Genomic DNA, 54216 nt, shown 5'->3' with positions numbered 1-54216 from the left:
CCGCAGGCGAGCGCGAAGATCAGCTCGGTGTTGGGGCCAAGAAACTCGGCATGGCTATGGTCGTGGCCATCGCCAAGACCGTGCTTCTCCTCGCCCGCGCCGTGGCCACCCGGCCCGTGGTCATGGCCGGCATGGTCGTCAGCCGCGACCCGCTTGCCCACACCGACCTTGAGCTTGCGAAGTGCGGCGCGGACCTCCTCTTCGGTGGTCTCCCGGCGATCATACTCGACCCGAACCGAGCCGCTGGTGCTGGCGTTTGCCTGGACGACGCCGGGTAAGGCACACAGTGCATCGCTGACAGTGCGCGCCCGGCGCTCGTGATTGATACCTGTCACCTGCCAGATCGCATGGCCGTAACGTTCGGTGATCTCGGCGCCTGCGGCGCGCACCATCTCGCGCACGCGCGGCAGCGGCAGCTTGGCAGCGTCGAAATGGATGCACAACGCCGCCGGCGTGTCGCCGTCGAGGCAGATCACATGCGCCCGCTCGACGCCTTCGCGCTTCGACAGGGTCGATACGAGACGATCCAGGCAGGCATCGGCCGCGTCAGGAAGGTCCGGCAGCAGCACTGGAATATCGAGTTCGAGCTTGTCGTTCATGACGACCTCCTTTCGCTTTTCTTGGTTTCGGCGCGTGCGTCGCGCAGGATTTCGACACCGCCCTTGATGGCGATGATGGCGGTAGCGAAGCCGACCAGCAGGTCCGGCCAGTTGGTGCCCAGCCACAACACCAGGACGCCGGCGATCAGGATGCCGCCGTTGGAAATGAAGTCGTTGAAGCTGAAGGTGGTGGCGGCCCGGAGATTGACGTCCGGATCCTTGAGACGCTGGAGCAGCCGCAGGCAGAGGTAGTTCACGACGCCGGCGATCGCCGACATGACCATCATGGTCGGCCCGATCGGGTCGCTGCCTTGAAGGTAGCGTCGGCCAACGTCGATCAGGATGCCGCCCGCGAAGATCAGCAACATGACGCCCGACGCCATCGCGGCGCGTGTCTTCCATGTCTGGCCCCGGGTGAGCGCTACGAGGCTCAGTGCATACACGGCGGTGTCCGACAGATTGTCGACGCCGTTGGCGATCAGCGCGCTCGAGTCCGCGAAGAAGCCCGAGATGAAGAAGCCCACCGCGATCGCCGCGTTCAGCAGCAGGACGATCCAGAGGGTGCGGCGCTCCTCTCCGCCCTTGTTGTCGTTGCTCGGGATCATCCCATGATCTCCTCAAGCGTCAGCAGGGCCAAGAACCCCACAAAGAACATCGAGCTGATGAGCGGGGTGTCGGGCTTCTCGTGCGCCTCGACCAGCAGCTCCTCCGTGACGAGATAGAGCAGCGCCATCAGCCCGAAGCTGAGGAAGCCGGCGACCATCACCGGCGACAGCGTGGCGACGGGTACAGCCGCCAGCGCGCCGATCGGCAGCAGCAGCGCCAACGCCGAGACGATCACGATGATGCGCAGGCGCGAGCGATAGGTTTCCGCCAACTCGTCGGTCAGCGTCAGTCCCAGGAACAATACTTCCAGCGTGAGCGCGATCGTCAGCAGGAAACCTGCCTTCTCGCCCGCCACGAAGGCGAGACCGAGCACCAGGCCATCGACCAGGATGTCGATGCCGATCGCCGCGAGCAGCGCCATCGGCCCTTTGAAGCGGGCCTCGAATGCCTTGAGCCCCAGCATCGTCGCGACGCCCGCCGCCCCGCCGATCAACGTCGCGCTGGGCGATGCCTCATGCTTGACCTGGGGAAGTATCTCGGTCGCGGCAGCCGCGAACACGACGCCTGCCGCGAGATGCTGGAGGCCCGCCACTAGGTTGGGTTTCAACTTGGTGCGGCTCGCGATGATCGCGCCGAGCACGACCGCCAGCACAGGCGCAAGCGTGTAGAGCAGTGCCTGCATATCCTATGATCCCTCCGGGGTTCGGTGACAGACGTGGATCTTTCCGCGCCGCATGAAGGCGATCGCCCCGCCCGCCACGATGGCCCGCGACTGGTCGCCACGAAACTCGTCGCCAGTTCGCTGCGCGCGCAGGATTTCGGTCCTGCCCTTCGGCAGCCAGGTGACGGCCATCTTCAAGCCGTCGTCGATGAAGTCGACATCGGCGCGGGTGCCGTCGTCGCAATACATGATGCGCTGCGCGATCAGCCTTGGCGTTACACGCTTGTCGTGAGCCGGTTCGACAGGTTCGCTCGGAGCCGGGTTGCACGCCCCTACAATCACGCCGGTGACGAGAACGACGCAAACGCGCGCGATCGTCAGCCCGGGCAGATGCAGCAAGGCGCGCATGCCCATCACCACAGTACGCCGTGATCGGGAGTCAGCGGCTCAGGGGCTGGCAGCCCCGCCGTCTGGAGAAGGTCGATCTCAATCGTGCGGCACATGGCCGTGAGTGGGACATCGTGGACGCTGTTAGCGAACGGATCGGTCAGATCTTCGCCGATGCTCAGCACCGCGAGGAAGACGAGTCCGATCAGCGTCGATCCGATCGGCGTGGCGAGGCCCAAGGATTCGACCAGCGCGATCGGGAGCAGGATGCAGAACACGCGCGTAAAGAGGTTCGGGAAGAACCGAAAGCCATTGGGCAGCGGCGTGTTCTTGATCCGCTCCATGCCGCCCTGCGCATTGGCGATGTCGATCAGGACGCGCTCGACAGTCGCTTGCTGGATGGCGTTGATCCGCCCTTCCGCGAGCGCGTCGGAGTAGATGCACGATATGTCCTCCAAGAGCGCGTTGGCAGGGTTTGTGCGAGCGAGCGCCCTGTCGGCGACGTCAGAGCCGGCGACCCGGGCAATCTCTTCATAGGGCGACTGTCGACGGAGCTGGCAGCGCATCGAGTGCGCAAAGGCGATCTGGTGCAGGATGATATCGTCCCGCATCTCACTGCCTTGGGGTTCGCCCCTGGTCAGGCTGCGCGTGATCCGGGCAAGGCTGCGCGACGCATTAATCAGCGCGCCCCAAAGGGTTCGCGCCTCCCACCAGCGCGCATAAGCAGCGTTGGTCCGGAACCCCATGAACAGCGCGATCGCGGTGCCGAACAGCGCCGTCGGCAAAGGCGGTTCCTTGATCGGGGTCATCATGTGGAATGCCGTCACGGCCACGTCCCACACGAACAGGATCGTGAGGGGCTTCCAAACCTCGATAATGATCTGTCTAAATCGTGGCCTCGTGCCGACAATCATACCAATACCGCCTTAGTTATCTTCGCGATCGTCATCCGATCGGCATGTTCATGATGTCTCGATATGCAGACAGCAGCTTGTTCCGGACTTGCAGCGTCGCCTCGAAAGTAATGGACGCACGGCTCTGGATGAGCGCGACGGTTGCAATGTCGGTGGTTTCGCCCCGTTCATATGCTTCGGTGACGACATCCTCCTGCTCCTGGGCCTCGTTGACCTTCGCCACCACGGCGTTGAGCGTGTCGGCAAAGGTTGAGGCTGGAGCGGTCGGCGTCACGCCGGGCGGTGCCGTCGGCTGCGCCTCGCGCAAGGCGCGGCTTCGCGCGATTACTTCGGCGCGAATGGCCATCACATTCGAGATCGACGTGTCAGACATCGTTTCTCTCCCGTTGCGGTGCGACGTGTCGGAAGACATGACGGTTCATCGGGTGCCCTCCCGTTCGCAGATCCGCGTGCGGCCTTCGCCTTCCACGATGGTGAGCTGCGACCCCTTGAAGGTCGCGGTGGCTGTCTCGCCGACATATTGGAGGCCCTGCGCTGGCGCGGTCAGCGTCATGGGCACGGCGCTGCTGGAGCGCCGCAAATCGATCTGCAGGCCGTTGTCCTTGTAGTCGACGAACAGCGGTTCCCCGTCGGAACAGCGATAGGGATGGCGCCCCATTTCCCCGGTCGCCACGGCGCTGTCGGACGAATGGATTTGCTGCTCCGTTGGCGGGGCTGGCGGCTTGCTTTCCGTGCAAGCCGCCAGCCCGACAACGAGGATGAGGGCGGGCAGTACCCGCTTCAACGGCATCATCGCGCCTTCCTCCTGTAGCGGGAGGGGACGCGCTGACGATTGATCCCACGGGCAGGCTGACCCACCCGCCAGCGCAGATAGGTTGCAAGGCGATCGTCAGCCTCGATCATCAGGGACCGCAGACGACGCAACATCATCGCCGCGAACGGCAGAGACAGCGCCCCGCGCAGCGTGCAGCTATGTGTTAGCCTGGTGCCACCATCGTCCCCTGCCAGCTCGTACCGCTCTTCGAGCGTGAACAGATAAGGGATGCCGCACGACCAAGCGAAGGCGCGCGGCTTGTCGAACTGATCGACCCGGGCCGGCGTCCGAATTGGCCGGGTGATGCCCTGGATCGCGAAGGTACATTCCGTCTCGCCAAGCTGGCACGGGTTGTCGAGGAATACGAGCGGACTCCAAGCCCGACGATGATCCGGATCGGTGATCGCCGACCAGATGCGCAGTGGCCAGCCGTGAAGCATCGAGCTGGTTATGGTGCGAGGCATATCCCCATCTCCCAGAGATGAGCGGGGCGATCGCGGATCGCCCCGCTCACCCATCAGGCCAAGTTGTTCACGAAGGTCTGACCGTGGTCGTCCCCTTCATGCTCCTCATTGTAGTGCTCGGGCTTCTCGATCACTTTCTGCCCGAACCGGGCGTAGAGCGTCGGCAGCACGAACAGCGTCAGCAGCGTCGCCGAGATCAGGCCGCCGATGACGACGGTCGCCAATGGCTTCTGCACCTCCGCGCCCGCCCCCTCGCCAAGCGCCATCGGCACGAAGCCGAGGCTTGCGACGAGCGCGGTCATGACGACGGGCCGCAGGCGCTGCATTGCGCCGACATGGGCCGCCTCTTCGCGCGATAGCCCCGACCGGATCAGATCCTGGATCGAGCTGACCATCACGAGGCCGTTGAGGACCGCGATGCCCGACAGGGCGATGAAGCCCACCGCCGCCGAGATCGAAAAGTCCATGCCTCGCAAGAAGAGCAGCAGGACGCCGCCCACCAGCGCGAATGGCACGCCGGTGAAGACGATCGCAGCATCGCGGACCGATCCCAACGCCCCGTAGAGGAGCAGCAGGATCAAGATGAAGCAAGCCGGAATGACCAGCTTCAGCCGCTCGCTCGCCGATTGCAGGTTTTCGAACTGGCCGCCCCATTCGAGATAGGTGCCGGCAGGCAGCCGGAGTTGGCTGCCGATCGCCGCCTGCGCATCCGCCACGACGGATCCGACGTCGCGGCCACGCACGTTGGCTTGCACCACCACGCGCCGCTTGCCGTTCTCGCGGCTGATCTGGTTCGGACCATCGACCACCTTGATCTCGGCGACGCTGGACAGCGGTACATAGCCGCCGCCTGCCACCGGCACCTGCACCTGTTGGAGCAGGCCGATGTCGGCACGCTGCGCCTCCGACAGGCGGATCACCACGGGGAAGCGACGGTCGCCCTCGAAGATCTGGCCCGATGTTCGCCCGCCGATCGTCGCAGTCACGGTGTCCTGCACATCCTGAGCCGTAACGCCCAACCGCGCCATCGCGTCGCGGTTGACGCGAATGTCGAGCATGGGAAGACCGGTCGTCTGCTCCACCTTCACGTCCGCTGCGCCTTGCGTTCTGCGCAGCACCGCCGCGATTTGCTCGGCCGTCCGGTTCATCTGGTTGAAGTCGTCCCCGAACACCTTCACCGCGATGTCGCCGCGCACGCCGGCGATCAGCTCGTTGAAGCGCATCTGGATGGGCTGGGTGATCTCGTAGGCATTTCCCGGAATCTTCGCGAGATTACCCTCGATCCGGCTGACCAGCTCCTCCTTGGGAAGCTCAGGATCCGGCCAATCCTTGCGCGGCTTCAGGATGACGAACATGTCGGTCGCGTTCGGCGGCATCGGGTCGGCCGCCAGCTCGGCGGTGCCCGTCTTGGAATAGACGAATTGCACCTCCGGCTGCTTCGACATCATCCGCTCGATCGGCACCTGCATCGCCTGGCTCTGCTGGACCGACGTTGCCGGAATGCGGAGCGACTGGATCAGCAAATCGCCTTCGTCGAGCTGCGGCAGGAACACCGAGCCGAGCGTAGTGAAAGCAAGCGCCGCCACCACAAGGCTTCCCACACCCGCACCGATCGTCAGCGTCGGGCGCTTCATGGCCCGGTCGAGACCGGGTTCGTAGCGCTTCTTCAGCCACGTGATGATGCGGCCGTCCTTCTCCTCGACCTTCTTCGACAGCCAGATCGCAATCATCGCCGGCACGAAGGTGAGAGAGAGGATGAAGGCGAAGGCGAGCGCGATGATGACGGTCAGCGCCATCGGTCCGAACGTTTTACCCTCCACGCCGGTCAGCGTGAGCAGCGGTACGTAGACGAGGATGATGATTGCCTGCCCGTAAACCGAGGGGCGGATCATCTCGCGAGCGGCGGCTGCCACGGTCGCAAGCCGTTCCTTGACGGTCAGCAAGCGACCTTCATGATGCTGTTGTTCGGCAAGCCGCCTCAGCGCGTTTTCAACGATGATGACGGCGCCGTCGACGATCAGACCGAAGTCCAAAGCCCCAAGGCTCATCAGATTGGCCGAGACCCCAGCGCGCAGCATCCCGAAGCCTGTCAGCATCATGGTGATCGGGATGACCAACGCCGCGATCAGGGCCGCACGGAAGTTGCCGAGCAGCAGGAAGAGCACGACGATGACCAGCACCGCGCCTTCGGACAGGTTTTTCGCGACCGTCTTGATCGTCGAATTGACCAGCTCGGTGCGGTTCAGCACCGGCTGAATTACGACGTCAGGAGGCAGCGAAGCGTTGATCGTCTTCAGTTTCTCAGCGACCGCGGTCGACACGATGCGGCTGTTCTCGCCGATCCGCATGATCGCCGTGCCGACGACGACTTCGGTACCGTTCTCCGATGCCGAACCCATGCGGATCGCCTGACCCGTCTTCACAGTCGCGACTTGTTCGACCGTGATCGGCACGCCGTTACGTGTCGCGATCACGGTCCTGGCCAACTCGCTGGCATTGCGAACGAGCGCATCCGAGCGAACAGCCAGACCTTCGCCATTGCGATTGACGAAGCCACCGCCGACGCTGGTGTTGTTGCGCTCCAGCGCGTTGCCCAGGTCGGTCAAGGTGATGCCGAGTGAAGCCAGCTTCTGCACATCGGGCACGACGAGGAACTGCTTGGCGTAACCGCCAATCGAGTCGACGCCGGCGAGGCCCGGAGTGTTCTTGAGAAGCGGCGTGACGATCCAGTCCTGCGCGGTGCGCAGGTAGGTCGCCTTGTCCTCTTCGGTCGTCAGTCGCTCGCCCTCTGGCGTGATGTAGCTGCCATCGGGCTGTTGGCCCGGTTCACCGGGCTTGTGCTTGTCGTCCTCGCGATGATCGAGACGAACGGTGTACATGTACACCTCGCCCAGGCCTGTCGCGATCGGACCCATTTCAGGGTTCACGCCGTCGGGCAGATTCTCTTGCACGCCCCGCAGACGCTCGCCCACCTGCTGGCGGGCGAAATAGATGTCCGTCGCGTCCGAAAAGACCGCCGTGATCTGCGCGAAGCCGTTGCGGCTCAACGAGCGCGTATATTCTAGGCCGGGGGTGCCGGCGAGCGCGGTTTCGATTGGAAACGACACCTGCTTCTCGACCAGCTCGGGCGAGAGGGCAGGCGCGCGGACGTTGATCTGGACCTGATTGTTGGTGATGTCCGGCACCGCGTCGATCGGTAGCCGGTAGAGGGAAAAGGCGCCGATGGCGGCGACGATGACGGTGAGGAGCAGGACTAGCCAGCGCTTCTCGACCGCCCAGGTTACGATACGGGCGATCATGGCTTAATCCTCGTGGCTCGCTTCGCCCTTGCCGATCTCGGCCTTGAGCGTGAAACTTCCGGTGGTGGCGATCTGTTCGTTGCCGGTCAGGCCCGACCGGACGATCACCGTGTCGCCCGACGCATCGCCGAGCTGGACCGGGGTCGCCTTGAAGCCGGTGGGCGTGCGCACGAACACGACCGACTTGCCCTCGAAACTCTGGACCGCCGTCGTCGGCACGCGGACCGCCCCGCTGCCGCCGCTGCCCGTGAGCTGCACGGCTGCCGTCACAGGCTCGCCGACCCGCCATTCGCCACCGCGATTGTCGAGGGTGGCGAGCGCAGGCACGAGCCGCGTCTGCGGATCAAGCGCCGGCGACACGAAGGTCACGCGGGCGGTCGCCTGACGGCCTGCCGCCTTCACCAGCACCGTATTGCCGGGACGCACCCGGCCCGCATCCTCGGGCTTGAGATTAAGCGCGATCGACACCTGGCTCAGGTTGGCGATGCGATAGAGTTCGGCATCCGCCGCGACCGTTTGTCCCAGCGTCACGGGGCGCGCAATGATCTGGCCCGAGATCGGCGCGGCAATGCCGAGCCGGTTGAGCCCGCCGCCGCCGACACCCGCCGCCGAAACCATGCTCTGCGCCTGCGTCAGGGCGATCCGCGCCTCCGTCGCCGCTGTGCGGGCGGCGATCAGATCCTGTTCAGGGGAGACTCTCTGCGCGAACAGCCGCTGTTCGCGCGCGAGGTTCGAATTAGCGAGCTGAAGCCGCGCCCGCGCCGCCTCGACCTCGCCCTTGATCTGCGCCGCCTCGCGGCTTTCGATGACCGCAATGGTCTGGCCGCGTCCGACCGATTGGCCGAGGTTACGGGTGAGCGCGACCACGCGTCCCGCAATTGCGGCCGAGACGACCTGCGTTCCCTGTGGGTCGCCCTCGATGATCGCGGGCAGCTCGATCGTCCCGGCCCCGCCGATGATCGGCCGTCCGACCTGGACGCCCGCTGTGGCGATCTGGTCGGCACCCAATGTGACGACGCCTTCACCGGCATGACCGCCTTCAGCACCGCCCTTTTCCGTGCCCGCTGCCGTCTCATTGGCAGCTGCGCCTTCGGCAGTTGCCTCGTTTCCGCCATCCTTGCCGCCGCAGGCAGCCAAGAGCAGGGCGAGCGACGCCGCGCCCGCGAGATAAAAGCTCTTCATCACTGACTCCCCCCATTGGGCGCACGAGCGGTCAGTCGCTCCACTTGCGCGCGGGCATTCTGGTACTTGGCAAGCGCATCGATCGCGGCGACCCGCGTCTCGGCGAGTGTGCGTTCCGCATCGAGCAATTCGAGCTGGCCGAACTTGCCCTCGCGATAACCGATCCGCGCGATGCGGGCCGCCTCCTGTGCAGCCGCCAGCGCCGGCCCCGACGCCGCACGAGCCGTCGTTGCGGCATTGGCCGCCTGCGCCTGCGCGTCCGTGATCGCCTGTTCGATGTCGAGCGCGGTCACGCGACGTTGTGCATCCGCCTGCGTCCGCTGCGCGGTCGCCTGCGCGATCGCCGCGCGACCATTGTTGAACACCGGGATCGGGATCGACACGGTGAACACCGCCGCCATGTCATTGGTCGCTTCCAGTCGGCGGATCGCAGGCCCGACATTGAGGTCAGGGACGCGATTGGCGCGCGCAAGCCGCACGCCCGCTTCCGCGATCGAGAAATCCGCGTTCGCCGCCGCCAGCGCGAGCGTGCCGGTCGCCTCGACCGGTGCCACCGGCCCATAAATGTTCGCCCCCGGCAGGCGATCGAGCAGCGTGTCATCGAGCGCACCGTCAATCGGTCGACCGATCCGGCGCGCCAGATTGGCCCGCGCCGCCTCCGCCAAGCGAAGCTGCCGCTCCACATTGGCGTCGGCATTGATGCGCGCGACATCTGCGCGCTGTTGCTCGAGCGGGGAGGCCCGCCCCGCCTGCACGCGAACGCTCGCGGCCCGCAGCGCGTCGCTGGCGATCCGGGCCTGGTCGCGGGCTGTTGTAACCCGGCGATCGGCCGCGACCGCCTCGACATAAAGCTGCGTCACCTGAAGCCGGACATCTGCCGCGATGATCGCGGCCTGGATCTCGGCCCGGGACAATTGCGCATTGGCGACCGCGACGCGGGCGCCGCGCTTGCCGCCTAGCTCGATCGGGATCGCAAAGCCGACCGTGGATTCCGCGCTGCGGACCCCACGATACGGCCCCGAGCCGATGACATTCTCAACCTGGCCTTGGACAACCGGGTTGGGCCGCAGTCCGGCGACCGTGCGGCCCGCACGGGCCGCATCGACCGCGGCTGTCGCCGCTTCGGCAGCAGGGGCCGAACCGCCCGCTGCACTGACCGCTTGGTCAAGCGTGTAGACCGGCGCGTCCTGCGCAAAAGGCGCGGACGGTCCGACCTGCGCCTGCGCCATAGTGGCGCACGACGCTGCGGCCAGCATGGCCGAGAGGATACGATGCATGAAAATAGGACTCCTGACGATGATCGACAGGGGCGCGCCAACGCACGCCCAAATCGGACGTCAGGCTTGGGGGGGCCTCAAATGGACCATGCCGGTGCGGCCGTCGAGCGACGCAGAGGCGGAGATTGTCGGCTTGGGCACTGTGAGGACGGGGGTATATTCCATCGTCGTGCGCGCAGGCGCGCCGACGTCGTGTCCGTGACAATAATTGTGATGATGCGGGACATTCTTGTCCGAATCCGATGGCACTTGATCGATGTCGCCATCGGTATGGATTGTGAACTCGACGCCCGCGATGCTTCCCCCCGCCAGATCGGCGGCATGAGCCATGCCGGAGAAGCTGGTGAGGACCAGCATCAGGCATGTCAGGAGAGGCAAAAAGGCTCGCACGAACCCGCCCTTACCACGGAGAGGTTTCCATGTCATTGCAATAACTCGCGAGCCGGTGCCTTCGCGGCACGCCATGCCGGCCAGGCTTCCCCAAGCACGCGCCATGCCGAGCGCAGGAAGATCACGGCGATCAACCCGCCGACGATGATGTCCGGCCAAGCCGAGCCGGTCAGGCCGACCAATCCGGCAGCCGCGAGAACCCCGACGTTTGACGCGACATCATTGCGCGAGCACTCGAACGTGCTCGACATGTTCACATTCTCACGACGGAAGCGCCAGAGCAGCGCGAGGCAGATTAGGTTCGCAACCAGCGCGGCGCTGCCAACCCCGAGCATCAAGCCCGATGCCGGAGGAACGCCGTTCGCAATCTTGTCAGCGATCTCGAAAATGACCGCGACGCCGAAAGCCAGGATGATGCCACCCTTCGCCAGTGCTGCCCCCGCCTCCCAGCGCGCACCCCGATGCAATGCATAGAGACTGAGCGCATAGACCACCGCGTCGCCGAACATGTCGACCGAATCCGCCATCAAGGCAGAGGAACGCGCGACGACGCCGCCGCCAAACTCGACCACGAACATCGCGAGATTGATGAGCATCACGATGATGAGCACGCGGCGCTGCTCGGCCTTGCGACCAAGTTCCGCGATCGTGTCGCGTTTTGATGAGCAACATGCGTCTGCCATTATCGAAGCTCGATTCGTGGATCAGACGCCCTATATGAACCCTCATCCTACTAGAGGGTCAAGAGGTTCGGCGATGAAAATCGGTGAGATCGCAAAGCGCACTGGGTTGAAGATAGAGACGGTCCGTTTCTACGAGGCAGAAGGGCTGGTTCCCGCTCCCATCCGTAGCGGTGGCAACTATCGACTCTATGATCGCTCGCACCTTGATCGCCTGTCGTTCATCAAACGCTCGCGTGATCTGGGTTTCACCCTGGATCAGGTTCGTGCGCTCCTGCGGCTTTCAGATGATCCGCGCGGTTCCTGTGCCGAGGCCGACCAGATAGCTGCGGTCCACATCGCGGAAATCGATCGCAAGCTGGCCGACCTTACAGCGCTGAGGTCGGAAATCGCGCAGTGGGGTGACACCTGCAACGCCAGCATCGTTGCCGAATGCAAGGTTATCGACGCCCTGTCGCATTGAACCAAACCAAGTCGGGCGCGACCCTGCCGGGCACGGCTCTATCGGCGCCCTGGCGTACGCCGACCGAGCCACCGTGCCGGCGTCTCGGCCCAAAGGGTAACGATCCTCGCGTGAGGTGTGCCACATGGCACACCTGTCGCCGCTGCCCGATGGGCGCGACTTCACTCGCCTAGCGCCGCGGCCCTCCCCCGGAGGCCCGCCAGCGCGGGGAACAACAAGGGCTGCTGCCCTTTCGTTCCCGAAGGAAAATAGACGCCCCCGTGTTGTCCGCCAAGCGCGGCACCCGACGCCCAGATGGGCGTCGGCCGCGCTAGGGCGGCCTGCCCGCGCCAAGGCCATCGATTTTCCTCCTCCCTCCCCATCCCGCTCCTCGCCGGAGAGGCAGACCCGGTTGCTGCGGCAACCGGCTTTCAGCCGCAGGAAGAAGGAGAAAGGACAATGGCTTACACCCGATACAAGGGCGATCCCTACTGGAAACGGGCCAAGGTGGGCGGGACCAGTGCAGACGGCACCCCCTACGCCAAAGGCGACCGCGTGTTCTTCTATCCACGATCCGGCGCGACCTATGCAGGCGACGCCGCGTCCCGCGCATCAGCCGAGTTCGACGAGCTGGCAAGCCTCGAAGGCTGACCCTTTCCCCCCAATCGACACCACAGATCACAGGAGTTTCATCATGGGTATCACCACCATCAAGCTGTCGCAGCTTCGCCTTTCCCCGCTCAATCAGCGGCGCGTGAAGCCTTCCGCCGTGGAAGCGATGGCCGACGACATTGCCGCGCACGGCCTGTTGCAGAACCTTGTCGCCTACGAGGACGAGGGCCTGTTCTATGTGTTCGCCGGAGGGCGGCGCTATCGGGGCCTCAAGGAACTGGCGAAGCGCAAGCGGATCAAGAACAGCGACACCTTCCCCGTCGAGGTCCGCACCAAGGAAGAGGCCATCGAACTGTCGCTCGCGGAGAACTTCCAGCGCGAGGACATGCACCCCGCCGACAGCATCCGCGCCTTTGCGGCACTGCGCGACACTGGCATGGACGCCGAGGAAATCGCAGCCCGGTTCGGTCAGGCAGTCAGCTTCGTCTACAAGATGCTTCGCCTTTCCGCGCTCGCACCCACGCTGATCGACCTGATCGCCAAGGACCAGTTGTCGCTTGAGGCGGCGCGCGCGCTCACCCTCACCGAGGATCACGACCAGCAGATCAAGGTCTGCAAGGCGGCGAATGGTCACGCCCACACCATCCGGCGGATGCTCACCACGGAGAAGGTGGACACCACCAGCGGTGCGTTTCTTTTCGTCGGACGCGATGCCTATGAGGCGAAGGGCGGGACGATCACGGTGGACCTGTTCAGCCAAGGAGCGGAGGGCTTTGCCGACCAGCCCGAGCTTGTGCAGGAACTGGCCGAAGAAAAGCTGGACGGCATTGCGGATGAATATCGAGCGATCGGTTGGCACGAGGTCCGCGCCACGCTGGAACGGCCCTATGATCTCTACATGAAGGGCAGCATCTATCCGGCCACCCGCGAGCCGACCGAGGACGAGGTGGCGCGGCTTGCCGCCATCGATGCCGAAATCGAGGCGATTGCCGAGGCCGAGGGCGAAGATAGCGACGGCATCGAGCCGCTGTCCGACGAGCGCGACACCATCACCGAAGGAATGCGGGCGTTCAATGCGGAGCAGGTCGCAGTCGGGGGCGTGGCGCTATGGGTTTCGCATGACGGTTCGCTCGGCAAGAGCTTCTATCGCGCCAAGGCCGAGGCGAAGCCCAAAGCGAGCAGCGGTGAACCCCAACCCCTCTATAGCAACAGCCTGTTCGCGGACCTGACCCGCATCAAGACGCAGATCGTGCAGGAAGCCGTCGCGGCCGACCCGGCGCTGGCGCTCGACATCATGCTGGACAGCCTTGCAGGCCAGTTGCTCCACGGCGCGCACAGCTACCAAATGGCCCTTGAGGTTCAGGCCAAGACGGTCGCGACCGATGTGGCCGACGAGCTTATGGCAACGAGCGACGTTCGCCCCGTCGAGGAAGTGATGGCGACCCGCTTCGCATCGATCCCCACCGAAGGCCGGTTCGACGCAATCCGCGCCATGACCAGCGACGACAAGATGGCATTGCTGGCGGGCCTTGTCGCCATGACCGTTGACGGCACTGTGTTCGCGGGTGGCTCCCCCGGCAGTCGGCATCACCATTTCGAGCAGATCGCGCGCGCGACCGGCGTGGACATCGCAGCCCGTTGGACCGCCCCCATCGCACTGTTCGACAAGATGCGACGAGCCGCGATGATCGACCTGTTGCGCGAGGAATGCGGTGCTTCCAGCGCCGAGAATTGCGCGACCATCAAGAAGAAGGGTGATCTTGCCGTCAATGTGTCGGGACGGCTTCCGGGAGGGTGGCTACCTGCCCCCATGAAGATTGGCGCGTTCGATCAGCCCGAGGCCGACCCGGAGGATTTCGACACCGACATGGACGGTGACGGGATCGAGGACGACGACATGGAGCGCGGCGAATTTGCCGACGATGAAATGGCCTGATCTGATCGGGGGGCCGGTGATAATCGGCCCCCTTCCCTCTGTCTCAGCAGCGCCCTCGCCGCCAGCGCGACAGCCATGCCCCGCATGGCTGTCGCGCCCGCTGCCCTTGCAGGCCAGCGCGCGCCGCCCGCCCACAAGGGACGGGCGGCGCGATTGCGGCTAAGTTATAGCCTCAGTCGTAGTGTGGGCCATCCACGTGCGTGCCGCTGAAATCCACGCCGCGCCGCGTCGCCACGAGGTCGAAGCGCTTGAAGAAGGCGAGGGCTTCTCCTGGCGTAACGCGCACCTCGACGGCGCGCACCGCTGCCGGAGCAGGCTCAAATTCAGCAGATCGAAGGAGGTATGCCACCAGCGACACGTCAGTCACAGGGGTGCCCCGGTTCTCTCCGGAAGCGATCCTGAATCCTACGACACGCTCGTCACTTTCGGCCTTCCCCAAGGACACCAGATAATCGGCAAGCGCCACGTTGTCGGAAATGTCCGCCGCAACAGTCCCCTTGAAATCGTTATATTGGACGCCAGCGTTGAAGGTATCCATTCCATTTCCCCGTTCTGCTATTTCGCGCGAGCCGATCTCGCTGCGCTCCTACCTAATGCTGCGCGCCGTCATTCGTCGCTTGAAACAGCCACGAGCATATAAGTCCGCGTTTAGCGCTGCCGGGAGCCGCAAAAGCAAAGGGCGGAAGACCGCTCTCCCGCCCCCTACTGGTGACGCTGGCGCAACTGCGCCGATGGTGCGGGGCCGGCCACACCAGCAGACCAGCCAACGATCAGTGCCCAGACGGTTTCGAAAGAAACAGAACAGAGCTTCATCACGTTAGTCACTGGGTTCAGGTTGGTGTTCTTGACCTTGTGCGCCTTGCGAGCGCGAGATTTTGAACGTGTAATCATAGGCAATCCCTCCATGAAGATGACGCTCGCATAGCGAAGCGCCAGGGCCAAAAAGAGGACACCGATAATCAGCCAGCCTGCGGGAATTGAACCCCCCAGCACCCCGAAGCCACGAAGGCCAGCTCCTAAGTAGGTTCGTGGGTTCGCATGTTCAATGTTCGCATAGGTGTGCCACGTGGCACACCCTCGTTCGCCATGATCGAGCGCGCTTCGAACCACGCGAACAGGTCCGCCACAGCGCGCCGGCGATAGGCATTGAGCCATCGACGACGCCGATGCTCGTCAGCATCGTGGATCATGTGGCACCGCTGGCAGAGCGCAGCCAGGTTGCGCGGGGCGTTGTCGGTCGGATCATGGTTGAGGTGGGCGCAGGCGATATAGACCCGCGTGATACGGACGATCGCCACGAGGTCTATCGCCCCGACCCTGATCCGCCTTCCGCGCCCGTCTCGCCATTGCCGACGATCCATGTCCCACCACCGTCCGTCGCCCAAGTGGAATACGCGCTGACCATGCGGGCGATGGCAATGCTCGCACCGCCCATTGGCGCGGCCGAAGCGAATGGCTCTCGACAGCTCGGGCCAGTCGATCGGGTAAAGCCAGCGATGTTCGGCCATGATCGGCATGACAATTCTATGAGTCAGCGGGAACGAGAACGAAAGCAGAAAATCACCTGATCGACCGCCCTGGTGGGCGGGCGTTGTTTGGTAGGGCTGTCCGTCAGTCTCCTCCCATCGTGAGGGACGCGGCCCGCCGCCTCAAGGATCAGCGGTCCCCCCAATTCACTGCGTAAATCGGCTCCCCCGCTGTCCGGCAAGCCGGCCGCTTCGCGGTCCTGTGACCCGGCGTTCCGCGCACCTCCCGCTGTCGTCGCCAATCACGGCAACACGGAGGTTTTCCATGTCCCATCATCGCCTGTTTGCGCAGCTCGCCTTCGAGCGTGCGCTTGGGATGGCCGCGCTCAATGCGCTGGCTCAGGCCGTCGCCGAGTGCGACCAATTCCGCGCCGTAGGCCGCGAGCGCGACCCGATCCATTTCTGGGTTCTGGCCGGTGAACTGGAAGACGTGGTGCAAGATCGCATCCGCGACGTGTTGGATGGTCCTGGCCTTGCCGTCGTCGAGCGCGGCGAGCTTTTCCATCAGCCCCGCATCGTCGAGCTGGTGATCGCCGCTCGCGACGCACGCACCGCGCCGTCATGACGGCGCGCTTGCGCGCAAGAATGCCGTGCGGAGATCCGCACCGCGCCGTCCTCGCCGCCCGCGCATCGCGCGATCGGCGCGAGGGAACACCAAGGGCGCCGCCCTTTCGTTCCCGAACGACAATCGACCGCCCGTGTAATCCGCCAAGCACGGCACCCGGCGCAAAGCGCCGACCGCACTAGGGCGGCTCGCCCGCGCCAGCAGTAGATTCTCGCTCCCCCTCCCCATCCCGTCCTCGCCGGACAGGCAGGGCCGTGAGGCCGAGCGGCCTTGCGGCCCATGCAGCAGGAGGATCAGTTATGCGCAGCCCCGAACAACTCGACACCATCCGTCGCCTGAACGATGCGGCCCGGAGCAATCCCGGCACGGCTTCCATTGCCAACGTCACGCTAGGGTTTCAGTCCCTTCCCGATGCCGACCGCTTTGCGGCACTGGCGGCGATCGTGGGATTTTCCCGGTTCGACGGAGACAATGACCCCTATGGGGAACATGATTTCGGCGCGGTCTATCGCCTCGCGACGGGAGGGTGGACGCAGGAGCGGCCCAAAGACGAGAAGACGATTGCCGAGACAGTGTTCTGGAAAGTGGATTACTACGATAATACGCTCACCTATGGCAGCGAAGTGCCGTGGGATGAGCACCAGACCAAGCGTGTGCTGACCATCATGTTAGCCAACGAATACTGATAGTTGCGGCGATCATCCCGCGCCCGAACGGGCGCGGGACATGGTGAACCGAGTGACTGCCGCGTCGAGTGATTTGTTGAGGAATCGCGCCGGGGAGAGTAAGGTTAAGATAGAAAGGATGACGCGATGGCCCAGATCGATATTGAAGCGCTGCGCGAGCGCATCCGCCAGATGGATTTCGAACGCGGCACTCCCGAACAGATCGCGCTCTGGCGCGAGGATGTCGCGGAGTCCCGCGCCAATCTCGTGATTGAAGACATGACGCCGACCATCGATGAAGACGCGATGTTCGCGATGATGCTCGACGAGGGTGTGCCTCCCGCACTCATGCCCTCGATCATCCTTAGTCTCTATCCGCCCGGAACCCGCCAGATCGCTGCCTGACATTGGCAAGCGATCCTTACACGTATCCCGGCACCGAGACGCTTCGAAACCGGCTCGGGCTCACCGATGAAAAGACGCTCATCGAAGCTGAGCGGCGCCTAACGCAGGCGCGCGGCGCAGAGGCCGCGCGCCTGACTTTTCCAGCGACGACCGACGGCTATCGCGCGCTTCACAAGCATCTGTTTCAAGACCTCTATGATTGGGCGGGGCAGGACCGGACCGTCAACATCGCCAAGGGCGGCTCGAGCTTCGCAGCCGTGCCCTATGTCGCGCGTGAACTCGACAAGCGGTTTGCCGACATGGGCGCGCAAAGCGGCTTTCGCGGACTTCCTCGAGACGAGTTTTTCGACCGGCTCGGCGACCACATCAACGAGATCAACGCCATCCATCCTTTCCGCGAAGGTAATGGGCGCACCATGCGCCACCACGCGGCGCAGCTCGCGCGCGAGGCCGGACACCCGATCCGCATCGCCGCGATCGACAAAGACAAGTGGATGGAGGCATCCCGGCACGGCTTTCTAACGGGGGATCATCGCGGCATGGCCGCGGTTCTTTCCGCAGCGGCAGTCAAGCGCGACCTCGCGCCCGAGGCGCGCATCGGTCCCGCCGGGATTGCCATGCTTCCGAACCGCGCGCCACCCGAGGGGCAACGCTATCGCGTCACCCTCGCTAAGGCGCGCGAAGAACTGGAACGCTACCTGCCCGCCGCCCGACAGCAGGCGGCCGAACGATTGCGCGAATTGATCGGAGAAAGCGCGCCATCTACTGCCATCGCGAATGCACGAACCGAGCTTGCCTATGTCCGGCACGCCAAGGGTCCGATCTACCAGTCCCACCTTTTGACCTATCTCGGCGTGCGGCAGGTCGATGCCGTCGTTACCGCCCAACAAACGCCCCTTGAGCGTGTGCGTGAGATCGGGGCCGCCCTGGGCGTGCAGATCAACGGTCAGCAATCGGCGCAGCTTCAACGCGCCGTGCGGGCGCTGGAGCGGCCGATCCTCCCCCCCGGCCATTCACCCGGGCAAGAGCGGCTTGCCGAGCTTTTCATCAAGAACACGCCCGAAAAGAACCATGCCGATCCACGCCTTTCGCCCGCGCAAGCGATTGTCGATGCCGCCATGAAGACGGCGGCCAATCGGGGTGAAAGCGCCCGCATGGTCGCAACGATCAGGGAGTCGACGCGCCAGCTCGTCGCCGATCGGATCAAGGCTGGCGGTTCACTGGACGGCGAGATCGGCCGCGCGGCGCAGGTGCAGGCACCTGCACCGCGCGATAAGGACCGGAGCCGCTAACGGCTTCATCGCGCAACGGGTATCTCCCCGATCCGGGTCGTCCATGCCGGGCTCTTCTGTGATCGCTTCGTATCGAACGACCGCGCACCGCACCCCTGCGCCGCCAAGATGACCGTGTTTCTCCCAAACCGGCTATTGAGACCATCCATTGCCGCCAACAGCGCGGGTGCCTTGGGATCGGCTGTCGCAAAGAGGTCCGCCTGCCCCGCCCCTTCCGCTGTCAGATCCTCCAGCAAGACGCCGCATTTGGTATAGACGCCTCCCGGTTGAAACATCGCTTCCATCATCTTCCCCGCGATCCCCACGATGATGCGCGGATCGTTGGTCGGCGGGGACAGCCGCGCCGATCGGGATGCCGAAGGCGGGTTCGGGCGATAACGCGAGCCATGTGCGAAGGCGATCAACCGGCTCGCCGCCAGTCCTTGCGCGCGTATCTTCTCGGCCGCACGCGCTGCGCGGCGCGCCATCGCTTCGCGCAGCTCGGCGAGATCGGAGACGGGCGCGCCAAATTGCCGCGTCACTGCGGTCGCCTTGAGCGGTTCGGGCGCCACCTTGAAGTCGTCGCACTCGATCCCACCCAGCTCGCGCACGAGCCGTTCCAGCACCACCGTTCCCACATCGCGTGCGACCGCCGGAGGTAGCGCGGCCAAGTCCGCCGTCGTCTTCACACCGAGCGGGCGGAGCCGCGCTGCCAGCGCGTGCCCGATGCCCCACACTTCTCCTACCGGCCATTGGTCGAACAGACGCCGGCGCAGCTCGACGTCGTGGAGATCGACCACCCCTCCCCACACCTTCTCGGTCGCCTTCGCCAAGGCGTTTGCCACCTTGGATAACGTGCGGGTCGGACCCAAGCCGATCCGGGTCGGCAGGCCGACCGATCGCGCTATATCCTCGCGGACCGCGTGCGCGGCCACGACGTTGCCGAGGCCGTCCGGCAGCACCGGCAGCCGGAAAAAGCTTTCGTCGATCGAGTAGATCTCCACCATATCGGAGTGATCGGCGATGACCGCGTTGAAGCGTCGATTGAGGTCGGCATACAGTTCATAATTGCTCGATCGGAGCTGGATTCCGTGGCGTTTGATCCGATCGCGCATCTTGAAGACCGGGTCGCCCATACGGACGTGCAGCGCCTTCGCCTCTTCACTGCGCGCGATCGCGCAGCCATCGTTGTTGGACAAGACGATGACGGGCACATCGCGCAGGGCCGGATCGAACAATCGCTCCGCGCTGACGTAGAAATTGGCTATGTCGACGATTGCCCATGACACGGCGCTAGCGTCGATAGTCGCGGACGCCGGTCCGCACGACACCCCATATCTCCACCCCTTCCACGGGTGTCGGCTCGTAGATTTGCTGCGCGTTCCGCGCTTCCAGGAGGAGGTCGCCGCGTCTCCGGCAGAGCTGACGGCACACGAAGCCGCCATCCACGATCGCAATAACGATATGCCCCTCGACGGGGCGCGTGTCGCGATCGACCACCACGACGTCGTTGTCGTGGATGCCAGCGTCGATCATGCTCGATCCGCTGATGCGGAAGACGAAACTTGCCGCCCGATCGAGCCGCAGCAACTCGATCAGGCTTATGGCGTCGTCCTGCCAGTCTTGGGCAGGGCTTGGAAAGCCGGCTCCTGCTGCACCAACGATCCGGAGAATGGTCCCCTGCGGCACGTCGGCAAGCGGGACCGGCTGCATCAGAGGCAGCATCAGAGATTCCCTTCACCCTCCATTGTAACACTCGCGCGAACGAAAGGGGAACAGGAGAGTTGAACCATTCGCCGCAACGCGGGGGACGGTTCCTCTTGCGACCGTCGCGACAGATGGCACGATGCGCGTTCAAGGAGATCACGATGCCCGCCACCAACGTCAATACCGCCAGCGCCGCAGAACTCGACGCTGTTCCGGGTCTCAATGGGCATGGCCCGGAGATCGTGCGCTACCGCGAGGAGCGCGGCGGCTTCAGCGATTTGCGCCAACTGGAGGAAGTGCCCGGACTTGCCGGAAAGGTCGACGGCAGCAGCGCGGCCCTTACCGTGGGCGACGCGAATTGAGAGACGAGCATGAGTGACACGGACGCAGATGACGACGACGATGGCGCCTATTATGTCGTACCCGAAGAGGCGATCCAGTATCTGCCGCGAGAATGGCAAGAAGCGATCTACGCGCGTGCCGAGGACGGTCGCAAAGTCTTGGAAGCCGCCGACAAGGAGCTGAAACAGCTCTCGCGACTATCGCTGTCCTTCTACCACGTGACGGTCCTGAAGCACATCAGGGACAAGCTGGCCGTCTATCGTTTCAAGGCGGATATGGCCGCGTTCCTCGAATTGGACATGCTAACGACCGCCTTCGTCGCCACCTATGTCCGGCTTCACACCGGAGGGAGCGGCAGCGGCTTCGCTCGCGACGCGCTGCCCGAGGCGTTGCGCAGCGCCCATGACGAAATCATCGATATGCGGAACAAGCGATATGCCCATGTTGCAGAACACGATTCCGTCAACGATGAAATGGAGATCCAGGAGGATGAAGGGCGCTTCATCGTCAATCTAGGCTTCCGCTTCGGGTTCTATATCGGAGGGTCGAACGACTGGACGAAGCTCGTCGATGCGCTCGACGAGATATTCGCCGAGCGAGGTCAAAAGATCGTCGAGCGGCTTCAGGCCAGGACCGGTAGAGAATGGTCGATCGCGCAAGGCCCCCCTCCCGACGCGACGCCGACCTGACTGGAGGGGGCGCAGCCGGCACGGGGTCTAAGGATCGGTCCTTAGCGTGTCATTCCGCCCCGAGCCGGAACCGATTGAGGTGCATAGATTGCGTGACGGGTTAGGTGACACCGCTCGATGCCGATCGAGCCGGACAGGCGCTCCGTCACACATACGCACGTTTGCGGATCGTCCCGTTTCTCCATCTTCAACTGGCCATGTTGGGAAAACCCATTGGGGAACAGACTTGGGAAAACCGTGCAGTCGCGACGCGCGCGATCAGCGCAAACTCCCCGGCTGTCTCGCTACGGGTTCCCAATCGAGAAAGGCGTCAGGACTGTGGCGCGGTCGCGATGTTCGACAGGTCCGTGGCCGGATTGATCGGCATCCCGGCCTCCCTGCGCTCCGAGTAGCGATCGATAAGCTGGACGGTGTGGGGGCGCAGCAGGACGGTAAAGCGCACCAGTTCCTCCATCAAGTCCACGATCCGATCGTAATAGCTAGACGGCTTCATGCGACCGGCGTCGTCAAACTCGTTGAACGCCTTAGCGATGCTCGATTGGTTGGGGATCGTCACCATCCGCATCCATCGGCCCAACACGCGCAGCGTGTTGACGCTGTTGAACGACTGCGACCCGGCCGACACCTGCATCACGGCGAGCGTGCGGCCCTGCGTCGGACGCATCCCACCCATCGAGAGCGGCAAGTGGTCGATCTGCAACTTCATGATGCCGGTGATCTGTCCGTGCCGTTCGGGGCTGCACCATACCTGCCCTTCCGACCACATCGATAGCTCGCGCAACTCATGGACGGCCGGGTGATCGTCGCCAGCGTGCTGATCAGGTAGCGGGAGGGTGGACGGATCGAAGAGGCGCGTTTCGCAGCCGAAAAAGCGGAGCAGACGCGCCGCTTCCTCGACGCACAGCCGGGAATAGGATCGTTCGCGCAGCGAGCCATAGAGCAGGAGAATACGCGGCGCCGGATCGATCGCGCCCAGCCCCAGCGCCGGCCGCTGGATGGCATAGGCGGTATCGAGTGCCGGCAGATATTCGGGGTCGGCAAGGTCGCGAAGGGGCATCAGGTAAGTCCGATCCGCAGCGCGAGCGCGGCAAGGGTGATGAGCAGGACGGGCACGGTGAGCGTGACCCCGACCCGGAAATAATAGCCCCATCCGATCCGCACGCCCTTCTGCCCCAAGACGTGCAGCCACAGCAGCGTGGCGAGTGAGCCGATCGGCGTCAGCTTGGGGCCGAGATCGCAGCCGATCACGTTGGCGTAGATCATTGCTTCCCTGATCGCGCCCGTCGCGTGGGTCGCGTCGATCGAGAGCGCGCCTAACAGCACGGTCGGCATGTTGTTCATCATCGACGACAAGACGGCCGCGATCACGCCCGTTCCCAGCGCCGCGCCCCACACCCCGCCTTGGGCGGGGCGGTCGAGCAGCGCCGCCAGATGATCGGTCAGGCCCGCGTTCCGCAGGCCATAGACGACCAGGTACATGCCGAGCGAGAATATGACGACCTGCCACGGCGCGCCGCGCAGCACCTTGCCGGTCTGGATGACATGGCCTCGCCCCGCAGTCACCAGCAGCAAGATCGCGCCGGCAACGGCTACGGCGCTGACCGGGACGCCGAGCGGTTCCAGCAGAAAGAAGCCGGCGAGCAGCAGGGCAAGGACGATCCATCCGGCGCGGAAGGTCGTGGTGTCGCGGATTGCGGCACCGGGCGCACGCAGCGCGGCCACGTCGTAATTTCGCGGTATATCACGTCGAAAGAAGATCAGCAGCGCGCCCAGTGTGGCGGCAATCGACACCAGATCGACCGGCACCATCACGGCTGCATAGTCACCGAATCCGATCTTGAAGAAGTCAGCCGACACGATGTTAACGAGGTTCGACACGACCAGCGGCAGGCTTGCGGTGTCGGCGATGAACCCGGCCGCCATGACGAAAGCCAGCGTCGCCTTGTCCTTGAACCCCAGCGCCCGCAGCATGGCGATGACGATCGGTGTCAGGATCAGCGCCGCACCATCATTGGCGAATAGCGCGGACACCGCCGCGCCGAGCAGCACGGTCAGGACGAACAGCCGACGACCATGCCCCCCGCCCCAGCGGGCGACGTACAGCGCCGCCCATTCAAAGAACCCGGCTTCATCCAGCAACAGGCTGATGACGATGATCGCAACGAACGCGGCCGTCGCGTTCCAGACGATGCCCCATACTACCGGCACGTCGGACAAGGTGACGACGCCTGCGAGCAGCGCCACGACGGCCCCGCCTATCGCGCTCCACCCGATGCCGAGGCCTTTGGGTTGCCAGATGACGAGCGCGATCGTCGCGACGAAGATCAGGACGGCAAGAAGCATCAGGCGACGCGCTGGCCCGAAGCATCAACCACCTGTTCGCCGTCTTCCTTGGCAAACGCGGCAAGCTGGCCACTCGGCAACAGATCGAGGACGGCTTCGGAAGGGCGGCACAGCTTCACGCCGAGCGGCGAGACGACCAGCGGCCGGTTGATGAGGATCGGATGCGCCATCATCGCGTCCACCAGCGCGTCGTCGGACAGGAACGTGTTGCCTAGGCCCAGCTCCGCATAGGGGGTTCCCTTCTCGCGCAGCAGCTCGCGAGGCGTCATGCCGGCGCGGTCGATCAGCTCGACCAGCAGCGCGCGTGCGGGCGGGGTTTTCAGATACTCGACCACATGCGGTTCGATGCCGGCATTGCGGATCATGGCGAGGGCGTTGCGTGACGTGCCGCACGCAGGGTTGTGATAGATGACGATATCAATGGCCAAGGGGCGTCCTTTCAGCAGCAAGGGGCGAGTTCGGCGAGGAGCGGCACACATAGTTCGGGCGAGCCGGCGCAGCAGTCCTTGACGAGAAACAGGGTCAGCGCGCGCAGGCCGCCCAGATCGGCGCGGTAGATGATCGACCGGCTATGCCGTTCGGATCGGACCAAGCCGGCGCGGGCGAGGATACCGAGGTGCGCCGACATAGTGTTTTGCGGCACGTCAAGCTGACGGGCGATTTCACCGGCCGCCAGTCCGGTCGGTTCATGGCGAACCAGCAAGCGAAACACATCGAGCCGTGTTCCCTGTGCGAGCGCACCAAGAGCAGCGATTGCCGAATCGATTTCCATATATCCAGCATAGCAGATATATCGGTTAACGCTATTGTCTCGCGCCTGTTGGTAGATCACGTGTCTCGCCACTCACCCGCAACGGGTTTCGGGAGGACTAAGGGCGTCCCAAAACTCGATCCCAGTTGGGAAGGGCTGCATGACCTTGCCGGCCCTTCGGCTGAAAGGTTGCGCGGAAGAATGCGAGAAGATGGTCGCGTAAGTGGCGTCGGGCGACCTTGATCGGTCGCCCTACTCTTCACATCGCCGACATGGGTGGTTCGAGCGTTCCCAGCCATGCGACGAGCGCGAGGATCGTAATGGCACTGACCGCCTCGATCCCGAGGCTGCGCCGTAAAGCGCTGAGTGCGCCGCGTTGATCGCTACCCGGCAGCGCTTGCTCCAATGCGGGCGTCAGCCGGAAGCGATTGAGCGATGCCAGCACCAGCATCGCGCCGAACAAGACGAGCTTGGCGAGCAGGAGCTGGCCGTAAAGGGATGTGGCGAGCTTTGGAAGGTTGCCTACACCGACTAGCAGCCATGTATTGACGAGGCCGGTAACGATAATGGTGCCGACCACGATCGTACCGACCAGGCCGAACCCGTGCAGTACACGATGCGTAAGCGTCAGATGAGCCGCGTCGGCCCGGCGGGTAGGGCGAGCCACAAGCAGGACAAGGCCAAACAGCGCCCCGACCCAAGCACCGGCTGCGAGCAGGTGGAGAATATCGGCAAGGAGGTGAGCCCAGCCTTTTGCGCCCTCATCCATCGCACCGTGCCCGGTCCAGGCGAGTGTCGCCAGCGCCACAGCGCTGGCGATCACCACGACGCCGAGGAGAGGCGCACGTCCGGCCGCCGCCAAGGCGGCGACCGACGCCACGACCAGCGCGGTCATGCGTGCTTCCCATGCCGTGCCTATGGTCGACCCGGAAAGCAGCATTCCGATCGCCTCGCGATCGATTGGCCAGGGCGGTGTGCCCGCCATCGCCGCAGCGAGTAGCGCGAGTGCGATGGCGGAGAGCAGAAGGCCCAGCAAACCGAGACCGACGAGCCAGAGGCGCAACGCGAGCGCGCTGGCGCGCTCGCGTCCCTTGAGGCCGTAGAGGCCGAATGCCGACAGGCCGAACAGCCCGCCCAGCGCCAGAAAGAGCGCGAAGCGTACAGCGATCAGCGGCCAGTCGGTTTCCACGTCACTTGACCGCGAAGGTGTAGTTGCCGGCGACGCGGTGGGTGTCGCTCGACACGACATGCCATGCAACGGTGTAGCGGCCCGGAGCGAGCGGCGCCTTGGGCGTAAGGACAAGCGTGCTGCCGTCACCGGCGACGGCTGCCGTCGTCGTGATCTTCATCGGCGCGTGCGTTGCCCCGCCATGTCCGGTCATCATGAGATCGGCGCCGGAGAACTTCGGCATCAGCTTTTCGCTGAAACGCAGCTCGATACGGGCAGGCTTGTCGACGGTCGCATTCGCGGTCGGCGAGGCTGTCACGAGTTTCGGATGAGCCTGCGCTGCGCTGGCGATGCCGAGAAGGGCGAGGGCGGTAGGGAGGAAGATGCTACGCATGAGATTACTCCGTGGGTTCGTGCCCTATCTACGCGCCCCGGTCGCGCACCCCTTAGCCGCCCGATGAGGGATGTCGGGCAATCCTGCGTATGAAATGCTAGTGGGGTGGAGTGGAAAGCATGGACGAACTGGACAGAGCATTGGCGAGGCTGGCGGGCGCACCCGCCCCTGCCGCGCTGGACGGCATCGAGACGCGGGTACTTGCACGGATCGGCTCGCGGCCCGTCGTGCGGCAGGCCGGCATCGGTCTTGGCGTAGTGACGGCAGCGGCGCTTGCGATCGGCATCGTCGGAGCCGAGCTGCCCGTCGCTGCCCGCCCGACCGTTTCCCTGGCCCCGCTTGGCGGAGCGTCGCCGCTTGCGCCTTCCTCCTTGCTCCTGGGTGAGCAATGACCTCGACGACGCGCATCGTTCTCGGTGTCGTGCTCGCCTTTCTGGCCGCGATCGGAGGCGTGTTCGTCGGGCGGGCGCTGTTGCCGCAGCCCAAGCAGCCAGGTGCCGCGCTGCATGACGTATTGCACCACAAGCTGACGCTCGACGACGGCCAGCAGGCACGGTTGAAGGTGCTGGAAGATCGCTTCGCGATGCAGCGGCGTGCGCTCGAGCTCGAAATGCGCGCTGCCAACACCCGGCTCGCCGAGGCGATCCAAACCGAACATGGCAATGGCCTCAAGGTCGCAGCCGCGGTGGACCAGAGCCATGCGGCGATGGGCGAGCTGCAAAAGGCGACGCTCGCGCATATCTTCGCCATGCGGCAGTTGCTGCGACCCGATCAGACCTCCCAATTTGATGCCGCGGTGGTGAAGGCACTCACCGACGGTCAGGGGTGAGCATCGACTGGACCGCATTGTCTGACGGCGAACTGGCGACGCTCAGTATCGCCGGCCGTCAGGCGGCCTTTGCGGAAATCATGCGCCGTTACCGTCAGCCGGTTTTTCGGCTCGCGCGTGCCTCTGTAGGCGAAACCGATGAAGCGCTTGATCTGGTTCAGGAAACCTTTGTTGCCGCGCATCAGGCGTTGCCGCGCTACGACACGCAGCGCGCGATGAAGGCATGGCTGTCGACGATCGCGATCAACAAATGCCGGGATTGGGCGAGGAAGCGCGCCGTTCGCCGTTTTCTGTCCTTCGGCTTCGCGGCGGAGGATCAGGCTGACACCCTTCCCGACAACGCCGTGCCGATCGATGACAGTGCAGCCGATCGCCAGGAGCTTGATCGGGTGACGCGCGCTATCTCGACGTTGCCGGTCAATCTGAAGGAGCCGCTGGTGCTGCGGACGATCGAGGGCTTGAGCCAGGCGGAGACGGCCGAGGTGTTGGGTATCAGCCAGAAGGCGGTCGAAACCCGCCTTTATCGCGCGCGGGCGCAGCTCATGGAAAAGTTGAACGCGGCTAAGGGATGATCGGGCGAGACGCGTAGAAGGGGTGAGGGCCGATCGCGGCCCGACCCTTGAGGAGCTTCGATGTCGCGCGTTCTCGATCGCCGCCAAGTGCTGCGCGGTGCCACCATGGCGGGAGGCGGCCTTGCCCTGTCGGCCTATATGCCGGCGTGGGCGCAATCCGTTTCCGCTGGTATCGCCAAACCGTTGCCGACCGTCTCGGGCGAGGACATTACGCTGAGGGTCGCGCATCAGAAGATGATGATCGACGGGCGGGAAAGCCACGCGATTGGCATCAACGGCACCGTGCCGGCACCGCTGATCCGCCTGCGCGAAGGCCAGAATGTGCGCCTTCATGTCGTCAACGACCTGGACGAAGAAACCTCGATCCACTGGCACGGCCTGCTGGTGCCGTTTCAGATGGACGGTGTTCCTGGCATCAGCTTTCCCGGCATTCCAGCGCGCTCGACCTTCACCTACGAATTTCCGATCATCCAGAGCGGCACTTACTGGTATCACAGCCATTCGGGGCTTCAGGAACAGGACGGTCACTACGGGCCGATCCTGATCGATCCCAAGGACCCGGACCCGGTGCAGTTCGATCGCGAGCACGTCATCGTGCTATCCGATCACAGCTTCCAGCATTCGCATTACCTGTTCGACCGGCTCAAGAAGGAGTCGGGCTATTTCAACCGCCAGCGCCAGACCTTGGCCGGCTTGCTCGCGGGCAAGGATCAGCCGCTCAAAGAGCGGTTGATGTGGGGCAAGATGCGGATGGACCCAGCTGACGTCGCCGACGTGACCGGATCGACCTACACCTATCTGGTCAACGGTCATGGGCCGCGCGACAACTGGACCGCGCTGTTCAAGCCCGGCGAGCGGGTCCGGCTCCGCTTCATCAACGCATCGTCCATGACGACCTTCAACGTCCGCATTCCGGGCCTGCCGATGACGATCGTCGCAGCGGACGGCCTGAACGTGCGGCCGGTCCAGATCGATGAGTTCCAGTTCGGTCCCGCCGAAACCTATGATGCGATCGTTACGCCTCCCGACATGCGCGCGTACACGCTCGTCGGCGAAAGTGTTGACCGCTCTGGCCAAGCCCGGGCCACGCTCGCGCCGCGTGAGGGCATGGCTGCCGAGGTTCCTCCCCTCCGCAAGCGTCCGCTCGCGACCATGAAGGACATGGGCATGGGCGGCCACGACATGGGCACCATGGATCACGGCGCCATGCAAGGCATGGGGAACGGTGCGGCGGGCGCGCAGGCCGGTTCGATGGCGGGCATGGACCATAGCGCGATGAACCATGGTGCCGGTGCCGGCTCGATGCAGGGGATGAATCATTCCCAGATGAACCACGGCACGGCCGCTGCCGCTGCCGGAGGGATGGCCGGAATGGCGATGCCGCAGGGTCAAAGCGGCACGATGGCCGGGATGGATCATGGCTCGGGCGCAATGCCCGGCATGGCAGGCGATCAGTCGATGGCCGGCATGGACATGGGTGGCATGGACATGGGCAACATGAACATGCGCGACTTCTCGAAGGCACCGGAGGTGAAGAAGGGGCCGGGCGTTCAGACCATCTCGGCTATGCCGGTGGACCGCACCGGCGATCCGGGTCAGGGGCTGGAGAATGTCGGCCACCGCGTGCTGACCTATCGCGATCTGATGGCGCTCGACCGCAACCCCGATACGCGGGCACCAGAGCGCGAGATCAAGCTTCACCTCACCGGCAACATGGAACGCTACATGTGGGGCTTCGACGGCGAAAAGCTGTCAGAGAACCCCGATCCGATCACGCTGCTGCATGGCGAGCGGGTGCGCGTCACCCTCATCAACGACACGATGATGGGCCACCCGATCCACATTCACGGTCACTTCTTCGAGCTGGTGACGGGGAAAGGCGCCTATGCGCCCCGAAAGCATACTGTGCTGGTCCAACCGGGCGGAACTGTCAGTTGGGACGTGACGGGAGAGGAAGGCGACTGGGCGTTCCACTGCCACATGCTCTACCACATGCACGCGGGCATGATGCGTGTCGTCCAGGTCCGCAAGGCCGGGGAGGCCGCAGCATGAGCCGGTCGATCCTCCTTGCCGGTTTGGCATCAGCGATCATCGCTGTTCCTGCCTTCGCACAGAGCATGGACCATTCCATGCACGACATGCCGGGCATGACCATGCCGGCCAAGCCTGCCGCCAAGGCCGCCCCGAAACCCGCGCGGAAAGCCGCCGCGAAGCCGGCATCCAAGCGCAAGGCACCTGCCAGAAAGACGGCGTCCCGACGTGCGCAGGCCCAAGCTCCGGCGACTGACCCGCACGCCGGTCACGATATGAGCGGGATGCAGGGGATGGACATGGGCGGCCAGCAGTCGGCCCCCGCCTCGAACCCGCACGCGGGCCACGATATGTCGGCCATGCCCGGCATGGGTGCCCCGGCAGGAACGGCGCAGGACCAACACGCCGGCCACGACATGAACGCGATGCCGGGCATGGCGATGAACGGCGATCAGGGCGGCGCTAAAGTCGGGACCGACCTGCCCCCCGGCAATAAGCCCGCACCCGCTCCCTCCGGCGATCATCTTGCCGATCGTTTCTGGGGTGCGAAGGCGATGGCGACCTCCCGCGAGGACGATCTGCGTCGCGAGCATGGCGGGATGACCTACTATCAGGTGCTCTTCAATCTGGCCGAGTACCAGGCTCGCAAGGGTAGCGACGGGTATCGTTGGGATGGCGAGGCGTGGGTCGGAGGCGACATTGATCGCCTGTGGCTGAAGTCGGAGGGCGAAGGCAGTTTCGGCAAGTCGCTCGACAGCGCCGAGGTTCAGGCGCTCTACAGCCATGCACTCGACCCCTATTGGAACCTCCAGGCGGGCGTCCGCTACGACATCAAACCCAACCCTTCCCGGACCTATGCGACCGTGGGTATCGAGGGGCTGGCACCTTACTGGTTCGAGGTAGAAGGTGCGCTGTTCCTGTCGAACAAGGGCGAGGTGCTGGGTCGTGCTGAGGGCTATTACGATCAGCGCATCACCAATTATTTCACGCTTCAGCCAAGGGTCGAAGCCAACTTCTCTGCGCAGGACGTGCCGGAGACAGGCACCGGGTCGGGGCTTACCGATCTGGAGGCAGGCCTGAGGCTTCGGTATGAAGGCCGGCGCGAGCTGGCGCCGTATATCGGCGTGTCGTGGGAACGGCAGTTCGGCGACACCGCGCGCTTCACGCGGGCACGCGGCGGTGACACCGGCGGGTTCAGCTTCGTCGCTGGCGTGAGGACCTGGTTCTGAGCCCGCGGTTGCGCCTCCACATCGGGGCGAGCAAGGTCCATCGCTGGCTTGCTCTCCTGATCGGGGCGCAGGTGATCGTATGGTTCACCAGCGGACTCATTATGAGCCTGCTGCCGATCGACACGGTTCACGGCGATCACCGGATCGATCGCAATGCCGAGCCGGCGCTGTCGATCGACCAAACCTTTGCACCCGTTCCTGCCCTGCTCGCGAATGCCGGCGTGCCTGTCCGTCAGCTTCAACACCGGATGCTGCTCGGCCGACCCGTCGTTGAGGCGCAGCTTGCCGATGGCAAAATCCGGTTGCTCGACGCCCGGACGGCTGCGCCGCTCCCACCGATCGACATGAGGGCCGCGGCGGCCATCGCCGGCAGGGCCTATCGAGGCGGACCCGCAGTTCCGACGATGGAGCGGGTGGAGCGCCCGAGCACCGAATATCGCGGCAGCCTTCCCGCATGGCGCGCATCGTTCCCTGACAAAGATGCGACGCGCATCTACGTGTCGGCGGAAACCGGCCGGCTGACCTCGGTGCGTACCGGAACGTGGCGGCTCTACGACTTCTTCTGGGGCCTCCATATCATGGACTGGACCGAGCACGAACGCTTCAACACGCCGTGGCTGATGGCCTTTGCGGCGGGTGGCCTCGTGTTCGGCGTCGCGGGTGCGATCCTCCTGTTCATGCGCTGGCCGCGACGCAGGCGGAGAAAAGTGCAAGGGACAGCCCGAACCGCCGCGTAGTTTCTTTGGGGGGTGCCAAAGGAGAACGAGCGATGGACCACGACCAGCACCGATCCGGCCAGGGTGGCGGGATGGGCATGAGCTACGGGCGGTTCGCCGCCATGATAGCGACATCGACCGTCGTGATGTTCGGGTTGATGTACCTGAACACCTATGCCCTGAGCCACGTCGAGTACAGTCAGACCCGGACGTGGATGGCGATCGTCATGGGTGCCGTGATGGCGATCATCATGCTCGGTTTCATGTGGGGCATGTACCCGAACCGCCGCGCCAATCTCGGCATCGTGGCAGGCGCCGTCATCGTGTTCACCGGCGCGCTGTGGCTTGTCCGCAGCCAGGACACAGTCGGTGACGTTGCCTACATGAAGGCGATGATCCCGCACCACTCGATCGCGATCATGACGAGCGAACGGGCACACATCAAAGACCCGGAAGTGCGTAAGCTCGCTGACGGCATCATCGACGCCCAGGTTCGCGAAATTACGCAGATGAAGCGGATGATCGCCCGACTGGAAGCGAACCCCACGCCCCCGAACGCGCCGGACCTGCCTTCCTATCGCGACCGGCAGGTGCCGCCCCCGCCCCCCGAGACGGATCAGAGCACCGGCATCAACACCTTGCAGCCGGTCAGATAGATTTACCGTTGGTTGAGGGGTGGCGTGCTGGTGCACGTACCTTTTCGCATGGGCGGGGGTAACGTGGAGAAATCAGACATGAAGACAATCGCGATCATGACCGCCGCCCTGTTCGCCGCCGCCCCGGCATTGGCGCAGCAGACCGGGCATCAGGGGATGGATCATCAGGGAATGAACCATGCAGGCATGATGCAGCCGAGCGCGGCCAATCCCTACGGCCCCGACATGATGAAGATGCACGAGCGGATGATGGCGGCAAAGGGTGCCGACGCCGGCGAGACGTGGATTCGTCAGATGATCGAGCATCACCGCGGCGCGATCACGATGTCGCAGACGGCACTTCGCAGTACCCGGAATGCGGAAATCCGTCGTGAGGCGCAGAAGACGATCGACAGCCAGAACCGTGAGATCGCGACGTTGAACGCCATGCTTCGCAAAATGGGCAAGAACCCGCAGTAACCGACCCGCCCTCGCCTTTGGGCGACACAAGTCAGCTATTGGAGAGCCGATGATGAGCCGACCTTTTCGTGCTGCGATAGCCGCCTTGTTGATGGGGCTTCCCGCGACCGCGATGGCCGCAGCCGACATTGCCATGCACCGCGATCCGGGGTGTGGTTGCTGCGAGAAGTGGGCTGAGCAGGTCCGCCAGCAGTTCGGCCGCAAGGTGCGGATCATCGACGATGCCAATCGCGGCGCTTTGCAGCGTCGCGTCGGCGTCCCGGCGGATCAGCTATCCTGTCATACCGCCATCGTCGACGGCATGGCCTTCGAGGGCCATGTTCCGATCGCTGACATGAAGCGCGTTCTGGCGCAGCGTCCCAAAGGCGTCAGTGGGCTGGCAGTCGGCGGGATGCCGCTCGGGTCGCCCGGCATGGAGGTAGCGGGCATGAAGGCCCAGCCCTTCTCCGTCATCGCGTTCGGCCCGGGCGGTCGCCGCGTCTATGCCCGGCATGGTTAGGTAGCTGGCGGGAGCGATGAACCGCTCCCGCCCGCCGTCAGATCAGTGCTTCATGCCCGACATGTCGTGGCCAGCGTGATCGCCGCCCTTCTTCATGTCCGCGCAGCAATCCTTCTTGCAGCAGTCGCTGCCGTCCTTGCAGCAGGTCTTGTCCGCGCCGCAGCAGCCGGCATCGGCCGCGAATGCAACGCCGGGGATCGCCAGCGCCAGGGCAGCGCCGATCAACTTGAACTTGGTCATTGGTAACTCCGTCGATTGAATGTGTGGGTAGTTCGGATCGTCACACAGCTCGCGGAGGGGGTGTTGCAGGCGGAACGGGCATTCCCATCAATCCCGCAACAGGTAGTGGTTTGAGCGCGATGCGGATCGGAGCGTTAGGTCCGGTCTGCGCCAACGCTTCACTCTGAACTGCCATGCAGGGCGTCGAGCAGGCTGCTTGTTGCGGGGCCTTCGTGGGTTTGTGACTTCCCTCGCAATCGGCCATCTCGGATGCGACCGGCGCGGCGTTCGCCACGGCCTCGCAGATCGGGCCGAGGTGCAGGACAAGCATCACCGCCAGCATGGTCAGCACCGCCAGGCGAAGCGGGCGGGCAAGGCGGTTCAATCGACGCTCCACAGGCTTATCGATCCCGATCACCGTTCGATGTCAATGCGCCATCGAGAGCGCTGCTGGCGCGGCAATCATCCAGATCGCCATCGCGACCATCATCACGTTCTCGGTGAGCGACAGGAAGCCGAGCGGCACGTTGCTGTCTCCGCCGACACAGGCGCACTTCAGCTCGCGCTTGTCGATATAGACGGCCTTGATGACCGACACCGCACCGATCGTGCCGATGACGAGCGCGACCGGCACCGAGAGCCAGGTCAATGCACCCGCCGCCATCAGAACGCCCGCCAGACCCTCCGCGTAGGGGTAGATATAGGAATAGGGCACCCATCGCTTGGCAAGTAGGTCGTAGTTGAGGAACATGCTCGAAAAGCTCTCGACGTTCTGGAGCTTGAGCATCGCGAGCACGCACATCGAGAAGGCGATGAACCACTCTCCCGCGCGCACCGTGACGGGCGTACCGAACGCGGCGTAGCTAGCGGCCAGCGCCATCAGTGCCGTCATAGCGAACACCGCGATCACCGGGCGGTAGGTGACGGCCTTGGGATCGCGCACTGCCTTGCCGAAGAAACGGCGCAGGTCGTCATAGCCTCCTACCCGCTCGCCCCCGATGAAGGTTTGCGGCGTCGTCTTGACCCCGTGCTTCGCCTTGAAGGCGTCAGTTTCCTCCCGCGTGCGCAGCCAGTGGTCCTCGACCTCATAACCCTGTCGCCGAAGCAGATCCTTCGCCTTCAGACCATAGGGGCAGGTGTGCTCCGGCATCACCATCCGGTAGATTATCGCGCTTTTGGGGGCCGCGGTCGCCATCGTCTTCTCCGTGTTCTCGCGACCCCTATATGGGGTCTGTAGTATAGTACGGAGTCAAGCATGGTATCCCTCACGATTGCCGGTTTAGCGCGTGAGGGTGGCGTCGGCGTCGAGACGGTTCGCTATTATCAGCGACGCGGACTCCTCGACACGCCCCAACGTCCTCAGGGAGCCGGATCGAGCGGCGGGGTCAGGCGCTATGGGCCCGAAGATGTGCGCCGGCTTCGCTTCATCCGCTCGGCTCAGGCCGCGGGATTCAGACTTGAACAGATAGGTGACCTGCTCGTGCTGAACGCGACCGATGATCGTGCGCAGGCGCGCCAGCTTGCCCGCGAGCAGATTGCTGCCTTGGACATAAAAATCAAGGAACTCAATCGCGCGCGCGCGTCTCTTCAACATTTAGCCGACGAATGCGGTAATGGCTTCGACGGCCCGTGTCCGATCCTGACGGCCTTCGATCGATCCTAAGCGTCGGTTAACCTTCGTTGTCCCATAAATGGGGAGGTTGCGCTTTCTGAGACGCGTCAAACCTTCCCAAATCTTGATCGAAAGCGGGAAAGGGGCGCGATCAGGATTGCGGCGCGGCGGCGATGCTCGCCAAGTCCGTGGCCGCATCGATCGACGTGCCGGCTTCCCCATCGCTCATGACGATCTCCGCTTCCGGATGATCCTTCGTGATCGCGACAATGCTTCGACTAGCGAGGCCAGTCTCATCGTTCACTTCATAGGCTTGCTGGGCGACGCGCCTGCCGCGCCATCCCGTTCCATTTCTTCCGCGCTTATCGCCTCTTGTTCGGGGGCAGGCAGATGGCGGTACAACGTCGCCACCGACACACCGATCGTTGGTGCGATCTCACGGGCGGACATGCCCGATGCCAAGAGCTTTCGCGCGGCCTCGATCCGCTTGGGCGTCATGACCTTCTTGCGCCCGCCTACCCGGCCCTCGCTACGCGCGACGATGAGCGCGGCCGTCGTTCGCTCGCGCACGAGGTCGCGTTCCATCTCGGCCATCGCAGCCATGATGTGAAAGACGAGCTTCCCCGCCGTCCCTGCTGTGTCGATGCCATCGGTGATGGATCGGAGGCCGATGCCGCGATCTGCCAGCTCGACCGCAAGATCGACCAGTCCCTTCATCGTCCTGCCAAGGCGATCGAGCTTCCATACGACCAGCACGTCCCCCTCGCGAGCGTGCGACAATGCTTCGGCCAGGCCAGTGCGGTTCGCCTTGGCGCCAGATGCCTTGTCCGAGAAAGTGCGATCGCAGCCAGCTTCCTTCAGCGCCACCAGCTGGGGCGTCAGATCCTGCTCCGCTGTCGATACGCGCGCATACCCGATTAGCATTGATCAGTCTCAAAACTCATCCGCGACCCCTATCATGCCGCGAGCATTTTGCGAAAGCGTTTTGAGACAAGGCCGATTGCTGCTATCGGTGTCTCACATGAAGTCGCTTCAAAAACGATCGTTTGCGAGACACGCCGGCAGCTTCGGTCGCCAAAAGCACGAAGCCACGCGTCGCGCACCGCAAACGGTCACCGAAAGCACGAACTTTGCAGCCTGTGCCGAGGCGATTGGAGGGAGGCGGGAGATTTCGCGGCCCATCTTCGTGCTTTCAACGACCGATCGCTATCGCGCGGGGGCTGGCGCGCGATGAACGACCCCGCTTCGATCCAGGGCGACCTTTTCGCGCTCGACAGCCCGTTGCTGACTGAGGTCCGTGGCGAGCGCTCGTTGATGGCCTTTCCGTTCTTTGCTTTGAGCAAAGGGAAATGGACAAAGCCGCTCGCCTATAAGACCGACGCGGTTTCAATCGAAATCGTCGCCACGTCCAAGGGTATTGCGACGATCTATGACAAGGAAGTGCTGCTCTATATCGCCAGCCTGATGGTGGCGAAACTGGAAGCCGGTGTCGGCGTGTCGCAAGACTTCTACTTCACGGCTCATGATCTATTCCGCGTCACTGGCGTCAATGGATCGGCGCGATCCTACGCTCGCCTGTCGGACGCATTGGAGCGGCTGCAGGGCACGCAGATCAAGACCAACATCGAGGCTGGTGGCGAGGGCCAGGCCGGCTTTTTCTCGTGGCTGTCCGAGGCCCAGCTTCATTACACCAAGACCAAAACTGGCGATAAGCGGCTGAAAGCCGTCAAGGTACGGCTGTGCGATTGGCTATACCGTGCCATTCTGCGAGACCGGCGTGTGCTCGACTATGCTCCCAGCTATTTCCAGCTCGGTCCCATCGAGCGGCGGCTTTACGAGGTTGCGCGCTCTGCCTGTGTGCATGGTGCTGTCGATGTCGATCTTGACGATCTGCGCTTACAACTCGGCTATCAAAGCTCGCTCAAGCATTTCCGCTACGAGCTTAAACGAATAGCCGACGAAAACAGCATTCCCGGCTTCACCTTCGATTTGCTCGAACATGCCGCGACATCTGAAAAAGGGCGATCGCGACGCAACGCCGGAGCTGGACGGGTCAAGATTACTCCCCGCCCCCTCTTGGCAAGTGCCTGACCTCTTCATCAGTTCGACTTCGCGAATCAACTAAGCGGCGTTGCCGCCCTTCGGTCAGCGATAGCACGAAGTAGGGTCGGCCAAAGCACGAAGCGCGGTCGCCAATAGCACGAACGCGATCGGCAACGGTCAGCGAAAGCACGAACTTTTGTTGGAGTCGGTCGTCGAAAGCACGAACTTCAACTGTTTCGCCCCTCCGCGTAATTCGCCAAAAATATCGGAGTGCCGGGAGCATTCTGCGATCGGCCATCAGGGAGCGGCCGTGACCACATAAACGAATGCCCGGCACGAAGGCCGGGCACCCTGGAACGTGATGAGCGATGCCTGCAAGCATCGATCGGGACGTAAGACATCCCCCTCATACTCGTTCCCGAGCCTTGGTTCAAGGGAGCGCGCTTCGCGCCACGCTCTAGTTTTGCCTGGTCCCGGCCCCACGAAGGGGACGGAAGATGGGAGCTGTTTCACTCGCGAAGGCGAGCTTCATGGCGCTCGACCGCATCGAGCGGGCGCGCCCACGATCGCGATCGGGGTCTGCAAATCCGACACGGGCGCATGTCCACCCGAACAGCCGCAAGGCGGGCACGTTCGAGGACGACTTCTTCTATAGCTATGCCAAAGGCGAGACCGACCGGCTCTACAAGAAGGCCGTCGAGCTGCTGAAGCGCAAGAATGCCGTGCGCAGGCTGGCGCGCGCCGAGGGGCGACAACTCACCGAAGACGAGCGGCTTGTGACGCTGATAACGCCGGCAGCCGTGCGCGTGTTCGAGCAGCTTACCACCTTGGCTCGGACGTGCGCCGGCAAGGTGTTTCCGACCTGGGAGTGGATCGAGGCTGCAAGCGGCCTGTCTCGTGCGAGCGTCGGGCGGGGCCTTTCGATCCTCGCCACGATGGGCTTGATCGAAAAGCAGCGCCGCTGCGTGCCGATCGATCCGCCCGCTGATCGTCCCAAGGCCCGCAATGCGCAGACGTCGAACGTCTATCGCATGAGCTTTCCCAATCGGCTTGCTCGATTTCTTCCGCGCTTCCTGCGTCCCGTTCCGCTCCCCGACGATGTTGTGCAACGCGAGATCGACCGCATCGAAGAAATCGAGACGATGCGCCTTTGGCGGACGCCGCGACAGGTGGTGGCTGAGGAGATCGAGGACGACGGTCTGCGCCGGGTGTTGGACAGCCTTGCCATTGCGCTCGAGAAGCAAGAGTCTCAAAAAAATGGTCAACCGCTCCTAGATTCATATAATCTAAGGGCAGATGGAGTTGGCCTAATCGGCCAACGCTCTAACGCCTGACGGCGCAGAACGGCCTAGACGAACCCACAGGACAAAATCCCACCCCGAGGCACCTAGCCGCTCCGTCGGACGCGCCGCTACGCGTCGCGATGCTCCCGAGAGGAGCAAGCGGTTTCCGTCGCGCTCAAATGGCCACGTTCGTGCTTGCTGATAGCGATTTTCATCGACGAACGCGGCCGTAGCGTCCAGCCCAAAGGGCCGCAGAGGCGTGATCGGCACCGTCATCTCATCTCCAAAGCTGCCTGCCATCTCAATTCGGCTCGGTGGTTGCGGCTTGAACGACCTTCCTCTTGTCGCGTCGGCATTCCTGTTGGGCGCGAAATCGATGCCGCGCGATTGTGATTGCCGTCCTTCGATTGGCTATTCCTGTATTGATGGGAAAATGGGCGCTGGCCGCCTTGTACGATCAAGCAAAAAACCGGCTGCGCCTACGGTTTCCGCCACGCGGACCCTCCGTTTTTTAGCTGGATCGCGGCGTCTGCACTCCCCTTCAATTCCCATCAGGAATGAGCCTGATCGATCGAAAGGACAGGACCATGCAGAATATCGCGGAGTTTCGGATCATCGGCCGGGTGGGCAAGATCTCTGAGCACGACAAGGTGACGAAGGTGAACGTCGCCGCCAACTACAACCGCCAGGAGAATGGCGAGTGGGTGACGGACACCCATTGGAACGAGGTGACGCTGTTCGGCAAGCTGATCGAGCGCGGCGGCAAAGCCCAGAAGGGCGACCTGGTGCATATCACGGGCCGCGTGCGCCAAAACTCCTACGACACGGCTGAGGGCCGGCGCTACACGGTGGAGCTGATCGCCGACGGCTTTGCGGTACTCGCCAAGGGATCGGAGGATCGCGACTAAGAGCGGTCGGGGCCGCCTACTGGCGGCCCTTCTCGCCGGCGAAGTTCCAGCTCGACCGCTTCGCGCATGAAGTCGGACTGGTTCTCACCATCCCGCAGCACGGCCTTGATCCGGCCGAGCGTCCCTTCCGGAAATCGCGCCATCGTCTTTTCCGCGTTAATCCGCGGGCGACCTGCCGTTCCTGATTTGCTAGTGGTCATCCCGAAGTACGCATATTGTTGATACCACCTATTGACGTGATTTCAGATACCACTTATTACAGGATGCGCCTTTCATCAAGGCGACGGAGGCACTGCCATGTGGGATAATCTGCTGACGATCGGACTATTCGTCCTGATTGGTTGGGCCGTCCTTCGGGGCGGTGGTGGCCGTAATCCGCGCATTTGGAGCGGCGACACGCCCGATGAGGAGGCGCGTCGCAACACGCGAACCGATTCCAACTATCGCGGCTATGACCATTGGAACAACAATTCGGATCGGGGTTGGTAGGGCGTGAAGACCATTGCCATTAATGTGGAGAAGGGCGGCGCCGGCAAGACGATGATCGCTTGTCACTTGGCGTGGGTGCTGGCTGATGCCGGGCATCGTGTGCTGTTCCTCGACCTTGACCGGCAGTGCAATGCAACCGATGCCCTCGCCGACTTCGAGAGCCTTGGCACGTGTAAGCCGCTGTTCGAGCCGAACTATGTTCCGCCGACCAGCCTTCCCCGCCTCTCTATCTATTCGAACCGCATGGGCGGCGAATACGATGCCGACTATCCTCGCGCGCTGACTAACATTAATGCCAATTTTCCCGCGCTCGATTCTCATTTCGACTTTTGCGTCATCGATACGCCGCCCTCTTGGTCGTGGATCAACTATGCGGCGCTGCTGGTATGCAATCACTTGATTGTTCCCGTCGAGCTAGGACCGTTCGGGCCGGCAGCGACGAAGCAGGTTTCGGACTCGATTGCGACGGTGAACCAGCGCCGGAAGACGCCAATCCACGTCGTGGGGCTAGTTCCGAACCGAGTGCGTGCAAACGACACCCATCAAATGAAGATGCTTGCTGCGATCAAGGAGAAGATCGGGCGCAATCTGTTCACGAACTTTCTTCCCGAGCGTGCGCACTACAGCCAGGCGATGCAGGAGCATGTCCCGGTCTGGCGGTTCGACAAAGACGTTCGGACCTCTTTGCCGCCCATGCGCGCCTTCCTTGAGGAAGCCATGACCCGGATCGGGAGCCACAAATGACAGATTTCTCCGGCTTTGATGTTTTCAGCGAGAAAGCGGCTGTTGCTGACGCCGATCGCGTCCAGCTTCTCGATCCCGAGCTGCTCTACCCCGATCCCGAGAACGTGCGGAGTGCGATCGACGAAGCGACGATCGATGAGATGGCCGAGACGATCAAGGAGCGGGGCCAGCTTCAACCGATCACCGTCGCGCCCAAGGATGAAGATGGGCGCTATCGGATCATGTTCGGCGAGCGGCGCTGGCGTGCGTGCCGGAAGCTGGGAATGCAGGTCCGCGCGATCGTCAGCAAGGCCGACGACATCGAACAGGTGCGCATCGATCAATTCATCGAGAACGATCAGCGCGAGGACTTGTCGACCGCCGACATGATCCGTTTCGTCACCGGCCAGGTAGCGAAGGGACGTTCGCTCGCCGAGCTGGCACGCGCGACAGGCCGCAACCGCACGTTGCTGACCCGCTATCAGGGGCTGGCAAAGGCTCCCGATTATGTCGCGGCGCTATTTGCGGACATCTCGATGCGAAGTGCTGTCGCTTTGACCCAGGCTGCGAAGGCCGATGATGCGGCGACACGTGCGTTTGTTGCGAATACCGCCGCTGAGGACATGACCGTGCTGGCGTGTGAGCGGTTCGCGCGCGAGATTGGCGGGAAGAAGTCCACATCAAAGCCCGAGGCGGCTCCAGTGGAGGGTGTCGCGCCCCCTACCCCTGCCCCCACGCCGGAACCGTCGACTGATAGCGAGCCGGATGCAACTTCTTTGGCACCGACGACGGACGAGATCAGGGACGACGAAGCCGAACGCGCGCTGGATGAGACACCGGTTCCTGTTCTTTCCGCGCCGTCTCAAACCCCACCCCCCCGAGCAACGTCGAAACCGAAGGGTGGCAAGCCGCGCATCGAGCGCCCTACGATCGAGCTTGAAGGCAAGCGCGCAATGGTGGTCGAGGCGCTGCTACATTTCGACGGTGAAGCAGAGCCCCGGATCGTTAGCTGGCGCTAATCTCGCCGAGTGAACGGAGAGCGCCGGCAGTTGCCGCCCCTCGCTTCCAGGCTCAATCCTTCTTTCCGCGATTTCTCACTTGCAAGATGGATTGCTGTGCCACGTGGCACACGTTAAGGCAGATTTTAGTGGGGGATGTTTTATGGCAGGATAGGTGTTGCGGCGTCTTGTGTATTACATTAGCCTTCGGGCTATGTCGATTGCGCCGCAGCCTGCATCCCCCACAAAGGACACAGCGATGCTGACGGCGCGCGTCGATCGCGAGTTGCTGGCGGCGTTCGATGCAGTCGCCGAGGGGAGGGGAGGGCGGAGCGCTCTCCTCCGCACCGTCCTCCAGCAGTCATTGAAGCATGTCGCTGACGCGCCCCGGATCGCACCCAGGGCGGACAGCCCCAGCAATCGGGTCAACCTTCGTTTCACCGACGTCGAAACCGCAGTCCTCGATCATCGGGCGGCGCAACGCGGTGTCGATCGGGCAGGGTGGATCAAGGCGCTTGTCCGTCGCCATCTTGCGCTCAAGGCAGGTGTCGACGACGGGCTGCGCGACGCGGTGGCGCCGATCCGGATGCAGCTCACGCGGATCGGGCGAAATCTAAATCAGGCCATGAAGGCCGGGAACGCTGCGATGATGGCCGATAGCGGCCTGCAAATCGATCGTGAGCTGCGCAGGATCGCCGACATGCGCGAAGAGATCAACGAGCAGATCGAGGCGCTGGCGGCTGCGCTGCGCGGCGAAACCGCCTTTTGGGAGGTGGCTGACTAATGTCGTTCGGGGATCGCGAGGACGAGCTGTGGGAGGCAATGAAGCCCAGCTTCAAGCCACGCCTCGTCAGCGATCCGAACATCAAATACGCCAAGCATCTGGTCAATCGGACCGGGCCTTTCGCTACAAGAGGGGCGCTAACGTCACTTGGCCGCACTGATGTTCGGGCGACGCTTGCGCGCGTCGTGCGCCGAGCCCCGGAGGTGCTGGTCAAGGTTACGGGGCGGAAGAAGGGCGCGAAGCACCTTGCCGCGCATCTCGATTATATCGGCCGTCATGGCGACATTCCTCTTGAGACGCGCGACGGGGAACAGCTCGCGACGAAGGAGGATGCGCAGCGGATCGCGGATGAGTGGTCCGATTCCCTCTACTGGCGGCAAGGGACGTCCGTTTCAGCCGTCGCGATGGTGTTTTCGATGCCGGCAGGCACGGACCCTGAAACTGTGAAGCAGGCCGTGCGCGAAACCGCCGAGCGCATGATCGGCGATAATCACGATTATCTCATGGCGCTCCATACGGACACGCCGCGACCTCACGTGCATTTGACCGTCCAGGCCGAGGGATTGAACCGCAAGCGGTTCGACCCACGCCGCGAGGATCTGTTTCGATTTCGCGAGGCGTTTGCCGAGGCGCTGCGCAGCCGGGGCGTCGAGGCCGAGGCAACGCCTCGTTACAGCCGAGGCCAGGGGAGGGCGGGGACCAGCATGGCGCTGACACAGCTTCGCTCCCGCATACGCAGCGGCGCATCCCGTCAGCCGACCGAAACAGATCTTCGTCAGGCCCGTGAGGCGATGCAGATCGCACTTGGCAATGCCGAGCAGCCCGCATTCGTGTCGAAGACCCGCGCGCGCTGGCAGGACACGAGGCGCCGCTATGAGGCTGCGGCCGATCGGCTCGACCGCAGCGCCGATCACGAGGATCGCAAGCTCGCCGGCGATGTCCGAACATTCCTCCAAGAGCGGGCCAACATCGAGACGGTCCCCGATAGGATGCTACGGGATGCCGAAGCGCGGGTCATAGCGGCGCGACAGCCAGCGCGGACCGATCCTTCGCCTGAACCGGGTGTGCCACGTGGCACACCTCCACCTCCGGCAAGACGTCGCTGACAATGCGCCATCAACTCACAGGAAATGCCGGCCTCTACCATGTCGCGCGCGAGCTATCCCGGCGGGGTTGGCATGTGATGCCGACGGTCAGAAATGCGCGTGGAGCCGATCTCTACGCCGCAAGCGATGACGAGGCGCGCGTACTGCCGATCCAGTCAAAAGCGCTGTCGAAGCGGGCGCCGGTGCCCCTTGGCGGATCGCTCGACCGACTTTGCTCGCACTGGTGGGTCGTCACCATCAATGCAAACACTGCCTCGCCTACATGCTTCGTGCTGACGTTGGATGAAGTGAAGGCCGCAGCCCATCGTGGCGTCAACCAGGCCGGCACTGTCTCATACTGGCTCCAGCCCAAGTCCTACGCGCTTGAAGAATATCGCGAGGCGTGGGATCGGCTTGGATCACCAGACGCACTGAGCGAACCCGCTAGTTCTTATTGAGGCCCATTTCCCTGCTCTGAAGCTTTGCTTTCCAAAGGGCCTCCACGCGGATGATCTCGTCAACCGTTAAGCCCGACCCGCAGACCTCCAGAATGGATACTTGGTAGTCCGAGAGCTCGCGACTTTTCAGCCCGATGTTGCCACCGTGGCCATCGCGCGCGTAGCCTGTCCAGCGGCCGAGAAAGCCATCCTCACCATAGGCGGAGCCTACATATTGCTCTTTGGTGCGGGGGCAGGTCAGAAGGTAGATCCCGCGCGCGGCCCTGAGCGCGGCGAGCCAGTTCGACGGCAGCGCCTCGATCGCCGAGAGGTTCGCGATGAAGGCCGTGTAGCCCGGGAAAGCCTCTTCCTGAAAGATGCGGGTGACTTCCAAAATGGGCTTCGGCTTCTCTTGTGCCCTTTGAACCCAGGCCCGCGTTCCCGGCCCCCAATCGATATAGACGCGACCCGCGTCCTCCATAGAGACGCCCACTACGGCCTGTCGGTATAGATCGAGTTCGCGGGCGCCTCCCTGTGTCACCGGCACGCCCCGCAGGGGATCAATGATGGTGGGATCGCACGGTCCTATCTTCTCGATCTCGTAGAGTCCTACGAACAGCGTCGAGGCTGCTGGGGTGACGACGAAGCTGGCCCAATATCTCCCTGTCAGCTTCGGTCCATTCTGAACGCTTTGGATGGACTGATAGAGCAGGAACCCGTCATGGTCGTCTCGCCACAAAGTGTATGGCGTCCGACCTGCATATTTGATTGTTTGGTGACGCAGCAGGCGCACGTCACGCGGATCGATGCCGTAGTCGTCCAGCAGTGAATTGAAGGTCAGCCCCATACCGCGATGGTAGCTCCGCGCCGAGGGAATGCGATGCGAAAATGGTCAGGCTCGATGGTGCGCTTCATCGGCTCCGGGATTTCTGAAGGATCTGATCCTGCGCCATCTCACGCACCCGCTGTTCCTGGCGCGCTTTGACCTCAATGCCGGCAATCGTCTCGCCACGGCCGATCCGAGCTGCCACTTCCTCCTTGCGCTCCGCCACGAACTCGCGCCGTTTATCGTAATCGCTGGGGAAGCGTTCGGCCGCGACCGCCATTGCAAGTGCGACATGGCTTTGCGCCTTGCGCAACTCGGGGTCTTTCGCGTTCTGGACATCTGACTGCCGGCGGAATCGTTCGGCCAGATCGGCACGCGGTTCGGCCTGTTCTCTCGTGTCGCGGGCCTGGTTGGCGGTCCGCGTCGATCGCGCTTGATTGTCGGGCACGCCGCCTTGCCGCAACGCCTCACGCTCGGCCGCGGCCTTCGTCTTCTCGTCAGGTTTGTAGCCGTCAACCTTTATGCCCTGCGCCGAGGCGGCGAGATAGGCAGCCCGCTGGAACTCGGCATCGCCGCTGACCTTGATCGCAGTCCACCCGTTTTCCTTCGCGAGCCGGATCAGATCGGGAAGGGAGTTTGGGTCTTTCGCCTTGATGCGATCAGGCGTGATGGTCGCGACCGGCTGTTTGTCGTGCGCGCTTCGATAGAGCTTGTCGCCAACCCGGAGGAACCGAGAGTCCAGCTCGGCGGGCACTTCCATCGGACGCCTGCGGCGTGCCTCGCCTTCCTTGCCTGTGCCGGCAGCTTCGACATTCTCAACCATGTCAGCGCTCCTGTTCGATTACACCAATGACCTCATTGCCACTTTGCTCGGCCGACACGTCGATGAGCATGTCGGGATGATCCTGGGTGACGACGCAATCCATCGCGAAGGTGAATGGATCGGGGTCCGTGAGCTGATCGAATGTCGGCAGCACACAGTCGGGAAGATCCTCGTCATCACGCACTACGCGCGGGATCGGAGCCACTTGCGGCGCTGCCTCCACGCGCGCGCGAAAGAGGCCATCCGCGTAGTAGCGAATTTTGTCCCCGTGGATGGGTGGTATGCCGCCCCGCAAAAGGAGTAATTCGGTGTCGGGGAATTGCATCAACTCCTGCGGAAGCAGGAGGGCGCGGCGCTGATCCGACATGGATTTGGAGCGGTTCGCCAGAACGCCGTGGATCGTGAGCGACTTGGTGATCGATTCCTGCCCGATATAGCCGATCCGTTCGGAAAGCTCGTTCGCCACGCGCAGCTCTTTCGGCGTGAAGGCGACCTCGACGCCGCAGTTGGCGACGATCTCATTCGCCACGTGCTCACCATAGACAGCGCGAAGTTGAGAGCGGGACTGGATGACGGGCAAGAGCCGAATGCCGTAGCCCGCCACATAGGAAAAGGCGCTCGCAATCACCTGCGCCCGCCCTATCCGCGCAAATTCGTCCAGGATGACGAGGATCTTTAGCGGCGTCTTCTCGTCAGGGAGGTCACGCACGTTCAGGTCGACGAGTTGCTGAAACAGGAGGTTGTAGAGCGGCGCCACCCGATCCAGTTCGTCAGGGGAGACGCCCAGATAGATCGACATGCGCTTGGTGCGCAGCTCGCGCAAATCGAAGTCGCATTCTTCCGTCGCCGCATCAACGCGGGGATTGAGCCACAGACTGAGCTTGGACGTGACGGTCTGGACGATGCCGGCAAAGGTGTTGTCTGCCCCCGATGTGAAGTCAGCGAGCGCATTCCGGCACCCTTGCGATAGATCGAGCGAGCGATCTTCGAGAACGCGGCGGAAAAACCCGCGCGTGTCGCCCGTCGTCATCAACCGGTAGATGGCGCCGATGGTGAAAGGCTGATCGGCGACCGCAAGATAGGCCCCGACGCCGACAAAGGCGGTTCGCGCCGAATCCGTCCAGAATGGCTCTCCGCGCTCGGGGGGCACGAACAGCATCGTGGCGATCTTCTGCAGCTCGATCACCACTTGGTCAGGATCGGTGCGGTCGATGTAGCCGAGCGGATTATAACGGGCGGTTCGGCCTTCCGGATCGGTCGGATTGAACAGGTAAACGGCCTGGCCGTATTTCTGGCGAAAACCCGCCGTGGCTTCCCAATTCTCACGCTTCACATCGAGGACGACGACCGACTCCTGCCATGACAACAGGTTCGGGATGACGATGCCGACCCCTTTGCCCGAGCGGGTAGGGGCCTCAACGATACAGTGCTCATTGCCGCCGAAGGTCAGGAACTTCCCGCCCTTCTTTCCCAGGACGATCCCGTCATTTGCGCGGAAACCGGCGCGACGGATCTCGCTATCTTTGGCGAAGCGGGCAGCCCCGTGGAGAGGTGACTTCCGCTTTGCGACCCACCACAGCATGAGGCCGGCGATGATGAAGCCGACCAATGCACCTCCGGCGAGCGCTTTCAGCACCACCGGATCGTGCCGATAATACCAGAAGAACCCCGGCATCTTGAAAATGTCGAACTTGGCGCTGGGGAGGCCCAGGTAGATCCAGGCGACGACCGACGTGATGAGGAAGGCCACGACGATCCCGACCGGAATGCCGAGGGCGAGAATGGCGCCCCTTTTAGGCTGCATGACGCCCTGCCGGATCGTAGTAGATCTCGGTCATCCGGAACTTCCCATCGACCTTCTTCATCTGCACCACGACGTCGACGAGGATCTTGAGCAGCGAGCGTATGTCCTCACGCGCCAGGTCTGCGCCGCCTTCGCTTTCCTTCACCAACAGCGTCAGTTGCTCGAAGGCCAGTTCGGCCGAATCCGCGTGGATCGTCGTAATCGAGCCGGGATGACCGCTATTGACGTTGCGCAGGTAGAAAAATGCGGTCCCATCGCGCAGCTCTTGAAGAAGAATGCGGTCGGGTCGCATCCGTAGGGCGCTTTCCAGCAGCTCCTTGGCCGAGACCTTGGCGGTGCCGGTGCCGTCCTTGCTGTAGATCATGTGGACGACGTTCTGGTGAGGCACCACCAGCTCGCGCGTATCCTCGATCGTCAGCAGTCTTTCATTCTCCGGGATTAGCTTGATGAGCCCCTTGGAGAACGTCGTCTTGCCCGAGCCTGTGGCACCGGAGATCAGGATGTTGAGCCGGCTTTGCACCGCCAACTCGAAAAATTCGACGTGCCGTCCCGCATGAAGCAGGCCGAGCAATTTTTCCTCGACGGGGCTGACCCGCTTTGTGGCGACCTTCGTTTCCGAGAACAGGCCGCTGGCCTCGAAATCGGCCATCGTCATTGTCTTGGTCGACGGCTTGCGCACGGTGATCGACACGGTGCCATCGGGCACGACGGGTGGAAGGACGAGCTGGACCCGCTCGCCGGTTGGAAAGATCGTCGAGCAGATAGGATTTTCGCGCGTCACATCCTGTGAAGTGAAAGCCGCGGCTGCCCGGGCTAGTTCGTTGAGGGCGTCGAGGGTCAATCCCGCTTCCCGCTCCCAGGTCCAGCCACCATGCCGCTCGACACCGACGATAGTCGGCTCATTGATGACGACTTCGGTCACGCCATCGTCATCGAGATATTGCCGCAGCGGCCGAACAGCATGATCGAGGATCGCCGTGTTGCGGAACGGCGCGTTCATTTGAGCCCCAGTCCATAAACTTGCGAGAAATCGAAATCCTTGGCGACGGTGATTGCCAGCTCGGTCCCTTGGTTGACGCGCACGATCGGGCGGATGTTCTGCGTGTCCTGAAGGATTTGCGACGTTGAATCACCGGGAGTGCGGAAAACCGTCGAGCCCTGTGGGCTGACGGCCTGGCCTGCGATCTGGCCGCCCGCGTCGAGGACGCTGAACAGCATCGCGGCACCAAACCGCTGCCAGAAGAACCGATCAATCTTGCCAGTGACGCCGGCACGGCCCAGCGGGTCAGAGGCCGGCGAGCCTATGTCGATCGCTACGCCGCGTGGCGTGACGGCGCGCGTCCACATCGCGAACAGGCGATTTTGGCCGCGCTGAAGGCCGCCCTGATACTCGCCGAAAACGCGGGTGCCCTTCTCAAGCAGCACGACGCGGCCATTATCGGAGTAGACATCGCGAGGGATGATGCAGGTCGCATAGCCCGGTACGGTGCTGTCCATAGCCGTTTGCAGCGTGCAAGGGAGGATGGCTCCCGCAGTGACCAGATAGTTGCGGTCGCCGATCATGCGCGCTGTAGCGGTGCCGATCGCCGAGGTTTGCTTGAGATTGTCCAGGTTGGTCCGCGAAGGAGCGGTCCCAGCGTCACCTTGCGCGTTCCCGGCACCAGCGCTGGCGACGTCGCCGATCGCGCGTCTGACCCCCTGGTCCCCGTTGTACGCGATCAGCGTCGATCGCCGGGCATTGTCGCGCAGCTCACGCGCTTCGTTCGCACGCCGCTCCGCCTCGCTGACACCACGGCCCTGCTGCCCTCCCGCCGATCCGTAGGGTGTGATTGGCTGACCATCAGGCCCGATCGCCGGCACCTGCTCGCCTGTGAGCTGGACGGGCGCATTCGGATCGCGAGGCGCAGTGGCGAGTGTCGGCGCAATGACAGAATTTGGGTCGTAGGGCGCCTCCGCTGCCGGGGGAGGGGCCTTCCTCGCTTCAAGCGCCTTGTTGTCGCTGCCAGACCCGGAAACGAGCGACAGCACGCCAAACACGATCGCGCCGGCTAGGGCCGCGCCGACGACCATCTTCTTGTTGTCCCACTGGACGGTGTTGAGCGAAGGGATGCGGTTCGGGCGATCGGCGGCAGGGGTGCGGTCAATCTCGTTCACGTCAGGCGTCGCATCGACGTCGAATCTCTTATCGGACACGTCAGTTCTCCGTCGTGCGCTCGACAGCTTCCGACGCCGTATCCGTCTTGGGATCGCGACCGTAGAAGCTCGGGCTTTCGTTGTAGATGCACAGCACCACCTTCCCCCGGCGCAGGCGCAGCTCCTTGTAGACGCCATGAATGACGACGAACTCGTCGCGCACGTCGAAGGAGGCTGTGGCTTCACTGCCGTCGGGATTGACGGTGAAGATGGCAGGAATTTCGCGCTGGTTGGGGAAGCGCATCACGGTGAATTGCCCGTTGTCGCTGACTTCCGATGGTTGCAGCGCTGATGCGCCCTGCACCTTGTAATTGAGGTTCCGTGTCCCTTCGAGAACACCCATATCGAGCGCGATCCTCGTGGCCTTATTCTGCGCATCCAAGACCGTCGCGAGTTGCGCGCGCTGTTGTGCCAAACGGGCCTGCGCCGCCTCATATTCAGGGTAACGCAGCCGCACCTTGAAGAATGTGCCTGGAGAGCGCGCCGCAGCGACGGTCGACAGCTCAAAGGTGTAGTTGCGCTTGGTGCCTTGGAAGTCCGTCACAACGATGAGGTTGGTGGCACCAGCGCGCTCGCGAGGCTTCACGAACAGCGAATTGTCAGCCGGGGCGACCTCCCACGACACGGTGTCACCCATCGCCACGAACTTGATGACCTCGCCGGGTGCGAACTCAATCTGTGTCGCTGTGCGGAACGCGCTCCGGATCTGGATCACGTTTCCATCGGTGTAATTGACCTCGCGGATACGAGCATCAGGACCGCGCTGCGTAGGCGTCTGCGCCATCGCCGGCGCTGCCGACATGGCGCCGATCGCCGCGGCCAGAAGCAGGATGGTCTTCATCGTGTCGGAACCTCCACGTCGGCCCGGTATGTCTTGACCTGAAACCCGAGCGGATTGGCGTATCGACCGGATTCTGTTTCCGGCTTCGACAGCACGTCAAAAGTGATGGTTGCGATGGCAGGCGTCTCAATCACCTGCTGGTCGCGCTGGAGGCGCTTGATGAAGCGGACTTGCGCGACGTTGGGCGAGATGAACGCAACCGAGCGGATCGCCACGAAAACCGCGTCACTGGCGGTAAACTGGTTTTGCGGGGAGTCCGGATTGTCTTTCTTGTAGAAGGCGGTCCAGCGGGTTTGTTCCTCCCGTGTCGACAGCGCCAGCACCTTGCGGAAGAACTCTTCCCTGGCCTGCGGAATCCACCCTTCGCGAGCGCGAACATAATCGGCGAGGAAATACTTCCGGATCGCCTCGTCATAAGTGATCGTCTTGTCGCCGCGCAGCTCCTGCGTGACTTCGGTTGCACCCGTCGAGCGATCGACGGTGACAACATAGGGCACCACCGTTTTGAGCGGCGAGAGCGCCAGCACGGCAGCCGCGCAGATCGCGGCGAACACGATGGCGACGATGGCGACGATCCACGCGACACGGCGCGAGCGAACCGCTGCCACGAACCTGTCGCGGTCCCAGCTTTCCGCTTCCGCGAAATATGCCTTCAGATCCTCGTCTTTGTCTTTGACGCCAATAGCCATGTCAGCAGCTCGCATATGAGATTGAGAGCGCGGCGGTCGGACTACCATTTGGTGTGAGAGCGCCGATTGCCGGCACCTTGCCTGTTCGCGAAGCGTCCGCTCCCTCTGGAGCGGACGCCGCGCCGTCGGCCGGGAAGAGGTTGGTAGCCGGAGCCGATTGCGATGGGGGTGTGCCACGTGGCACACCATCAGCGGGAGCAGCCGAGGTAGCGTTTCGCGGCGGAATCGACGGGAGAACGGTCCCATAGAGGTTGGCAGGTCGCTTTTGCCGACCGCTGCACCGAGGCAGCTTCTCGTCTTTCGCAGCGCTCGCCGGAGCCGAGGGAGTGAGAGCCGCGAGGGCAAGGATGGCTAGTGCTGCACCGAGCTTCATGTCGGATCTCCGATTAGCTGTTGTTGTAGAGGGTGCCGCCTGCGGCTCGCGCCTCAGCGCGACGGGCACGATTGGCTTGCCAGCGGTTCACCGCTCGCTGCGGAGCGTTGGACCAGGCACGGCCAATCATCGGCGCTATTCCCCCGGTTGCGGCGTTGGCAAACTGTGAAGCGAGTGATGCGCCACCGCCGCCCAAACCTGCAGCCATTCCTGGTATTTGGAGGAAGAAGAAGAAGCCCAGCGCGTAGAACCCAAGGGCTTTAACCGCCGCGAGGATCAGCGAGTCATCCTGCGTGATAGCGTCGATAAACGCGTCTGCTGCGTTCGCTATGAATACCGTTACGAGCAGCGCGAACGCTACGAGAATGACATAATTCACAATGCTCCCGAGCCACTGGAAGAAGAATGGTCGGGTCGAATCGAAAAGAAGGGCAGCTACAAAAAGAGGCCCAACGGCAGCAAGCAAAGATAGCGCGAAGAGCGCAAAGGCGCAGATGGCAAACCCAAGTGCAGACGCCAACAAAGCCGCCAACATAATGACGACATTGATAATTTCGCTAACGATGATCTCATCCCAATTATTTGGGATGCCTACAAGGTTCTCGCCTTCCTCGGCTGTATGCGCTGCAACGATCTCTTTGATGTTGGCAATAGCGCGGACTGCGCCCTTCAAAATGCCATCAAAAAAGCCGCCTAGACCGTTTACGTCTTGGGCGCCGACAGCATTCGCGACTTCTCTTGGTAGCCCGTTCATTGCGAGCAAGCCAACCGAAGCGCCATAAAGCGTCGTTACGGCAAAAACGAGCGCAGCTAGTTTCATTCCGCGGTAGACGAACTCGCGGAAGGGGTATTCCACAGCGCCCCGTAGGATAGCGAAGCCCAAAAGGATGATGTAGATCGTAACTCCCACCCGTAACGGGCCGGAGATCCAACCTATAACGCCGGCATAGGTGGCAATGACGCCTGCCAGAGCAGCGCTGAGCTGATCGAACATCTCGGTATAGATATTGAAGCCCATTACACGACCCCGGAAACTGTTACGTCAATTAGATGCCAGCCTCTCGACGAAGCTTGTCAGTCTCATTCTTGTTAAGAAGTAGTGTCTTGGCAGTATCGACGTTGTTGCAGTTGTTAACGACAACGGCGGGCCATGACAGCGGTGGACGTTGTGAAGCCTTCCACGCAGTGCATATGGTATCTACTTCGGTTAGCTCGCCTTTGTTCTGCATGAAGTACTTGGCACTGCGCAGCGGCATGTCGGACCGAAGGTTGCTTTCATCCGACTTGGATTCCTTCGTTCCACATGCCGCCAGCGTCAGCAGCAGCCCGGCCAGGCAGAGGCCCTTGGTCACGGATTGACCCCAGCCTCAGTCCGAAGCTTGTCGATCTCCGCTCTGTTTGATGCGAGGCTGCGCTGGTAATTTGCCTCTGCTTTTGCCCGGCGCTGCAACTCGATCGCCTGAAGGCCCATCTGATCGTTCATCATCTGCGCCTGCTCCAATTGGAGCCGCGCCGACATGTCGGCGCGTTCGGCCGCCGAGGTTGAGCTGTTGAGCCGACCCCGCAGCTCTTCGAGGCCCTGACGCCGGCTTGTCACGGCATCGCCGACATTACCCGCAAGGCCAGTTGTCACCGCAGCTTCCCGCGAGCCTTGTTCATAGGCGGCGCGCTGCTCAGGCGTCATCGTCTGCGATCCGCGCCCGAGAAGATCCTGATAAACGTCGTTCGCCTTGCCCCGCAGGCCGCCGACGACGTTCAGATCGCCACTGGTGTAGCCATCAAGGCTGCTGGATGACACGTTACTGGTGCGCAGCACGTCGTTCTTGAGCTGGTTCGCGACGTTGCCGATGTCCGTCATTTTATTGAGGTCGCGGTACAGCGCCCGTGCTTCATCGAGCTGTTGCGCGCTTTGCTGGACGACTTTCCGGGCCTCGTTCAACTCCTGAAGCTGCCTGGCGAAGGCCGTTGGGTCATGAACAATGCCACCGAATTGCGCATGTGCCGCACCAGCAGACAGGAGCGCTGATCCCGACAGTGCGAGGGTGACGAACTTCAATCTACGCATGTCCCTTCTCCTTCAGCTTGGACGACGACGTTGGTGGAATACGGGGAGCCAATTGGCGGGATCGGGGCCAAATTCGGCTGCGGCCTGCACGGCGATCGGTGTTGTTTCGGCGCGTCCCGACAGCACCGACAGCTCGTCATCGAGGCCCGTCAGATCCAGCTCGACCACAACGCTGTCATGACCCTGCTTCACGAGGAATTTGCGCGATTCCGGCGACAACTCCTCGCGGATGAGCTGATATTCCGCGTCGGTGAGGGAGAACCCGTCAACATAGTCGCGACGCGCACCCTTTGGATTGGGAAGCATCACCTGGGTCGCGACCTGTTCGAGGATCGAGTGGGCAATATCGCTCTTGAGCGCGTCCGCCGGCGACTGCGTGGCAAACACCATCATCGCGTTGCGCTTCCGGTATGTCTTCAAGCCATCCTGCGCGAAGCTCCGGAACGCATCGTCGCCAAGTGCCTTCCAGAACTCGTCGACGGCGATGATCGTGCGCTCGCCGGTCAGCAGCTTGTCGATGCGGTGGAACAGGTAGAGCATCAGCGGCGTGCGGACGTCGGCGTTGTCGAGGAAGTCCGTCATGTCGAACCCGATGAATCGGGCATCGAGCGTCATTTCGTCCGCCGCGTTATCGAACACCCACCCCATCGACCCGCGCGAGGTCCACTTCTCGAGCCGAGCGCCAATACCGCCTGCGTCCGCCATGCCGAGCATCGTGCGCAGCGCATCGAGCGAACGATCCTCTCGCGGAAGCCGCATCACTGCGGCGATCCCTTCATCGATCATCCGCTCTTCCTGAACGGTGATCGGGCGACTTTCGGCGCGAACGAGCTGGCGCACCCACAGCGACAGCCAGGCGCGATCCTCCGGCTTGTTCTCGAGCGCCTTGAGCGGCGCGAAGCCGGTGGGCTTGCCGTTCTCGAGCGTCAGATAGGTGCCAC

Annotated in this window: 69 protein-coding genes (1 of these 69 only partly in view); 28 read left to right on the top strand and 41 right to left on the bottom strand. The window is 63.2% G+C overall.

Going from position 1 to position 54216, the window contains the following annotated elements:
- From V7E00_RS19605 to V7E00_RS19545, 13 genes are all read right to left on the bottom strand, one after another.
- A protein-coding gene (locus tag V7E00_RS19605) for a heavy metal translocating P-type ATPase (RefSeq protein WP_333574293.1) crosses the window boundary here: on the bottom strand, positions 1-599 show its 5' portion. 1903 nt of this gene lie to the left of the window's left edge; only the first 599 of its 2502 coding nucleotides appear in the window; its start codon is at positions 597-599; the stop codon falls past the left edge of the window.
- Entirely contained in the window at positions 596-1204 is a 609-nt protein-coding gene (locus tag V7E00_RS19600; protein WP_069319152.1) for a cation diffusion facilitator family transporter, read from the bottom strand. The genes V7E00_RS19605 and V7E00_RS19600 overlap by 4 nt, the downstream gene beginning before the upstream one ends.
- On the bottom strand, positions 1201-1887 hold the full coding sequence (locus V7E00_RS19595; protein WP_069319151.1) for a ZIP family metal transporter: 687 nt from the start codon (positions 1885-1887) through the stop codon (positions 1201-1203). The genes V7E00_RS19600 and V7E00_RS19595 overlap by 4 nt, the downstream gene beginning before the upstream one ends.
- A gap of 3 nt (positions 1888-1890) precedes the next feature.
- A complete protein-coding gene (locus tag V7E00_RS19590) occupies positions 1891-2274 on the bottom strand; it encodes a hypothetical protein (RefSeq protein ID WP_333574292.1) in 384 nt (127 codons plus the stop codon).
- A 5-nt stretch (positions 2275-2279) separates the two neighbouring features.
- Complete coding sequence (locus V7E00_RS19585) at positions 2280-3167, bottom strand: bestrophin family protein (protein WP_333574291.1); 888 nt, start codon at positions 3165-3167, stop codon at positions 2280-2282.
- A 31-nt stretch (positions 3168-3198) separates the two neighbouring features.
- A complete protein-coding gene (fliE, locus tag V7E00_RS19580; RefSeq protein WP_333574290.1) occupies positions 3199-3540 on the bottom strand; it encodes a flagellar hook-basal body complex protein FliE in 342 nt (113 codons plus the stop codon).
- Between the two features lie 45 nt (positions 3541-3585).
- Entirely contained in the window at positions 3586-3960 is a 375-nt protein-coding gene (locus V7E00_RS19575) for a hypothetical protein (protein WP_333574289.1), read from the bottom strand.
- Complete coding sequence (locus V7E00_RS19570) at positions 3957-4445, bottom strand: SRPBCC family protein (RefSeq protein ID WP_019368191.1); 489 nt, start codon at positions 4443-4445, stop codon at positions 3957-3959. The genes V7E00_RS19575 and V7E00_RS19570 overlap by 4 nt, the downstream gene beginning before the upstream one ends.
- A gap of 53 nt (positions 4446-4498) precedes the next feature.
- Positions 4499-7744 (bottom strand): efflux RND transporter permease subunit, encoded by a 3246-nt coding sequence (locus V7E00_RS19565; protein ID WP_058805469.1) that lies wholly within the window; start codon positions 7742-7744, stop codon positions 4499-4501.
- Between the two features lie 3 nt (positions 7745-7747).
- Positions 7748-8926: an efflux RND transporter periplasmic adaptor subunit gene (locus V7E00_RS19560; protein ID WP_004212877.1), complete on the bottom strand. Its 1179-nt coding sequence runs from the start codon at positions 8924-8926 to the stop codon at positions 7748-7750.
- Complete coding sequence (locus tag V7E00_RS19555; protein ID WP_333574288.1) at positions 8926-10203, bottom strand: TolC family protein; 1278 nt, start codon at positions 10201-10203, stop codon at positions 8926-8928. Before V7E00_RS19555 ends, V7E00_RS19560 begins: the two co-directional genes overlap by 1 nt.
- A 60-nt stretch (positions 10204-10263) precedes the next feature.
- A complete protein-coding gene (locus V7E00_RS19550; RefSeq protein ID WP_019368268.1) occupies positions 10264-10560 on the bottom strand; it encodes a hypothetical protein in 297 nt (98 codons plus the stop codon).
- Between the two features lie 65 nt (positions 10561-10625).
- Positions 10626-11276, bottom strand: a complete 651-nt coding sequence (locus V7E00_RS19545; protein WP_053556561.1) for a cation transporter — start codon at positions 11274-11276, stop codon at positions 10626-10628.
- A 73-nt stretch (positions 11277-11349) separates the two neighbouring features.
- On the opposite strand from V7E00_RS19545, the gene V7E00_RS19540 reads away from it, so the two are divergent.
- The 3 genes from V7E00_RS19540 (at position 11350) to V7E00_RS19530 (ending at position 14263) form a co-directional block, all read left to right on the top strand.
- Positions 11350-11736 (top strand): MerR family transcriptional regulator, encoded by a 387-nt coding sequence (locus V7E00_RS19540; protein WP_019368266.1) that lies wholly within the window; start codon positions 11350-11352, stop codon positions 11734-11736.
- A gap of 438 nt (positions 11737-12174) precedes the next feature.
- Positions 12175-12366: a hypothetical protein gene (locus V7E00_RS19535; RefSeq protein ID WP_019368265.1), complete on the top strand. Its 192-nt coding sequence runs from the start codon at positions 12175-12177 to the stop codon at positions 12364-12366.
- A gap of 43 nt (positions 12367-12409) precedes the next feature.
- A complete protein-coding gene (locus V7E00_RS19530; protein WP_019368264.1) occupies positions 12410-14263 on the top strand; it encodes a ParB/RepB/Spo0J family partition protein in 1854 nt (617 codons plus the stop codon).
- Between the two features lie 172 nt (positions 14264-14435).
- On the opposite strand, the gene V7E00_RS19525 is transcribed toward V7E00_RS19530, so the two are convergent.
- The 3 genes from V7E00_RS19525 to V7E00_RS19515 form a co-directional block, all read right to left on the bottom strand.
- A complete protein-coding gene (locus tag V7E00_RS19525) occupies positions 14436-14801 on the bottom strand; it encodes a hypothetical protein (protein ID WP_017503420.1) in 366 nt (121 codons plus the stop codon).
- Positions 14802-14965: 164 nt separating this feature from the next.
- A complete protein-coding gene (locus tag V7E00_RS19520) occupies positions 14966-15205 on the bottom strand; it encodes a hypothetical protein (RefSeq protein WP_125977912.1) in 240 nt (79 codons plus the stop codon).
- Positions 15206-15279: 74 nt separating this feature from the next.
- A complete protein-coding gene (locus tag V7E00_RS19515; RefSeq protein ID WP_019368263.1) occupies positions 15280-15780 on the bottom strand; it encodes a hypothetical protein in 501 nt (166 codons plus the stop codon).
- Positions 15781-16054: 274 nt separating this feature from the next.
- Between V7E00_RS19515 and V7E00_RS19510 the strand changes: the two genes are divergently transcribed.
- The 4 genes from V7E00_RS19510 to V7E00_RS19495 all read left to right on the top strand — a co-directional run bounded on the left by V7E00_RS19510 (position 16055) and on the right by V7E00_RS19495 (position 18716).
- The gene (locus V7E00_RS19510; protein WP_019368262.1) at positions 16055-16354 is read left to right on the top strand and encodes a hypothetical protein; all 300 of its coding nucleotides are present in this window, start codon (positions 16055-16057) and stop codon (positions 16352-16354) included.
- Between the two features lie 299 nt (positions 16355-16653).
- On the top strand, positions 16654-17040 hold the full coding sequence (locus tag V7E00_RS19505) for a DUF3768 domain-containing protein (protein ID WP_019368261.1): 387 nt from the start codon (positions 16654-16656) through the stop codon (positions 17038-17040).
- 126 nt (positions 17041-17166) lie between these two features.
- On the top strand, positions 17167-17424 hold the full coding sequence (locus tag V7E00_RS19500) for a hypothetical protein (RefSeq protein ID WP_017503786.1): 258 nt from the start codon (positions 17167-17169) through the stop codon (positions 17422-17424).
- Between the two features lie 2 nt (positions 17425-17426).
- Positions 17427-18716 (top strand): Fic/DOC family protein, encoded by a 1290-nt coding sequence (locus V7E00_RS19495; protein WP_019368260.1) that lies wholly within the window; start codon positions 17427-17429, stop codon positions 18714-18716.
- A 5-nt stretch (positions 18717-18721) separates the two neighbouring features.
- On the opposite strand, the gene V7E00_RS19490 is transcribed toward V7E00_RS19495, so the two are convergent.
- Complete coding sequence (locus V7E00_RS19490; protein WP_026008903.1) at positions 18722-19984, bottom strand: Y-family DNA polymerase; 1263 nt, start codon at positions 19982-19984, stop codon at positions 18722-18724.
- A gap of 4 nt (positions 19985-19988) precedes the next feature.
- Complete coding sequence (locus V7E00_RS19485) at positions 19989-20423, bottom strand: LexA family protein (RefSeq protein WP_026008902.1); 435 nt, start codon at positions 20421-20423, stop codon at positions 19989-19991.
- A gap of 140 nt (positions 20424-20563) precedes the next feature.
- Here V7E00_RS19485 and V7E00_RS19480 point away from each other — a divergent pair, with 140 nt between their 5' ends.
- Complete coding sequence (locus tag V7E00_RS19480) at positions 20564-20764, top strand: helix-hairpin-helix domain-containing protein (protein ID WP_026008901.1); 201 nt, start codon at positions 20564-20566, stop codon at positions 20762-20764.
- Between the two features lie 9 nt (positions 20765-20773).
- A complete protein-coding gene (locus V7E00_RS19475; protein ID WP_019368256.1) occupies positions 20774-21433 on the top strand; it encodes a hypothetical protein in 660 nt (219 codons plus the stop codon).
- Positions 21434-21743: 310 nt separating this feature from the next.
- Here V7E00_RS19475 and arsH read toward each other — a convergent pair whose 3' ends face one another.
- The 6 genes from arsH to copC all read right to left on the bottom strand — a co-directional run bounded on the left by arsH (position 21744) and on the right by copC (position 26089).
- Positions 21744-22490, bottom strand: coding sequence for an arsenical resistance protein ArsH (arsH, locus tag V7E00_RS19470; protein WP_019368255.1), 747 nt, complete (start codon positions 22488-22490; stop codon positions 21744-21746).
- The gene (locus V7E00_RS19465) at positions 22490-23776 is read right to left on the bottom strand and encodes an arsenic transporter (protein ID WP_019368254.1); all 1287 of its coding nucleotides are present in this window, start codon (positions 23774-23776) and stop codon (positions 22490-22492) included. Before V7E00_RS19465 ends, arsH begins: the two co-directional genes overlap by 1 nt.
- Positions 23776-24204: an arsenate reductase (glutaredoxin) gene (gene arsC, locus V7E00_RS19460; RefSeq protein WP_333574305.1), complete on the bottom strand. Its 429-nt coding sequence runs from the start codon at positions 24202-24204 to the stop codon at positions 23776-23778. Before arsC ends, V7E00_RS19465 begins: the two co-directional genes overlap by 1 nt.
- Before the next feature lie 11 nt (positions 24205-24215).
- Positions 24216-24548, bottom strand: a complete 333-nt coding sequence (locus tag V7E00_RS19455) for an ArsR/SmtB family transcription factor (RefSeq protein WP_019368252.1) — start codon at positions 24546-24548, stop codon at positions 24216-24218.
- Positions 24549-24786: 238 nt separating this feature from the next.
- Positions 24787-25716: a copper homeostasis membrane protein CopD gene (gene copD / locus V7E00_RS19450; RefSeq protein WP_019368251.1), complete on the bottom strand. Its 930-nt coding sequence runs from the start codon at positions 25714-25716 to the stop codon at positions 24787-24789.
- 1 nt (position 25717) lies between these two features.
- Entirely contained in the window at positions 25718-26089 is a 372-nt protein-coding gene (copC, locus tag V7E00_RS19445) for a copper homeostasis periplasmic binding protein CopC (protein WP_019368250.1), read from the bottom strand.
- A gap of 119 nt (positions 26090-26208) precedes the next feature.
- Between copC and V7E00_RS19440 the strand changes: the two genes are divergently transcribed.
- The 9 genes from V7E00_RS19440 (at position 26209) to V7E00_RS19400 (ending at position 33080) form a co-directional block, all read left to right on the top strand.
- On the top strand, positions 26209-26481 hold the full coding sequence (locus V7E00_RS19440) for a hypothetical protein (protein WP_019368249.1): 273 nt from the start codon (positions 26209-26211) through the stop codon (positions 26479-26481).
- A complete protein-coding gene (locus V7E00_RS19435; protein ID WP_019368248.1) occupies positions 26478-26918 on the top strand; it encodes a periplasmic heavy metal sensor in 441 nt (146 codons plus the stop codon). The genes V7E00_RS19440 and V7E00_RS19435 overlap by 4 nt, the downstream gene beginning before the upstream one ends.
- Positions 26915-27490 carry an RNA polymerase sigma factor gene (locus V7E00_RS19430; RefSeq protein ID WP_019368247.1) on the top strand — a complete coding sequence of 192 codons (576 nt, stop codon included), beginning with the start codon at positions 26915-26917 and terminating at the stop codon, positions 27488-27490. Before V7E00_RS19435 ends, V7E00_RS19430 begins: the two co-directional genes overlap by 4 nt.
- A 60-nt stretch (positions 27491-27550) precedes the next feature.
- Positions 27551-29542, top strand: a complete 1992-nt coding sequence (locus tag V7E00_RS19425) for a copper resistance system multicopper oxidase (protein ID WP_019368246.1) — start codon at positions 27551-27553, stop codon at positions 29540-29542.
- Positions 29539-30750 (top strand): copper resistance protein B, encoded by a 1212-nt coding sequence (locus tag V7E00_RS19420; protein WP_026008900.1) that lies wholly within the window; start codon positions 29539-29541, stop codon positions 30748-30750. The genes V7E00_RS19425 and V7E00_RS19420 overlap by 4 nt, the downstream gene beginning before the upstream one ends.
- 8 nt (positions 30751-30758) lie before the next feature.
- On the top strand, positions 30759-31487 hold the full coding sequence (locus V7E00_RS19415) for a PepSY domain-containing protein (RefSeq protein ID WP_019368244.1): 729 nt from the start codon (positions 30759-30761) through the stop codon (positions 31485-31487).
- A 32-nt stretch (positions 31488-31519) separates the two neighbouring features.
- A complete protein-coding gene (locus tag V7E00_RS19410) occupies positions 31520-32122 on the top strand; it encodes a DUF305 domain-containing protein (RefSeq protein WP_019368243.1) in 603 nt (200 codons plus the stop codon).
- A 96-nt stretch (positions 32123-32218) separates the two neighbouring features.
- Positions 32219-32581 (top strand): DUF305 domain-containing protein, encoded by a 363-nt coding sequence (locus tag V7E00_RS19405; protein WP_037512961.1) that lies wholly within the window; start codon positions 32219-32221, stop codon positions 32579-32581.
- A 91-nt stretch (positions 32582-32672) separates the two neighbouring features.
- Positions 32673-33080: a DUF411 domain-containing protein gene (locus V7E00_RS19400; protein ID WP_019368241.1), complete on the top strand. Its 408-nt coding sequence runs from the start codon at positions 32673-32675 to the stop codon at positions 33078-33080.
- A gap of 42 nt (positions 33081-33122) precedes the next feature.
- On the opposite strand, the gene V7E00_RS19395 is transcribed toward V7E00_RS19400, so the two are convergent.
- From V7E00_RS19395 to V7E00_RS19385, 3 genes are read right to left on the bottom strand one after another with little or no spacing between them, the layout of a single operon-like run.
- Entirely contained in the window at positions 33123-33320 is a 198-nt protein-coding gene (locus tag V7E00_RS19395; protein WP_019368240.1) for a hypothetical protein, read from the bottom strand.
- Between the two features lie 40 nt (positions 33321-33360).
- Positions 33361-33717: a hypothetical protein gene (locus tag V7E00_RS19390; RefSeq protein WP_095687571.1), complete on the bottom strand. Its 357-nt coding sequence runs from the start codon at positions 33715-33717 to the stop codon at positions 33361-33363.
- Between the two features lie 9 nt (positions 33718-33726).
- Complete coding sequence (locus V7E00_RS19385) at positions 33727-34494, bottom strand: glutaredoxin family protein (protein WP_019368239.1); 768 nt, start codon at positions 34492-34494, stop codon at positions 33727-33729.
- A 60-nt stretch (positions 34495-34554) separates the two neighbouring features.
- On the opposite strand from V7E00_RS19385, the gene V7E00_RS19380 reads away from it, so the two are divergent.
- On the top strand, positions 34555-34962 hold the full coding sequence (locus tag V7E00_RS19380) for a MerR family transcriptional regulator (RefSeq protein WP_095687570.1): 408 nt from the start codon (positions 34555-34557) through the stop codon (positions 34960-34962).
- A 100-nt stretch (positions 34963-35062) separates the two neighbouring features.
- On the opposite strand, the gene V7E00_RS19375 is transcribed toward V7E00_RS19380, so the two are convergent.
- A complete protein-coding gene (locus V7E00_RS19375) occupies positions 35063-35215 on the bottom strand; it encodes a hypothetical protein (RefSeq protein ID WP_019368237.1) in 153 nt (50 codons plus the stop codon).
- On the bottom strand, positions 35212-35835 hold the full coding sequence (locus V7E00_RS19370; protein WP_019368236.1) for a recombinase family protein: 624 nt from the start codon (positions 35833-35835) through the stop codon (positions 35212-35214). Before V7E00_RS19370 ends, V7E00_RS19375 begins: the two co-directional genes overlap by 4 nt.
- Before the next feature lie 306 nt (positions 35836-36141).
- Here V7E00_RS19370 and V7E00_RS19365 point away from each other — a divergent pair, with 306 nt between their 5' ends.
- The 3 genes from V7E00_RS19365 to V7E00_RS19355 all read left to right on the top strand — a co-directional run bounded on the left by V7E00_RS19365 (position 36142) and on the right by V7E00_RS19355 (position 39145).
- On the top strand, positions 36142-37002 hold the full coding sequence (locus tag V7E00_RS19365; protein ID WP_333574287.1) for a replication initiator protein A: 861 nt from the start codon (positions 36142-36144) through the stop codon (positions 37000-37002).
- Positions 37003-37484: 482 nt separating this feature from the next.
- The gene (locus V7E00_RS19360) at positions 37485-38288 is read left to right on the top strand and encodes an RNA replicase (RefSeq protein ID WP_333574286.1); all 804 of its coding nucleotides are present in this window, start codon (positions 37485-37487) and stop codon (positions 38286-38288) included.
- Between the two features lie 536 nt (positions 38289-38824).
- Positions 38825-39145, top strand: a complete 321-nt coding sequence (locus V7E00_RS19355) for a single-stranded DNA-binding protein (RefSeq protein ID WP_026008897.1) — start codon at positions 38825-38827, stop codon at positions 39143-39145.
- Here V7E00_RS19355 and V7E00_RS19350 read toward each other — a convergent pair.
- Positions 39142-39288 carry a YlcI/YnfO family protein gene (locus V7E00_RS19350; RefSeq protein WP_019368232.1) on the bottom strand — a complete coding sequence of 49 codons (147 nt, stop codon included), beginning with the start codon at positions 39286-39288 and terminating at the stop codon, positions 39142-39144. The two genes, V7E00_RS19355 and V7E00_RS19350, sit on opposite strands and share 4 nt — an antisense overlap.
- Before the next feature lie 154 nt (positions 39289-39442).
- Between V7E00_RS19350 and V7E00_RS19345 the strand changes: the two genes are divergently transcribed.
- From V7E00_RS19345 to V7E00_RS19320, 6 genes are all read left to right on the top strand, one after another.
- Positions 39443-39634, top strand: coding sequence for a hypothetical protein (locus tag V7E00_RS19345; RefSeq protein WP_019368231.1), 192 nt, complete (start codon positions 39443-39445; stop codon positions 39632-39634).
- 3 nt (positions 39635-39637) lie between these two features.
- On the top strand, positions 39638-40378 hold the full coding sequence (locus V7E00_RS19340; RefSeq protein ID WP_019368230.1) for a ParA family protein: 741 nt from the start codon (positions 39638-39640) through the stop codon (positions 40376-40378).
- On the top strand, positions 40375-41376 hold the full coding sequence (locus V7E00_RS19335) for a ParB/RepB/Spo0J family partition protein (RefSeq protein WP_019368229.1): 1002 nt from the start codon (positions 40375-40377) through the stop codon (positions 41374-41376). The genes V7E00_RS19340 and V7E00_RS19335 overlap by 4 nt, the downstream gene beginning before the upstream one ends.
- 238 nt (positions 41377-41614) lie before the next feature.
- Positions 41615-42139 (top strand): hypothetical protein, encoded by a 525-nt coding sequence (locus V7E00_RS19330; RefSeq protein ID WP_019368228.1) that lies wholly within the window; start codon positions 41615-41617, stop codon positions 42137-42139.
- Complete coding sequence (locus V7E00_RS19325; RefSeq protein ID WP_333574285.1) at positions 42139-43245, top strand: relaxase/mobilization nuclease domain-containing protein; 1107 nt, start codon at positions 42139-42141, stop codon at positions 43243-43245. Before V7E00_RS19330 ends, V7E00_RS19325 begins: the two co-directional genes overlap by 1 nt.
- A 2-nt stretch (positions 43246-43247) precedes the next feature.
- Entirely contained in the window at positions 43248-43682 is a 435-nt protein-coding gene (locus V7E00_RS19320; protein WP_095687566.1) for a hypothetical protein, read from the top strand.
- On the opposite strand, the gene V7E00_RS19315 is transcribed toward V7E00_RS19320, so the two are convergent.
- The 11 genes from V7E00_RS19315 to V7E00_RS19265 all read right to left on the bottom strand — a co-directional run.
- Positions 43669-44508, bottom strand: coding sequence for a GIY-YIG nuclease family protein (locus V7E00_RS19315; RefSeq protein ID WP_095687565.1), 840 nt, complete (start codon positions 44506-44508; stop codon positions 43669-43671). The two genes, V7E00_RS19320 and V7E00_RS19315, sit on opposite strands and share 14 nt — an antisense overlap.
- 64 nt (positions 44509-44572) lie before the next feature.
- The gene (locus tag V7E00_RS19310; RefSeq protein ID WP_019368225.1) at positions 44573-45310 is read right to left on the bottom strand and encodes an LPD7 domain-containing protein; all 738 of its coding nucleotides are present in this window, start codon (positions 45308-45310) and stop codon (positions 44573-44575) included.
- 1 nt (position 45311) lies between these two features.
- Positions 45312-47114 carry a type IV secretory system conjugative DNA transfer family protein gene (locus V7E00_RS19305; protein WP_333574284.1) on the bottom strand — a complete coding sequence of 601 codons (1803 nt, stop codon included), beginning with the start codon at positions 47112-47114 and terminating at the stop codon, positions 45312-45314.
- Positions 47104-48114: a P-type DNA transfer ATPase VirB11 gene (gene virB11, locus V7E00_RS19300; protein WP_333574283.1), complete on the bottom strand. Its 1011-nt coding sequence runs from the start codon at positions 48112-48114 to the stop codon at positions 47104-47106. Before virB11 ends, V7E00_RS19305 begins: the two co-directional genes overlap by 11 nt.
- Positions 48111-49268, bottom strand: a complete 1158-nt coding sequence (gene virB10 / locus V7E00_RS19295) for a type IV secretion system protein VirB10 (protein ID WP_019368222.1) — start codon at positions 49266-49268, stop codon at positions 48111-48113. The genes virB11 and virB10 overlap by 4 nt, the downstream gene beginning before the upstream one ends.
- A gap of 40 nt (positions 49269-49308) precedes the next feature.
- Positions 49309-50148, bottom strand: coding sequence for a TrbG/VirB9 family P-type conjugative transfer protein (locus V7E00_RS19290; RefSeq protein ID WP_019368221.1), 840 nt, complete (start codon positions 50146-50148; stop codon positions 49309-49311).
- The gene (locus tag V7E00_RS19285; protein ID WP_019368220.1) at positions 50145-50837 is read right to left on the bottom strand and encodes a virB8 family protein; all 693 of its coding nucleotides are present in this window, start codon (positions 50835-50837) and stop codon (positions 50145-50147) included. The genes V7E00_RS19290 and V7E00_RS19285 overlap by 4 nt, the downstream gene beginning before the upstream one ends.
- Positions 50838-51223: 386 nt before the next feature.
- Positions 51224-52228 carry a type IV secretion system protein gene (locus V7E00_RS19280; RefSeq protein WP_019368219.1) on the bottom strand — a complete coding sequence of 335 codons (1005 nt, stop codon included), beginning with the start codon at positions 52226-52228 and terminating at the stop codon, positions 51224-51226.
- A gap of 28 nt (positions 52229-52256) precedes the next feature.
- Positions 52257-52562 carry a hypothetical protein gene (locus V7E00_RS19275; RefSeq protein ID WP_286864437.1) on the bottom strand — a complete coding sequence of 102 codons (306 nt, stop codon included), beginning with the start codon at positions 52560-52562 and terminating at the stop codon, positions 52257-52259.
- Positions 52559-53275, bottom strand: coding sequence for a type IV secretion system protein (locus V7E00_RS19270; RefSeq protein WP_333574282.1), 717 nt, complete (start codon positions 53273-53275; stop codon positions 52559-52561). Before V7E00_RS19270 ends, V7E00_RS19275 begins: the two co-directional genes overlap by 4 nt.
- A gap of 12 nt (positions 53276-53287) precedes the next feature.
- Positions 53288-54216 (bottom strand): TraG/VirB4 family ATPase (locus V7E00_RS19265; RefSeq protein ID WP_443019226.1); only part of this gene is annotated, 929 nt, incomplete at its 5' end.

Source organism: Sphingomonas sp., from assembly GCF_036731925.1.
In the GTDB taxonomy this organism is placed as follows: domain Bacteria; phylum Pseudomonadota; class Alphaproteobacteria; order Sphingomonadales; family Sphingomonadaceae; genus Sphingomonas.
This window is presented reverse-complemented; position numbering and strand designations above follow the sequence as displayed.

What these genes read in the sequence shown, in the direction of transcription:
- V7E00_RS19600 (WP_069319152.1), bottom strand. Translation starts at nt 1,204, where the DNA reads ATGATCCCGAGCAACGACAACAAGGGCGGAGAGGAGCGCCGCACCCTC.
- V7E00_RS19595 (WP_069319151.1), bottom strand. Translation starts at nt 1,887, where the DNA reads ATGCAGGCACTGCTCTACACGCTTGCGCCTGTGCTGGCGGTCGTGCTC.
- V7E00_RS19590 (WP_333574292.1), bottom strand. Translation starts at nt 2,274, where the DNA reads ATGCGCGCCTTGCTGCATCTGCCCGGGCTGACGATCGCGCGCGTTTGC.
- V7E00_RS19585 (WP_333574291.1), bottom strand. Translation starts at nt 3,167, where the DNA reads ATGATTGTCGGCACGAGGCCACGATTTAGACAGATCATTATCGAGGTT.
- fliE (WP_333574290.1), bottom strand. Translation starts at nt 3,540, where the DNA reads ATGTCTGACACGTCGATCTCGAATGTGATGGCCATTCGCGCCGAAGTA.
- V7E00_RS19575 (WP_333574289.1), bottom strand. Translation starts at nt 3,960, where the DNA reads ATGATGCCGTTGAAGCGGGTACTGCCCGCCCTCATCCTCGTTGTCGGG.
- V7E00_RS19570 (WP_019368191.1), bottom strand. Translation starts at nt 4,445, where the DNA reads ATGCCTCGCACCATAACCAGCTCGATGCTTCACGGCTGGCCACTGCGC.
- V7E00_RS19565 (WP_058805469.1), bottom strand. Translation starts at nt 7,744, where the DNA reads ATGATCGCCCGTATCGTAACCTGGGCGGTCGAGAAGCGCTGGCTAGTC.
- V7E00_RS19560 (WP_004212877.1), bottom strand. Translation starts at nt 8,926, where the DNA reads ATGAAGAGCTTTTATCTCGCGGGCGCGGCGTCGCTCGCCCTGCTCTTG.
- V7E00_RS19555 (WP_333574288.1), bottom strand. Translation starts at nt 10,203, where the DNA reads ATGCATCGTATCCTCTCGGCCATGCTGGCCGCAGCGTCGTGCGCCACT.
- V7E00_RS19550 (WP_019368268.1), bottom strand. Translation starts at nt 10,560, where the DNA reads ATGCTGGTCCTCACCAGCTTCTCCGGCATGGCTCATGCCGCCGATCTG.
- V7E00_RS19545 (WP_053556561.1), bottom strand. Translation starts at nt 11,276, where the DNA reads ATGGCAGACGCATGTTGCTCATCAAAACGCGACACGATCGCGGAACTT.
- V7E00_RS19540 (WP_019368266.1), top strand. Translation starts at nt 11,350, where the DNA reads ATGAAAATCGGTGAGATCGCAAAGCGCACTGGGTTGAAGATAGAGACG.
- V7E00_RS19535 (WP_019368265.1), top strand. Translation starts at nt 12,175, where the DNA reads ATGGCTTACACCCGATACAAGGGCGATCCCTACTGGAAACGGGCCAAG.
- V7E00_RS19530 (WP_019368264.1), top strand. Translation starts at nt 12,410, where the DNA reads ATGGGTATCACCACCATCAAGCTGTCGCAGCTTCGCCTTTCCCCGCTC.
- V7E00_RS19525 (WP_017503420.1), bottom strand. Translation starts at nt 14,801, where the DNA reads ATGGATACCTTCAACGCTGGCGTCCAATATAACGATTTCAAGGGGACT.
- V7E00_RS19515 (WP_019368263.1), bottom strand. Translation starts at nt 15,780, where the DNA reads ATGCCGATCATGGCCGAACATCGCTGGCTTTACCCGATCGACTGGCCC.
- V7E00_RS19510 (WP_019368262.1), top strand. Translation starts at nt 16,055, where the DNA reads ATGTCCCATCATCGCCTGTTTGCGCAGCTCGCCTTCGAGCGTGCGCTT.
- V7E00_RS19505 (WP_019368261.1), top strand. Translation starts at nt 16,654, where the DNA reads ATGCGCAGCCCCGAACAACTCGACACCATCCGTCGCCTGAACGATGCG.
- V7E00_RS19500 (WP_017503786.1), top strand. Translation starts at nt 17,167, where the DNA reads ATGGCCCAGATCGATATTGAAGCGCTGCGCGAGCGCATCCGCCAGATG.
- V7E00_RS19480 (WP_026008901.1), top strand. Translation starts at nt 20,564, where the DNA reads ATGCCCGCCACCAACGTCAATACCGCCAGCGCCGCAGAACTCGACGCT.
- V7E00_RS19475 (WP_019368256.1), top strand. Translation starts at nt 20,774, where the DNA reads ATGAGTGACACGGACGCAGATGACGACGACGATGGCGCCTATTATGTC.
- arsH (WP_019368255.1), bottom strand. Translation starts at nt 22,490, where the DNA reads ATGCCCCTTCGCGACCTTGCCGACCCCGAATATCTGCCGGCACTCGAT.
- V7E00_RS19465 (WP_019368254.1), bottom strand. Translation starts at nt 23,776, where the DNA reads ATGCTTCTTGCCGTCCTGATCTTCGTCGCGACGATCGCGCTCGTCATC.
- V7E00_RS19455 (WP_019368252.1), bottom strand. Translation starts at nt 24,548, where the DNA reads ATGGAAATCGATTCGGCAATCGCTGCTCTTGGTGCGCTCGCACAGGGA.
- copC (WP_019368250.1), bottom strand. Translation starts at nt 26,089, where the DNA reads ATGCGTAGCATCTTCCTCCCTACCGCCCTCGCCCTTCTCGGCATCGCC.
- V7E00_RS19440 (WP_019368249.1), top strand. Translation starts at nt 26,209, where the DNA reads ATGGACGAACTGGACAGAGCATTGGCGAGGCTGGCGGGCGCACCCGCC.
- V7E00_RS19435 (WP_019368248.1), top strand. Translation starts at nt 26,478, where the DNA reads ATGACCTCGACGACGCGCATCGTTCTCGGTGTCGTGCTCGCCTTTCTG.
- V7E00_RS19425 (WP_019368246.1), top strand. Translation starts at nt 27,551, where the DNA reads ATGTCGCGCGTTCTCGATCGCCGCCAAGTGCTGCGCGGTGCCACCATG.
- V7E00_RS19420 (WP_026008900.1), top strand. Translation starts at nt 29,539, where the DNA reads ATGAGCCGGTCGATCCTCCTTGCCGGTTTGGCATCAGCGATCATCGCT.
- V7E00_RS19410 (WP_019368243.1), top strand. Translation starts at nt 31,520, where the DNA reads ATGGACCACGACCAGCACCGATCCGGCCAGGGTGGCGGGATGGGCATG.
- V7E00_RS19405 (WP_037512961.1), top strand. Translation starts at nt 32,219, where the DNA reads ATGACCGCCGCCCTGTTCGCCGCCGCCCCGGCATTGGCGCAGCAGACC.
- V7E00_RS19400 (WP_019368241.1), top strand. Translation starts at nt 32,673, where the DNA reads ATGGGGCTTCCCGCGACCGCGATGGCCGCAGCCGACATTGCCATGCAC.
- V7E00_RS19395 (WP_019368240.1), bottom strand. Translation starts at nt 33,320, where the DNA reads ATGACCAAGTTCAAGTTGATCGGCGCTGCCCTGGCGCTGGCGATCCCC.
- V7E00_RS19385 (WP_019368239.1), bottom strand. Translation starts at nt 34,494, where the DNA reads ATGGCGACCGCGGCCCCCAAAAGCGCGATAATCTACCGGATGGTGATG.
- V7E00_RS19380 (WP_095687570.1), top strand. Translation starts at nt 34,555, where the DNA reads ATGGTATCCCTCACGATTGCCGGTTTAGCGCGTGAGGGTGGCGTCGGC.
- V7E00_RS19370 (WP_019368236.1), bottom strand. Translation starts at nt 35,835, where the DNA reads ATGCTAATCGGGTATGCGCGCGTATCGACAGCGGAGCAGGATCTGACG.
- V7E00_RS19365 (WP_333574287.1), top strand. Translation starts at nt 36,142, where the DNA reads ATGAACGACCCCGCTTCGATCCAGGGCGACCTTTTCGCGCTCGACAGC.
- V7E00_RS19360 (WP_333574286.1), top strand. Translation starts at nt 37,485, where the DNA reads ATGGCGCTCGACCGCATCGAGCGGGCGCGCCCACGATCGCGATCGGGG.
- V7E00_RS19355 (WP_026008897.1), top strand. Translation starts at nt 38,825, where the DNA reads ATGCAGAATATCGCGGAGTTTCGGATCATCGGCCGGGTGGGCAAGATC.
- V7E00_RS19350 (WP_019368232.1), bottom strand. Translation starts at nt 39,288, where the DNA reads ATGGCGCGATTTCCGGAAGGGACGCTCGGCCGGATCAAGGCCGTGCTG.
- V7E00_RS19345 (WP_019368231.1), top strand. Translation starts at nt 39,443, where the DNA reads ATGTGGGATAATCTGCTGACGATCGGACTATTCGTCCTGATTGGTTGG.
- V7E00_RS19335 (WP_019368229.1), top strand. Translation starts at nt 40,375, where the DNA reads ATGACAGATTTCTCCGGCTTTGATGTTTTCAGCGAGAAAGCGGCTGTT.
- V7E00_RS19330 (WP_019368228.1), top strand. Translation starts at nt 41,615, where the DNA reads ATGCTGACGGCGCGCGTCGATCGCGAGTTGCTGGCGGCGTTCGATGCA.
- V7E00_RS19325 (WP_333574285.1), top strand. Translation starts at nt 42,139, where the DNA reads ATGTCGTTCGGGGATCGCGAGGACGAGCTGTGGGAGGCAATGAAGCCC.
- V7E00_RS19320 (WP_095687566.1), top strand. Translation starts at nt 43,248, where the DNA reads ATGCGCCATCAACTCACAGGAAATGCCGGCCTCTACCATGTCGCGCGC.
- V7E00_RS19315 (WP_095687565.1), bottom strand. Translation starts at nt 44,508, where the DNA reads ATGGGGCTGACCTTCAATTCACTGCTGGACGACTACGGCATCGATCCG.
- V7E00_RS19310 (WP_019368225.1), bottom strand. Translation starts at nt 45,310, where the DNA reads ATGGTTGAGAATGTCGAAGCTGCCGGCACAGGCAAGGAAGGCGAGGCA.
- V7E00_RS19305 (WP_333574284.1), bottom strand. Translation starts at nt 47,114, where the DNA reads ATGCAGCCTAAAAGGGGCGCCATTCTCGCCCTCGGCATTCCGGTCGGG.
- virB11 (WP_333574283.1), bottom strand. Translation starts at nt 48,114, where the DNA reads ATGAACGCGCCGTTCCGCAACACGGCGATCCTCGATCATGCTGTTCGG.
- V7E00_RS19290 (WP_019368221.1), bottom strand. Translation starts at nt 50,148, where the DNA reads ATGAAGACCATCCTGCTTCTGGCCGCGGCGATCGGCGCCATGTCGGCA.
- V7E00_RS19285 (WP_019368220.1), bottom strand. Translation starts at nt 50,837, where the DNA reads ATGGCTATTGGCGTCAAAGACAAAGACGAGGATCTGAAGGCATATTTC.
- V7E00_RS19280 (WP_019368219.1), bottom strand. Translation starts at nt 52,228, where the DNA reads ATGGGCTTCAATATCTATACCGAGATGTTCGATCAGCTCAGCGCTGCT.
- V7E00_RS19270 (WP_333574282.1), bottom strand. Translation starts at nt 53,275, where the DNA reads ATGCGTAGATTGAAGTTCGTCACCCTCGCACTGTCGGGATCAGCGCTC.